Genomic DNA, 57,671 nt, shown 5'->3' with positions numbered 1-57,671 from the left:
GATACGCTGTTTTGCTCAATTCCATTTCGCCATCTTCATCATAAAAGGCATTTCCTTCCTCTGTGAATAATGACATATTACAATGCATACCTGAACCATTAATCCCAAATAAAGGTTTTGGCATAAATGTCGCGTGCAAACCATGCTTTCTAGCAATTGTTTTTACAACAAGCTTGAATGTTTGAATATTATCACAAGCATCCACTACATCTGCATATTTAAAATCAATCTCATGTTGGCCTGGAGCAACTTCATGGTGAGAAGCTTCGACTTCAAATCCAAGACTTTCTAATTCTAAAACAATATCACGACGGCAATTTTCACCCAAATCAGTTGGTGCAAAATCAAAATATCCGCCACGGTCATTTAAATCAAGTGTGATTTCGCCATCTTCATCTAATTTAAACAAGAAAAATTCTGGCTCTGGACCTAAGTTGAATGATGAAAAGCCCAATTTTTTCATATCATTTAATGCGCGTTTTAAGTTTCCACGAGGATCTCCAGCAAATGGCGTCCCATCTGGATTATAGATATCGCAAATTAAGCGTGCAACTTTTCCATGATCGCTTTCCCATGGAAAAATCATCCAAGTAGATAAATCTGGGTATAAGTACATATCACTCTCTTCAATACGTACAAATCCTTCAATCGAAGAACCATCAAACATCATTTTATTGTCCAATACTTTGTCTAATTGACTAACTGGTACTTCAACATTTTTAATTGTTCCCATGATGTCGGTAAACATCAAACGTAAAAATCGAACGTTCTCTTCATCTGCGATTTGTCTTATCTCTTCTACTGTCTTCGCCTTTTTTGCCATAATTAATTCCCTTCCTCACACTTCATTTATTTACTTATTTATATTCCACAATCCGTTCACACTAAAAACGAGTATTCCCCGATTGAAATGGATGTTGTTGACCGAATCCACCTTGCGCTAACATCTCATCGTGTAAAATACGACGCACATCACCATCTGTTAACGGTTGATTCTTTTTCCTTGCTGCCTTTTCTTCTGTTCGTTTCATCTCATAAACACGTTTAATTCCCGCCATGTTCAGACCATCTGATAAGTAGTCTTTGATTTCTAACAATGTATCAATATCGTTGAGAGAGTACATTCGACGATTTCCTTCACTACGTTCGGGATGAATCAAATCCTGCTCTTCATAATACCGAATTTGTCGGGCTGATAAATCAGTTAGTTTCATCACTGTACCTATTGGAAATACAGACATAGAGCGTCGCAGTTCTTTTTCTCGCATGTTTTTCTCCTCTCCCAATCATTGTTCAAACAAAGCTTGTTGCGCCAACCTAATTACTTAAGTTAGTGTAAGAATAGCAGTTCAAAAAAAGTCTGTCAACCCCGTATGTAAGGTTTTCTGACATGAAACGAAAAAAGTTTTCATCTGACTATACCATTCTAATCCGAATGTTCGGAAATAGCCTATTTTCACACTCGGCATAACAAATAAAGTAGACCTTTTAGATATAGATCACACTATATTATTTATTTCTTTTTTTGATAAGATACGCCTCTAAATCTTCACTTAATGTAAAGTTTTTTTTGAATTTATCGACAATCTCATTCTGCTTACTTATCAAAAGAAGTAAAGAACTATCCACGGCAACAATTTCAGCGTCAGCAAGTGGCTATTGAATTTTTAGTGGCAAACGCCAAATCCCATCATAAATCTGAGCATCTGGATATAAATCATAACCACTCACTTCTTCATACGTAATTTCCTTTGAAAATGCTGAAAAAACACCCCAAATGAATTGAATGTCATCCTCTCTCACTAGCTTGAGTAATTCATCACCACTCAGCCAAACATCACTATCCGCTTCTAAGATAGGATTCGGATAATGATTACATTCAACATCCGTCAGAAACCAATTATAATTCAAGACATACTCCTCGATTGAAGTTAATACCAAATTCATATCAGTGTAATCGTTCATTTCTTTTTTGGTATAATTCCTTTCATTTATGACAGTTCCTAAGTCTAGCATTATACGGAAAATCTATAATTTTGCAGAAAATAAACGGACGCTCTACCTTACATTTATCCAAAAAGAGCTAGCTCACTGAATAAGTAAACAAGAGTTTGTTTGACTTATTCAGTGAGCTAGCTTTAGAAAATTCTTCTAATCTGTTCACTCATATCACTAGGATAGGTTGTTACTCCCATTCGTCTAATTCGGGCATTTCTGATGTTTTATACAACCATCGTGAGTTTTTCAGCGCAAAACCTTTTAAGGCGTATACATCTAATGCTTCGATGTACTCTTCAGAAAAGACAAAGGTTTGTCGTTTGATTTCATTTAGCTCTTGACCTTGACTACTAGGAATCTCAATCGTATACGGCTCCATTAACTCCATCAATTGCAAACGAATCGCTTTAATCAGCTTTTCTTTGCCTTCTTGGTTTTTGGCGCTTGTCAGTACATTGGGAAACAAAGTCGGTGTAAATTGATTTCCATCAATCTGATCTGCTTTATTATAGACTGTCAAAATCGGTACATTACCTAGCGACAACTCTTCAATTAACTTACTGACGGTCATCTCTTGTTGAATCCTATTTTCAGCGCTCGCATCAACAACATGCAAAAGAAGGTTCATTCCTTGACTTTCTTCCAAGGTCGAATGAAACGCATCAATCAGTTGCGTCGGTAAATCTTGAATAAACCCAACTGTATCTGTCAAAGTTACCTCAAGCCCCTCTGGTAGACGCCACTTTTTGGTCAAAGGATCCAATGTCGCAAATAACTGATCGCGGGCATAGGTCTCCACATTCGTTAATAGGTTTAAAATCGTCGACTTGCCCGCATTTGTGTAGCCAATCAAACCAATTTGAAACACATCTGCTTGTTGCCTTTTCTGCCGATTTCTTTCTCTGTGAGCTGCAACTTCTTTCAGTTCTCTTTTTATGACAGTGATTTTATTCCGGATATGCCGTCTATCTGTTTCTAGTTTTGTTTCCCCAGGTCCACGTGTCCCAATCCCACCACCCAATCGTGACATGGATTTCCCTTGTCCAACCAGTCGTGGCAATAAGTAGTTTAATTGAGCTAACTCAACCTGAAGCTTGCCCTCTTTCGAACGGGCACGCATCGCAAAAATATCCAGAATCAGCTGGACGCGGTCAATCACTGCAAGACCAACCGCTTCATTAATTAATTGGCTTTGACGTGGAGAAAGTTCATGGTTAAAAATAATCAACTCTGCTTCATAGGCATCAGCGAACTGCGCTAATTCCTCTAGCTTGCCTTTTCCAATCAACGTCTGACGATCGACTTGTTTTCTTTTTTGCGTCAGAGAAAAGACCACTTCTCCATTCGCTGTATTGGTCAAACTCTTTAATTCTTCCATCGACTCTAGAAAATTTTTCGTATTTTCTTCTGTCTCAACACCGACAATTATGACTCTCTCTTGTGGCTTTTTCATTGAACCTTCACCCCTCACGCAACCATTTTCCAACTTTTTTTTCAATTTGTTTGACTGCTTGAGGGTCTCCAACAACATCAAACCAGTCGACCGTCATTCTGTTTCGAAACCACGTTAACTGACGTTTTGCATAGCGTCGCGAATTTTGTTTGATTGTCTCTACCGCAGAGTCTAGAGATTCTTTTTCTGAAAGATAACCAAATAACTCTTTATAACCAATCCCTTTCGCCGCTTGCGTCTCAGGGTATTTGGCAACTTCTTTGGCCTCTTCAATCAATCCCTCTGTCATCATTTTATCTACTCGCGCGTTGATTCTCTGATACAAGACTGCTCTATCCGTATCTAAACCAATGATATATGCGTCATACAATTTCTCAGGTACTTCTTCAGGCTCTACTATACTTTTACCTGTCTGTTCAAAAACCTCCAGCGCCCGAATCACCTTACGCCGATTGTTAAAATGAATTTTTTCAGCCGCTAGACTATCGACCGCCGCCAGTTTTTTCCATAACGCTTCATTGCCATTTTCTAGAGCGTACTGTTCATAAGTTTCTCGAAGAGGATTGGGTGCATCTGACGCCTTTTGTTCCGCCGCTCCTAATTTGTAATCATAAATAAGCGCTTGAACATAAAGACCCGTTCCACCTGCAACAATTGGCAGTTTCCCTTGACGCTGAATTTTTTCGATAGCTAGACGCGCTTCTTTTTGAAATTCGGCAACAGAAAAAGATTCCGTCATCTCACGAATATCAAGTAAATGATGAGAAATCCCCGCCATCTCAACTTGTCTCACCTTTGCCGTGCCGATATCCAAGTGACGATAAACCTGCATGGAGTCTCCGCTAATCACTTCGCCATTAAATTTTGTCGCTAAATCGATACTAAGACTTGTTTTCCCGACAGCTGTCGGACCAACAATTACAATTATTTTATCCATAACTCTCCTATTTTTTCAGACTTCGTTTCAAACGAACCGCTTTTTCTGGAAAATCTGTAATGATCCCTGTCAATTTTTGTTCAAAACAGGCAAGCATTGTTTCACTTTCATTGATTGTCCATGGTCGAACTGCTTTTGGAAATGTTTGAACCGCTTCTCCCACTTCACGAACCCAGTCAATTTTTGGATGAATCCCTTCTATAAAGGAGCACTCAATTGCTCGTTTGACCTTTGACTCAGCAGCCCCCATAATATAATCCAGTTGCGTCTTCGGTTCGAGCTGATGCATAATTTCTAAGGATTTCAGATTAAAACTACTATACCAATGTGTAAACGGCCAGACTTGACTCATCATTAATTTAGAAACCTTTTCCTCAATCCCTGGGTATGGGCATTTATCTGTTTTAATCTCTATATTTAAAAAGCCTCGAAAATTTTTTTGAACGAGTAGATTAAGCACTTCTTTTAACGTGGGCACTTTAGCTGCCGCATACTCTTTTGAAAACCAAGAACCTGCATTCAACTGTTTGATTTCTGCCAGAGTCATCTCACGAATAGCACCTTTTCCATCCGTTGTTCGATTGACTTCCTCGTCATGCATGACCACTAATGCGCCATCTTTGGTTAAATGAACGTCCAACTCGATGCCATCCGCTTCGGCACGAACTGCTTCAGAAAACGCAGGTAACGTATTTTCTGGGCGAGTACCACTACTTCCTCTATGAGCCATAATTACAGTCATCTACTCTTCACTCCCAACTCTTCTATTGTAACACTGACTAGAAAAAATGAGCAGATTTTCCGCTAAAAAACGAAAAGAGTCAAACGAAAGCATAATTATTTTCGTTTCACTCTTTTTATTGATTCTCGTAAATTCCACACGTAGTTATCTTCAAACCTTTTAAATGAAATTCACCGCATCATTGGTCAGTTGTTTAATTTGAATCTTTTTCTCTTCAATCATTTCAATTAACTCCTCAGAGAAATTTTCCAGAATCACACGTCCACCTTTATAGGTATACCCGCCAATCTTAACCGTTTCTTCAGGCGAAAGAACAACTTTTCGGTGAGAAATATTCTTGAAAAACTGTTCAAGAATATAATTTGGTAAATAAAAATTATTTTGTGAGGTATACGTTTGTAAATAAACAAAATCATCTATTGTTATATAACAATCATCAAAAGCATCAAAACTGACATATTTTTCGAGCAAAACATTTCTTTTTTGTAAAATTTCATTCACTTTTTTATTTAGCTCATTTAAAACCTCAATCTCTCGAACCCGATTTTCTAGATTTCGGCGACGTAATTCTTTTTTCTCTTGATATCTCAGTTGTAGATAAAAAGCGAAGCTAACAATTCCCGCCCCAACTAAGACACCCACTAGACCTGCCAAAGCAACACTTAACATAGGATTCCCCCCGATTTTTCTCTCATTTCATATAGTACCACATTTCCCTTTTCCATGAGTAGTAGATTGAATGAAAACTTTCTATTTGACCTTTTTTGACCTTATGTGTATACTACTTTTTAGATAGTAAAAAACTATGGTAAACTATTCCTGAAAGAATTTAAGGAGGAACTATTTTATGAATTTAATCCCTACAGTTATCGAACAATCATCTCGAGGAGAGCGCGCGTATGACATTTACTCTCGTTTACTAAAAGACCGCATCATCATGTTAAGCGGACAAGTAACAGACGATTTAGCGAACTCAATCATCGCTCAATTGCTTTTCTTAGATGCACAAGATTCTGAGAAAGACATCTATTTATATATCAACTCACCTGGCGGAAGCGTAACGGCTGGTATGGCTATCTATGACACAATGAACTTTGTCAAAGCAGATGTTCAAACTATCGTTATGGGAATGGCTGCTTCAATGGGAAGTTTCTTGTTAACAGCAGGAACAAAAGGCAAACGTTTTGCTTTACCAAATGCTGAAATCATGATTCACCAACCACTAGGAGGCGCTCAAGGCCAAGCAACTGAGATTGAAATTGCTGCTCGTCACATCTTACAAACACGTGACCGCTTAAATAAAATCTTATCAGAACGCACAGGTCAACCATTAGAAGTCATCGAAAAAGATACAGATCGCGATAACTTCATGACTGCAGAACAAGCCAAAGAATACGGCTTAATCGACCAAGTAATGGAAAACAGTGCATCATTAAGCTAAAAAATACGTGTTAAGCACTAAACCGAGATAACCCAGATGCTAATCAACCTGATTTGTATCTGGGTTATTTTTTTGTGCCAAAACATATGTCCTTTGTTAAAGTGGATACAGAAACAACTCAATATTTTTCGCCGAGTCACCTATGATAGGTTATGAAAATTTTGATAAAAAATTCACTCATCTATTCCCTAACTCTACGATACTTTCCTTCTTGAAACTGTTGACCCTTTTCGACATAATGACGGATATTCTCTTTGTTCTTTTGAATTTCCTCTTGCGTTAAGGGACGAATCACCTTGGCAGGTCGACCAAATGCCAAGACATTGGGCGGAATCACTTTACCTTCTGTCACTAAAGAACCCGCACCAATCAATGAGTTCTCACCAATTACTGCTCGATTTAAGATGGTTGTCCCCATGCCAATCAAGGCACCATCTTGAATCTGACAACCATGAATCATACATTGATGCCCAACAGTTACGTCATTTCCGATAATCGTTGGCGCGCCATGATCGACATGAACAATGGTTCCATCTTGAATATTGGTTCGCGCGCCTACCACAATTTTCTCTGCGTCGCCTCTTAAAACTGCCTGAAACCAAACCGTTGAATCTTCTCCTAGTTGTACATCCCCATAAACATCTGCACTTGCTGCAATAAATCGTCTCATCATTTTGTGTCCTTTCTATTAAAGGTTGGGATAGATGCGAATAGCTCCGTAAAAATAAGAGGAAATTATCTAAAAATATCTCTTCAATTTTTTGAGAATTTTAACTTATTTTGTAGGAGTTGCTTCTATAACCACCGTCTATCAAAGGTTGGGATAGATGCGAATAACTTCGTAAAAATAAGAGGAAATTATCTAAAAATGTCTCTTCAATTTTTTGAGAATTTTAACTTATTTTGTAGGAGTTGCTTCTATAACCACCGTCTATCAAAGGTTGGGATAGATGCGAATAACTCCCTTCCATTTTCAGCCTGCCCTAAACAGCGTCAGTTGTCCCTACCTGAATTACCTTCCACACATGTAAGTATACCAAAAAATCGAAGCAAGGCCTAAAGACACCCACTTCGATTTTATGTTTTATCGGTTTGACTAACTTGTCTAACTTCCTTTACGAATAGCGGTTATTCGTAATCACCATCTTCGGCGAATTGGCTGTTGTACAGTTTTTCATAGAAACCACCTTCAGCTAACAAGCTTTCGTGCGTTCCTTTTTCAATAATTTCTCCTTGATTCATCACAAGAATCAAGTCTGCATCGCGAATAGTTGATAGACGATGGGCAATAACAAAGCTTGTACGTCCCTTCATCACTCGGTCCATCGCTTTTTGAATTAACGCTTCAAGACGCGTATCAACAGAACTCGTCGCTTCATCCAGAATAAGAATTTTCGGATCTGAGATTACCGCACGGGCGATTGTTAAGAGTTGTTTTTGCCCTAAGGAAATATTGTCTCCCTCAGAGTTAATTTCCATCTCATATCCATCTGGCATCGTCCGAATGAAATGATCCACATTGGCTGTTTTTGCCGCATCAACCACTTCATAATCTGTTGCTTTTAAATGACCAAAACGGATATTATCAGCAATCGTTCCTTCGTATAACCAAGCATCCTGTAAAACCATCCCAAAGATTGAACGAACCTCACTTCGGTCCATTTTTTTGGTATCAATGCCGTCGACTCGAATTGCCCCTTCATTAACGTCATAAAAACGCATCAAAAGATTGATTAGAGTCGTTTTCCCAGCACCAGTTGGCCCCACAATCGCTACCGTTTGACCCGCTTTAACTTCAAAATTCAAATCTTGAATCAACGGTTTTTTTGGATCATAGGCAAAAGAAACATGGTCAAATTTAACATGTCCCTCTAACGTTTCAGGAATCGGAACATTGACTTCATTTTGAACTTCTTCTGGTTCATCAAGGATTTCGAAAACCCGTGTTGTCGCAGCTGAAGCACTTTGCAAAACAGAAGAAAGTTGAGTGATATTTCCCATTGGTTGACTAATTTGCCAAATATACTGGATAAACGCTTGTAACTGCCCCACAACAATAACACCTGAAATCACATAAAAACTTCCCATGACAGCCATTCCAATATAAGTCGCATACGCTGTCAGTTGAACAAGTGGCATCATTAATCCAGAGATAAAGGCTGATCTGAAGCCAAAATATCTCAACTTATGGTTCACGTCTTTAAAACCTTCTAATGTTTCTTTTTCACGACCATAAACCTTTAATACACTGAATCCTGTCATATTTTCTTGCACATACCCATTCAAATCACCCAAAGAATTTTGCATGCCTTGGAAATATTTTTGAGAAGCTTGGACAATTTTTTTCGAAATATAAATCGACAATGGAATCATAATTAATGAAATCACAGCCATTAATGAATGGATATAAAACATCATCGCAACTGCCATAACGATTCCTAAAATAGCATTGACGATTCCGATAAAGGCCTGTTGCATCGCGCCGCTGACCGCATCCACGTCGTTGGTTACGCGTGATAAAATGTTCCCTTGTTGGTTTTTATCAAAGTAAGAAACAGGCAAACGATTGATTTTTTCTTCGATATCTCGACGCAAATCTTTCATCGCATGTTGTACCACATTGGCCATCAAAACACCCGATAGCAGCTGAGCCACTGAGTAGCCAACCCCAACAATCGTAATCCAAACCAAACACATGATAATATAATCAAAGTTGACGGCTTCTTTGTTCGCGATATTTTTAGCAATTTCTGTTGTCGGTAATCCCGTAACATACGGCATAGCAGCATTAAATGCCACCGTTAAAACGGTAAATAGAATCACTAAAATAAAAGAAACTCTATATGGTTTAATATATTGGCCTAGACGCTTTAGCGAAGAGAATGTGTTTTTCATGACAATTCCTCCTCTGACAATTGAGACGCCGCAATATCATAATAGATTGGGCAATTCTCAAGTAATTCTTTATGCGTTCCCATACCGACCACATCACCTTCATTAAGAACGATGATTTTGTCCGCATGCATAATTGTTCCCACACGTTGGGCAACAATCAAAACAGTTGATTCAGTTGTTTCTTTTTTCAAACGAGCACGTAAATTCGCATCCGTTCGATAATCCAAAGCAGAAAAACTATCATCAAAAATATATATTTCTGGCTCACGAATGATCGCTCGAGCAATCGCTAATCGCTGCTTTTGCCCACCAGAAAAGTTTGCCCCACCTTCTGAAAGGTGTTCGTCATAGCCATCTGGTTTTTGCGAAATAAACTCTGCTGCTTGCGCAATATCTGCAGCACGTTCCATTTCCTCTTTGGTTGCATCTTTTTTTCCATAACGTAAGTTTTCAGCAATCGTTCCAGTAAATAGCAAGGCTTTTTGAGGAATGAAGCCAATTTTTTGACGCAAAGCACTCAGCTTATAATTCTGAACGTTTTCACCATCTATCAGAATTTCTCCGTCACTGACGTCGTAAAAACGCGGAATCAATTGAATCAATGTTGATTTACCGCTTCCGGTGCTCCCTATAAAGGCAACCGTTTCACCTGGGCCTGCCGTAAAACTGACGTTACGAATGACCGGACTTTCTGAATGTCCAGGGTAAGCAAAGGTCACGTTTTTGAACTCAATATACCCTTTCGTATCTGTTTCTGTAATCCCCGTCTCATCTTCAACAATCGATGGTTTTGCATCCAAAGCTTCTTGAATCCGGCGAGCAGAAACAGCGGCACGTGGGTACATCATAAAGATACTTGCAAATAACATAAACGAGAATAACGCATGGAAGATGTATTCAATAAACGCAATCAAATCTCCCACTTGTAGGCTACCTGCTTCAATCTGTAATGAGCCACTCCAAATAATTAAGACCATCACAATATTGAATAGGAAGAAAAAGCCTGGCTGCGCTACAGCCATCAAACGGAATAAACGTTTTGAGCTATCCGTGTAATCTTCATTCACTTTTTCAAATCGTTCTTCTTCAAACTTTTCATTAACAAAGGCGCGAATCACACGCAATCCTGAAAGGTTTTCGCGAAGAATACTATTGATACTATCAAGATTCTTTTGTTGTTTGTTTGATAAAGGCTCTGAAACACGCGCAATCGCCACAACTGCTAAAAGTAATAGCGGTAACGCTCCTAACACATACCAGCCCAGACTGACACTTGTTCGCATAACCATGTACAAACTTACGAAAAACATCATTGGCGTCATAAAACCAGTCCGCAAGATATTTTGCATAAATAACATGATTTGATACGCATCATTGGTCGTTCTTGTAATCAACGAGGAAACACCAATCGTTTCATACTCCGTGTGAGAATACGTTTGAACCTTTTCAAATAAGTCATCGCGGATATCTGCCACTATATTTGTTGTAATCCGCGCAGAAAAAAAGCCTAACAAAATATTCATAATAATTCCAATTGCAGTAATCACAATCATCAGAATCCCTTGTTGCTTCACATAGTCAAAGTCATTTTTGCCTATGCCTAAATCGATCATTTTTGCCAAAATTGTTGGCAACCCTAATTCAATTAAAATAAAACCGAACACACAGATAAAATCAAGAAATAGCAATTTCTTATATCGCATCGTGTAATGCCACATTAATTTCAATTAATCAGCTCCCCTCTTTTTTATCGATTACTTCCAATATAGCACACCAATTTTTTTAATAAAACACCCATTTTTGAAAAAAAGTCATTTTTCTGAAAAAAAGACCGTTTTCTTTTCGATTTTCACAACATTCTTATTTAATTATGAAAAAAATAACGTTTACTTTTCCATTTTTTATTCAATTTCATTAAATTCTTCTAAATCCCTCACGCTAGTTTCTATACTTATCAATTATTCTATGATAAAATATCTATAATTGTTGTATCTTGCATACAAAATGTCCGGTGAAAAGTATTACGATTAGCAGAAAGCAATGTCGAGGCTTTCTCTTCTTTTGATTACAAAAATGTATCAGAAGAAGCATACAGAGTAAACTTTAGGTGGCGGCTATGCCCCCCGTTTTTTGCTGTGCAAAAGAAGGTCAACTAGTTAGATTACTGCAAAAAGCAGAAGATAGATAAAGGAGACGAACTATATGATTTACAAAGTTTATTACCAAGAAACAAAAGAGCGTAACCCAAAGAGAGAACAAACACACTCTCTATACATTGAAGCAGACACAGAAGTGATTGCTCGCCAATTAGTCGAAGACAATACCCCGTACAACATTGAATTCGTACAAACTCTAGACGGAAATCATCTTGAGTATGAAAAAGAAAATGCTGAATTCACATTAACGGAGTTTTAGGATGAAGCCTTTTATTAAAAATAATGAAACAGGCGTCTTTGCAATTGGTGGTTTGGGTGAGATTGGAAAAAACACATATGGGGTACAATTCCAAGATGAGATTATCTTGATTGATGCGGGAATTAAATTTCCTGAAGATGATCTTTTAGGGATTGACTATGTTATTCCAGACTATAGCTATATCATCCAAAACATTCAAAAGGTCAAAGCGTTGGTCATCACTCACGGGCACGAAGACCATATCGGTGGCGTTCCCTATTTACTGCGTCAAGCGAATATTCCTATTTATGCAGGTCCTTTAGCACTTGCTCTGATTACAAACAAATTAGATGAGCATGGCCTACTAAGAGATGCTGAGATGCATGAGATTAATGAAGAAACGATTATTCGTTTCCGCAAAACAACCATTAGTTTCTTCCGCACGACTCATAGTATTCCTGATGCATTAGGTGTGGTTGTTAAAACCCCTTCTGGAAATATCGTCGCAACTGGAGATTTTAAGTTCGACTTTACGCCAGTTGGAGAACCCGCTAACCTACACAAGATGGCCCGTATTGGTGAAGAAGGCGTTCTTTGTTTACTATCAGATAGTACAAATGCGGAGATTCCAACATTCACTAAATCAGAAAAAACAATTGGTGCATCGATTCAACGAATTTTCGAAAAAATCGATGGTCGTGTCATTTTCGCCAGTTTTGCTTCAAACATCTTCCGCCTCCAACAAGCGGCCGATGCGGCTGTAGCAACCGGACGAAAAATTGCTGTCTTTGGGCGTAGTATGGAAAATGCGATTGTCAACGGTCAACGGTTAGGTTACATTAACGTACCGGATGGAACCTTTGTTGACGCACATGAGATTAATCGATTGCCAGCCAATGAAACGATGATTCTTTGTACTGGTTCTCAAGGGGAACCCATGGCCGCTCTTAGCCGAATTGCCAATGGAACCCATCGTCAAATTCAAATTCAACCAGACGACACAGTGATTTTCTCAAGTTCTCCTATTCCAGGAAACACAACTAGCGTCAATCATTTAATTAACTTATTATCTGAAGCCGGCGCTGAAGTGATACATGGAAAGATCAATAACATCCATACTTCTGGACACGGTGGGCAAGAGGAACAAAAATTAATGCTTCGTTTAATGAAGCCAAAATACTTTATGCCTGTCCATGGTGAATTCCGAATGCTTAAAATTCATACATCCTTAGCACAAGATACAGGCGTTCCAGCTGAGAACTGCTTTATTTTGGAAAACGGTGATGTGTTAGCACTCACTGCCGACAATGCTCATGTAGCCGGACATTTTAATGCTGGAGATGTGTACGTTGACGGAAATGGTGTTGGTGATATTGGAAATGTTGTCTTACGCGATCGTCGAATCCTTTCTGAGGAAGGATTGGTGCTTGCTGTTGCAACCGTCGATATTGCGAAAAAAGAAGTTTTAGCTGGACCAGATATTTTATCACGAGGATTTGTCTACATGCGTGAATCTGGCGAGATGATTAGTGAGGGGCAACGAATTTTATTCCACGCCTTACGCGAAGTCTTAAATGCGCCAGACTGTACAGAAGCTAAACTTCGAGATGCGATGACAGGTGCTTTACAACCTTTCTTGTTTGAAAAAACAGAACGTCATCCAATGATTTTACCAATGATCATGACCCCAGATAACTAATCTTTTAGGAGCTGCGCAAACTAGCACAGCTCCTTTTGTGTAAGTTCTGTAAGGTGCGTGCAATCAGATCCTGTAAAACAAATATGGCCTATGACTTTCTAAGGAGTGACAAAATGAACAAAGCAGAAAAAGAGCAATTCGTTAAAGAAATTGTCGACGAACTTATCAAACGTAAGGGAAACAAAATAAAAATCAAAACCCAAACGATGAAACTAAAGAAAAAATTCGATACACGCGCAGAAGCAAAAGAATATGAACAACAATTTCGAGAAAAATATTCATCTGCTTTATTTGTCGAGTTAACTCGGATTCTGGAAGGAGAAAATACCACTGACCTCGTTAGAACTAATTAATATCGGCGAAGAGAACTGGGATATATTTTGTTCTATGTACCCTGGAGACGAAGGAGCAGACTTTGTCTCCTCTAATGCATACTCACTGATACAAACTTATTACGAAGGCACCTGGAGCACAAAAGGAATCGTATATAATAGTGAGGCTGTAGGATTTACCATGTACGGATTTGACCAAGAAACTAACCGCTATGAACTTTGCAGACTAATGATAGACTATCGACACCAGAACAAAGGTCTTGGTAAAAAAAGTCTCTCTTTTATTATAAATGAGATGGTTACTAGTCTTAATTGTCAAAAGATATTTCTAAGTACCCGCCCGGAAAATAAAAGAGCGATCTCTTTATATGAGTCATTCGGGTTCTACAAAACTGGCGAATTACTAGAAGAGGAATGCGTTTTTTGCTTAGATATGTAATGTGAAAGACTCCTTTCTAGCTTTTATTAGCTGGGATAGCTATTTTTACCACTCAACTAGAGCTCTACTTGTTCCAAAAATAATCACTTCTATAAGAAACCTTGTTACAAGCATGAAGAGACTCCTGAATGTTTCGTTTCCTATTTACTATCTACTTACCTGACAAGATTTAGAATTTTTAAAAAGGAGCACTGATATGACCAATGAACAACTGCTATTTTTCTCTAAATTGCAACAGATTCAAGAACAAGTTGTTAGTTCTCAAAAGTATTCTCCTGACGACATGACGAAAGAGACAGCTTATAATTTAACCTATGACACCATATTTAAAATTTTAGAATTAATTGATGGTTATACAGCTGAAACTCTTACACTTGATTTAATAGATGACTTGTCAGGAAATTCACTTAAATCTGGTATTCAACTACATGACAAATACGCAGATTATTTAACTAGTTATTAACTCTAGTATAGGCTCAGATTATATTAACTCTTTGTATGCTTCGCTTCACCTTATGTAGCCCAAACAAAAACCCCCATTGTATTTTTTACTAGTTTCAGAAAAAAACACATCAGAAAGTTAGCTCATCGCGCTGACTTTCTGATGTGTTCATTTCATGTTTTCAATCACAATCTTTGAACTAATGTAACATTTCTTTTGTATTAACAACAACTCGCTCTTCCAAAAGCGCTAAAATCGTATCAAACAAATGCTCCCATTGATACTGATTGTTTAAATCCTCCAAAAAGAATATTTTTGTTTTTGGATTCCGTTCCTCTTCCATGGAATCTGATATAATCAAATCCGCTTCCTCAATATGATTAACAATTCTCACCGTTTTCGGATTAAATAGATTTTCCAAACGATAGCGAATCAACGACTCCCCAGACATTCCTTTTAATGAATTGTGGATATAGATTCTGATTTGTTTTTTTTCTAAACGAATCAGCGTTGCATATAAAATTCCGACGATAAAAATCTTATTATTGGAAACAAAAAACTTGTATTCTTTTGGACTTTTCTCTTTTGCAAAATAATCTAAAAAATCAATCACCGAAATTCGTCGTTTGGATACAGCATAATCTAACGATGCATAATGATAGATTACTTCCACAAATTTATCTTTCCCGTAGCTGACATACCTATCCCGAATAAACGGAAAGACCATCTGATACATGAGTAGCGAAATTTCATTCTCTGACATAGATAAGTCAAAATGCTGATCAAACTCAGAAATAATCTGTTGAAGTAGGTGAACAATTGGATAATCAAGTTTACGAATCTGATTTCCAATTTTCCTCAAATGCCCCGATAACTCAAAAACTTTAGACAACTGAACTTGTACAATAAACGTGCTAAAATACAGTTCCTTTTGGTAATCTTCTGGCGTAATTTCAAAATTATATAACTGTTTTGGTTTAAAAATTGGGTAGTCAATTGAGATAAGTCGTAAAATTTCTTGCGTTTGTGCATCCATCTCCTCAATCATATACCCTTTTGAGGCACGTAAAGAATTCACTGCATACCAAAAATAAAGGGTCTGTTTTTCGGAAAATGACTTCTTATCTAGAAAATTTCGATAGCTAACCGTTAATTGCTGAGTAATCTGTTGCTCCTCAATATGTATAAACGGCCATTCTACGCCAAGATATGTATGACTAAATAAATAAAACCCCAATAGCCGAATCGAAGCTTCCTCTCCATCAAAGGTCAGCGTCTTTTGTTGTGTCACAATTTTGATATGAAAATCCTTTAAAAATTGATTGGTTTCATTAATAACCTTATAACAGTAGGCTTCTGAAATATTCATTTTCTCACAACAATCAGATACTGTTAAGTCAGATTCCAAGTAATTCAATTTCAATAATTGAAAAACGGTACTCTGTTGACAATAAAAAAGTGTCAGCTGATGATAAATTCTTGAAAGATCCTCTGTTCGATTCACAAAAGAATAGGAGAAGTTGGCCGATTGAACAATATCTCCTTCAATTCCCAAACTTTCTAAATCACTTGAAACTTCCTGCAGCATTCGTTTAATTGTTGTTCTTGAAAACTGAAAGACATCCATTAGCTCTTTAATCGAAACTGGTTTTTGAATGATAATATATCGAAATAGTTCTAATTTTTTCCCCGTACTTTGTTTTAATAACTTCTTAATCAATTTACACATCCCATTTCATAAAAATAGATAATATAGTTGGTGGTCTTCTATAAAATAACCAAATATATTTTTTTGTTTATAGATTCTTTTCCCCACAATACTATTCTATCAGACTTTTATTATAAAGTGGTAACTTCCTTGCCAATTTATGATGATTTTTTAATAAATTCTTATGGTATTCTCTAAGAATAGAGGGTTTGCTTGTTCTAGTTTGCTAATAATCTATATTAACAAGTGCTAAATAGTTAGTGGAAACTTGCATTTATCGTACCACCTGTCTATTTTTCTTAGCTGCTTCCTTTTATTCACCTCACAAAAAATAACTATAAAGGAGTTAATCAATATGGTTCGAACAAAAAAAATCTATCGCGAACAGCTTCTACAGGGTGCCTATCAATTAGTCGTTGATGAAGGTTTCAAACATTTTCATGCCAGAAAAGTTGCCAAGGTCATTTCTTGTTCAACTCAGCCTATCTATCGAGAATTTGAAAATCTGACTATCTTTAAAACGGCTACTAGTGAGTATATCATTCAAACGGTTGAACAATTTTTAACCGATAAAGAGCGAACTGACTTGCCTTCTTTTTCTGAGATCATTTGCCAATACGCTCAGGAAAACCCCGATGAGTTTGACCGTTTCTTCTTGATTGATGAAACCTGTCGACCATTAATGAAAGAGTTAATTAGTGTTCATTTTAACAATTTGGTTATCTCCATCCCTGAGTACGAGAATATCTCAGCTGATCAGTTAGACCAACTATTTGATTTATTCTGGTTCTACACTTTAGGAAAAGCCGCACAACGCGCACATACACACACATATAATGAAGAGGAAATCGATTTACATAGTGGTTTACATGAAACTACACAGCTCTTTGCTCAAAAGTTTGCTGTCTAAAAAACTTACATAATATAAACGATTGAAACAAGTTGCAACAATATAATAATTCGGTGATTTAAAGTCTAAAAACCCCTGCAAATCAATCATTTGCAGGGGTTTTGTTCTACTTTATTACTAGCGAAAACTTTTAACCAAACTCACCAGATAAGTGATTTGACTTGCTAGGCCAACTACTTCCTTATCCTTTAAAATTATATAGCGGACGAATAATCTCCTCTACATCAACAGCGGATTGAAGGTCTTCTAATAATGGTTTTACAGGCTTATAAGCTTTCGGTGATTCATCCAATGTTTTTTTAGAAACCGAGGTTGTCCAGACTTGTTTCATTGTGTGTTGGAAGCTTTCCAGGCTCAACTTCCTTTTTGCTTCTGAACGACTCAATTGTCTTCCTGCACCATGTGGACCAGAATAATTCCACTCTGGATTTCCTTTGCCTTTACCTAAAATACTCCCATCCTTCATATTCAGTGGAATAATCAGCTGTTCACCCTTTTGAGCAGAAACAGCTCCTTTTCGTAAAATGCCGTTCTCTAAATCAATATAATTATGAGGACAATCAAAGCTCTCAACCACTGACTTATGCCACTTCATTCCCTTTAAGATGACTTCTGCCATCAAGCGGCGATTTTCTGCTGCATACCGTTGGGCAATCTGCATATCAGATAGGTAGTTTGCAAGAGAATTCCCCTCCAAATAAGAAAGCTCATAAGGAATTTTTAAGGCTTCTCTTTCCTCCCAAAGCTGTCTTGCCAATTCTTCATTTTTTTGCGCTTCGGCTTTGTTACTTTCTATTTTCAACTCTTTTCGTTGTTGAGACAATTCTTGAAAAGCTTGTTCTTGATGGTACTCGGCAATCTCTTTTCCTAATATTCGGCTCCCACTATGAATAACTAAATAATACCCATCGCGCCCTTCATTAACTTCTATGAAATGATTGCCGCCACCCAAAGTCCCTAAGCTTCGCAGCACCCAGCCCTTATGGATAGGTGCATGAACCTCCCCTAACTCAAATTCCGTTACAGGCTTCTGATGCGCTTGGTTTCCACTCGGTACTCTAGTTCTGATAATCCGATCTAGCTTATCAAAGCTTAACTTGCAATTTTTCTTCAGTTTGACAACATATAAGCCACAGCCAATATCCACACCCACTAAGTTTGGCACCACTTTATCGCCAATGGTCATTGTCGTCCCAATCACACAACCAGTGCCGCTATGTGTATCTGGCATAATACGAATTTTGCTACTCTGAGTAAATGATTGACTGCACAACGTAATAATTTGCCCAATCGTTGTCTCACTAACCGCATCTGTATAAATTTTTGCTTCATTATATTTTCCTTTAACTGTTAACATTCTAATTCCTCATTCTCTTATTAAAATTGGGGATAGAAATAACAGTTGAAACTCCCTTAATCAGGAAAACAACTCAATTATTTATCCCTTTGTTCTATTCTCATTTTCTTTTTCGTTCCAATCATTGGACCCACCTCCGTTAATCTGTTCCCTCTAAAAAAGCAGAAAAACCCCTCAATCACAAAAAAATGATCAACGGGTCTTCCTGCCTATACTTAAGTCTATGTTAGTGAGAGTGCATGAAAATTTTCTTGCACCACACACTTGCGTCACCAGCTGTATAATCATTTTTTATTCTCAATTCTTTCTGTTTGTTCACGTTTGTGTTTGTCATAATCATGCCTCTCCTTTCTTTAAATATTTGTCGTCTGTCTCTAAAAAAGAACAAACGTTGTTAATCAACTACTTTGACAGAATACCATGTGATTTTATCTGTTGTCAAATAGTTTTTAAACAATTCTGGTGCTGGAAAAGTTCCTAACAATTTTGAGCAGCAAAAAAGAGGACACCGAAATGTCCTCTTTTCTTAATTTAATTTGAAACAACACCATTTGAAAATGGGTTTTATATGAAAATTAAATTAGTTTTTTTCTACGTTTACAGCTTGAGGGCCGCGGTCTGAATCTTCAACGTCGAAAGTCACTGGTTGACCTTCTTCTAAAGTTTTGAATCCGTCGCCTTGAATTGCTGAAAAGTGAACGAATACGTCGCTTCCGTCTTCACGAGAGATGAAGCCAAATCCTTTTTCAGCGTTAAACCATTTTACTGTACCATGTTCCATAATAAATATCCTCCTCGTGCTAAAGCACTTAATTAATTGTAACATTGCTCGAGTCCGATAGAGGCGTCACTGGTGTTACAACTTCTATTGCCCAACAAGATTACAGTTAATATTGTACCGTTGAATTTTTGGTTTTGCAAGATATAGCCCTTATTTTTTCTTTAATAATTCGTCTTCCTTTAAACTGGTATACGTACTATGCCCAATAATGATATGATCCAATAATTCAATTCCCATCATTTCCCCGCATTGACTCAATCGCTGCGTAAACATAATATCTTGTCCTGAGGGAGTCGCATCCCCCGATGGATGATTATGAGCAATAATTAAACTTGCTGCATGATACCTTACTGCCCCGTGGAAAATCTCACGTGGGTGTGCCACACTTTGATTCAGGGAGCCAACAAACAATGTTTCCTTTTGGATAATCTCGTTTTTGGTATTCAAATAAAAACAAATAAAGTGCTCCTGCTGGTAGTCTTTTAACTCATGAATCAGCTGTTGAGCAAGATCAAAGCTTGCCCGAATCTTCCCAACTTTAGGTTGACTGGCCTCCTCCATTCGACGCCCCAACTCAATAAGCGCTCGGATCTCTATTGCTTTAACTTTACCAATTCCCTTTATCTCCATTAGCTCTTCGATAGTCGCTCCCTTAAATGTGTATAAATTCATAAATCTACCTAGTACGTTTGCTGCTAAATCCATCACATGTATAGGATGTTGTCCTGTTCTTAGACAAATCGCTAACAGTTCTTGATCAGAAAGAGATTTCTCTCCTTGCCTAATTAGGCGCTCTCTTGGAAGAGAACTATCTGGTACTTCTTTTATTAATAGCTTTTCTTTCATAAAAAAACTCCTTTGCATCGTCTCATAACTAAACTACGCAAAGGAGCTGGTTGATTTTTATTTATTCTCAAGATAAGTAATGACATCGAACAACGTCTCTACTACATCGAGTGATTTTTCTTCTAATTCTGCAGTTGGTGGAACCAAATCAGGAACCATCATTACGGGAATTCCTGCCGCCTCTGCAGCTAGTACCCCATTGCGAGAATCCTCTAAAACCAAGGTCTCCTCTTTTTTTGATCCCAGCTTTTGACAAGCTACTTCAAAAATTTCGGGGTCTGGTTTTGCTCGAGTGACATCTTCAGCAGAAACAATCGTAGTGAATTTTTCTTTCAAACCAACCTTATCTAATAACATCTCGATAGTTGGTCGATTGTTACTTGAAGCGACCACGCGTGGAATATTGTTTTTTTCTAAGAAGTCAATCAACTCTCTGACTCCCGGTTTTAGTTTGGCTCCATCATTTGAAAACAGGTATAACGTTTTTTCATAAGAATCGTTGATAAACGTTTGAATGGTTTCCTTACCAAACTCGGCAAAAAACTCATGGTACTTTTCTTCCAATTCTTCATCTGAAATCCCAATAAATTGAATATAGCTTTCTAAGCTAAACGGCATACCAAGTGTATCAGCGACCGCTTGAGACGCTTGGTAATAAATCATTTCAGTATCAAAAATTAGTCCATCCATATCAAAAATTACACCATTTACTTTAGTCATCATTTCCCCCTACTGTTAATAAAAATTCTCGAACCTCAGATACAAAATAGAGTGAACCCGTCACCAATAACAAGTTCTCACTATCCATTTTTTCTAATATTTCTGCTAAGCCAAATTGCCACAATGAAACAATTGTTAGTTGTTCATCAGCCAAATGCGCAAACGTTTTGAGCTCAATAGCCCGTGGATAATCAAACGTTGTTAAATAGATATGAACATTTGGAATGGTTTTTAACAAGGTCAACATCTCTTCGATATTTTTAGTTTTTAAGCCTGAAAATAAAATGTGAAGCTCGTACCCTTTAAATTCCTTCTTCATCGTTTGAACCAATCGCCTGATCGCATGTTCATTATGGGCACCATCTAAAATAACTAACGGTTCTTCACTCAACCGTTCCATTCGTCCCGGCCATCTAGCATTGGCTAAGCCCGACGCAATTTCTCTTTGTTGAAAAGTGAGTCCTTTGAGCGCACAGTATTGATAAAATAGCTCGATTGCCACACCAGCATTTTCCACTTGGTGTCTACCCAACAGGCTAGTTTTTAGCTTGATCAAACGTCCTGCTTCGTTGTAAAAATTAAAAACTTCCCCCCACCGTTCATCAGGATGCAAGTATTCAACTCGGTAATCTTTTTCATATTGTCGAACAGGTGCCTGTTTTTTTCCTGCTTCTTCCAAAATGACGGCCATCGCTTGTTCAGAGATATTTCCCGTAACCACAGGAATCCCTTCCTTGATGATGCCAGCCTTTTGAAAAGCAATCTCTTCTATAGTATCTCCTAAAATATCCGTATGATCCAAACCAATCGTAGTGATGGCTGTTAACATTGGTACGGCTACATTGGTGCTATCCAATAGACCACCTAACCCAACTTCAATAATCGCTACATCCACCTTTTCTTGAAGGAAATAATCAAAAGCCATCGCTGTAAGTGTCTCAAATTCAGTAATCCCTGAAACCTCTTGCTCACGATCCATCTTCTCCACGAGCACTTGATATTTTTCTGCATACTGAATAAATTGTTTATCAGAAATAGGGTGGCCATTTATTGCGATTCGTTCATTGAATCGTTCAATATAAGGCGAGGTAAAGGTTCCTACGCTAAGCCCAACCTCCTCCAATAAACAACGAAGGTCCGTTACAGTAGAGCCTTTTCCGTTCGTCCCCGCGATATGAATAGTCGGTACTTTCTTTTCTGGATGATTTACACGATCCAGTAACGCATTTACACGGTCTAATCCAGGTCGAGAGCCAAATGGCAGACGACTGTGAATCCATTCAATTGCTTCTTCAATAGTCATCGTATCACTCCTTCACTGCCATTATAGCAAATTTTGAAATGAATAATGTCAAAAAAACAACAAAGATGAAAAATCTCACCTTTGTTGTTTAACATAAGCCATAAAACAGTCTACAAACTAAAGTTTGCCGCAACAGACTCTAATTTTTATCAATTTTTGTCGCATATTCACTAATTAGCCAATTGTGCGTAGACTTTGAATCCGTTCTTTAACAGCTGCTTGTTTTTCAAGATAATCTTTCTCTTTTTCTTTTTCAACAGCCACCACCTCATCAGGGGCGTTTGCGACAAAACGTTCATTTGAAAGTTTGCCTTGAACACGTTTCACTTCGCCATCCCATTTCTTCAATTCTTTTTCAAGACGAGTGATTTCTTCTTCAATATTGATTAATCCCGCTAACGGAAGATAGATTTCTGCCCCTGTTAAAACAGCTGACATCGCCAAATCTGGCACCGCTAGTTCAGCGGCAATCACTAACTCTTCTGGATTACAGAAACGTTCAATATAGCTTGTGTTCTCCGCTAAAAACTTACCAACTGTTTCATCTGTTGCTTTGATTAATAAAGTAATTGGTTTTGATAACGGCGTATTCACTTCTGAACGAATGTTTCGGACTGCGCGGATTAGCTCTTTTAGCACTTCCATTCCATTAGCTGCTTGTTTGTCATCAAATTCAGGGTGAACCACCGGATAATCGGCGATAACCAACGACACACCTTCATGTGGTAAGTTGCTCCAAATTTCTTCTGTTACAAACGGCATAATTGGATGTAATAAGCGTAAAATTTGGTCTAATGTGTATACCAAAATACTGCGCGTCGTTTGTTTAGATGCTTCGTTTTCACCGTAAAGAACTTCTTTACTCATTTCAATATACCAGTCACAGAAATCATCCCAAATGAAATTATATAACTGACGACCTGCCTCGCCAAATTCAAAGCGGTCAAACAAATCAGTTACTTTTTCAACGGTTTCATTTAGGCGTGTCAAAATCCAGCGGTCAGCCACTGTTTTCTCGCCTGTTAAATCAATTTCTTCAACCGTCATTCCCTCAACATTCATCAATACAAAACGTGAAGCATTCCAAATTTTGTTAATGAAGTTCCATGAGGCATCCATTCGTTCATAACTAAAACGCATATCCTGCCCTGGCGCAGAACCATTTGATAAGAACCATCTTAGCGCATCGGCCCCGTATTTTTCGATGACTTCCATTGGGTCAATTCCGTTTCCAAGAGACTTACTCATCTTGCGGCCATCTTCGGCACGAATCAAACCATGCATCAAAACATTCTTAAATGGACGTTTGCCAGTAAACTCTAAACTTTGGAAAATCATACGACTTACCCAGAAGAAGATAATATCATAGCCTGTAACGAGTGTACTTGTTGGGAAATAACGTTGGAAATCTTCGCTCTTTTCGTCCGGCCAGCCCATTGTTGAAAACGGCCAAAGAGCTGAGCTAAACCAAGTATCTAGGACATCAACATCCTGTGTCCAATTTTCAACGTCTTCTGGCGCTTGCATCCCTACATACATTTCACCTGTTTCATTGTGGTACCAAGCAGGAATCTGATGCCCCCACCAAAGTTGACGAGAAATAACCCAATCATGCACGTTATCCATCCAGCGAATAAAGGTTTGATCAAAACGTGGAGGGAAAAATTCTACGGCATTCTCTGTTTCTTGATTCTCCATCGCTTCTTTCGCTAAAGGTGCCATTTTAACAAACCATTGCGTAGACAAACGAGGCTCAACAACGACCCCTGTTCGCTCAGAGTGACCGACACTATGAACCATTGTGTCAACTTTTACTAGACGACCAATTTCTTTCAAGTCAGAAACCACAAGCTTACGTGCATCAAAACGATCCATTCCTGCGTACTTACCAGCAAGTTCATTCATGGTCCCCTCTTCTGTCATAACATTTACACGAGGAAGATCATGACGATTGCCCACCTCAAAGTCATTTGGGTCATGAGCAGGCGTGATTTTTACAACTCCTGTTCCGAATTCCATATCCACATATTCGTCCGCAATAATCGGAATTTCTTTGTCGATTAATGGTAATATAACCGTTTTCCCAATAAGCGCTTGATAACGTTCATCATCTGGATGAACCGCCACAGCCGTGTCGCCAAGCATCGTTTCTGGTCGTGTAGTTGCAATTTCAAGCACACCTGAACCATCCGCCAATGGATACGTCATATGGTAAAAGGCTCCTTCAATGTCTTTATGAATCACTTCAATATCAGACAACGCTGTACGAGCTTTAGGATCCCAATTAATAATATATTCGCCACGGTAAATCAAGTCTTTCTCATAAAGAGTCACGAAAACTTTACGAACCGCTTCTGACAAACCATCATCTAAAGTAAAACGCTCGCGGCTATAATCAAGAGATAAGCCCATTTTGGCCCATTGTTCACGAATATGGCTCGCGTACTCTTCTTTCCACTCCCACACCTGATCAACAAATTTTTCTCTTCCTAAATCATAGCGAGAAATTCCTTGCTCTCTTAATTTTTCTTCTACTTTAGCCTGTGTTGCAATTCCGGCATGGTCCATCCCAGGCAACCAAAGTGTATCAAATCCTTGCATCCGTTTCTGACGGATAATCATATCTTGTAAAGTTGTATCCCAAGCATGTCCCAAATGTAGTTTCCCTGTCACGTTTGGTGGTGGAATAACAATTGAATACGGCTCAGCTTTTTTGTCCCCATTAGGCTTAAATAAATCTTGTTCTAACCATTTCTCATAACGACCTGCTTCTACTTCTTGAGGGTTATATTTTGTTGACAAATTGTTTTCCTCTGTTTCAGTCATTTGTGTTCCTCCTTTAGTTTAGATAAAAAAAAGCCCTAAAATACTTTCGTATTTTAGGACGTAGTTTACGCGGTACCACCTAAATTGCAGGTCTCTCCTGCCTCTTAATGCGTGAGTTAACGATCACGACTCGTCTGATTTTACTTCCTATTCAAACCAAACAGCTCCCAAGCTACCTTCACTGGCTCCATCTGAAAATCTCCCACCAACCGATTTTCTCTCTAAAAAATGAACACTCAGCTACTCCTCTTGTTCTTCACCTTGATTCATTTTACAACGAAGTATTTTCAAAGTCAATTCAGCTTTTTACTAACTCTTTAGCAGCTTCCAATGCTCTACTGTAATCAGGTTCATTCGTTTGTTCCTCAACCAACTCTTCATAGGCAATTGTCCCCTTCTCATCTACCACAAAAATAGACCGAACAAACCGTCCTGTTTCAGGAACAAACAGCCCATACGCCTGCCCAAAAATGGATTCAGGATCATGAAGCATCAACATATCAACACCTTCAGCTGCACACCAATTTGCTTGTTCTTCGCGTGTATTGTTAGAAATCGTCACGAAATGAATCCCGGTTTCTTTGGCTGCCTCTTGATTAAATCGTTTCGTCTGAATGGAACAAACGCGTGTATCAATATCTGGAACTACACTAATCAACACTGGCTTACCTAATAAATCAGACAGATGAACAATTTGTTTCTTGATGTTTACCAATGAAAAACCTGGTGCCTTATCTCCTACAGCAGGTTGTACACCTGGTGCTTCCATCACTTGCCCTTTTCTAGTAATTTTCATCAAATCACGTCCCTTCTATCCGAAGTATATTCGAAAAAAATCAATCATGAAAGAAAACTGCTTACAATCAATAAAATTTATGCAAAAAAAATACGAGCCACATACATGACTCGACTGAACGGCACAAGGGCATACAAGGCGGCTTATCCATTTCAATCCACGAGCCACATACATGACTCGACGTGACTTAACCATCGATTAGGAGTACTCAATGCGATATTTCAATCCACGAGCCACATACATGACTCGACGAATTAAGCAAGACAAAGTTAGCGGATTTGGAAATTTCAATCCACGAGCCACATACATGACTCGACCGTGAATTATCAGGAATTTCACGAACATGTTTTCCCTTATTCACTTTTTTTCATTATAACATTAAAACCCCATGAGAAAAAGAAGCTTTCTCCTGCTTTTTTTACAAAAATTTGGTGCGGATGTCCCGGTGATTTTATGTTCACTTCACATCCGCACCTTGGCTACTTATTTAATTCTCAATTGATTAGATTCAAATTTACCATCATTAACCTGTCACTATTGGCCTGTCTTGATTAAATTTTCATCAAAATAAATCAGTGTTTGAAGCTCAGTGGTCAAATCAATGTACTGAACATGGACCTCTTTTGGTACAATAACTCGATCCGGTGCAAAGTTTAAAATAGCTGTAATCCCACTTCTGACAATCACATCAACTGCACTTTGGGAATATTGGCTAGGAACCGTGGTAATCGCTACAGTTACCTCTTCTTCTTTGCAGACTTCATCAAACTCTTCCATCGAATAAATCTCAAATCCATCAAAATTCTGACCAATTAATTCTGGATTATTATCAAAAACACAAACAATTTTTAAATTTTCATTTCTTCTAAAATTATTATTTACTAGAGCTCTTCCTAGGTTTCCAAAACCAATCAAAGCGATTCTTTTTTCTTCCTGTGTATTCAAAATGCTATTAAAGACTTCAATTAGATAGGGAACATCATAACCATAGCCACTTCTCCCTAGTTCTCCTAGATGAGAAAAATCACGTCGAATAGTCGCTGAAGCAACTTGTGTCACCTCACTAAATTCTTTCGATTTAATTCTTGAAACACCAGAAGCACCTAGAATTTTTAGGTAGCGTAAGTATAATGGTAAGCGTTTTGCCGTCGCTTTTGGTAGCTCCTTACTCTTTTTTTCATCAATCATTTTATCCCTCCTTTGTTACAGAATTCACATAATAATTTTATCATGTAACTAAACGAATCGCAAGAGATTGTGAAATTTTCACCTATATAATAGATGAAGAGCTGTTCCCTTATTTAATTAATTAAGCTATTCTACACTCTTATATTCAAGTGCGCACTACCAACTTAAACGTCGCTTCCCTCATATTATTATACAGAATGTCTTAAACAACTATTTATCTCATCCGTATCTAGCCCCATGTATACTATTCACAAAATCAATCATTTTCTTTTCCCCTTTTGTAACTCAATAAATATTGGCCAAAATAAACTTGTTCAATCGGCTAAAGAAATTAAACGGATTTTTTGAACATTTGAATACATCGAAATTTCCTCAATGACATCAGAGTAAAAAAGAAGTCTAGGCAAATCAATGGTATACGTATTTTTATATATTTTTTCAGTGCCTATTACTTGTACCTCGAAAGTTACATCCTCAATCTCTATATTATGCTTTTCAAAATAATTGTTAATGAACTCTTTTGTCTCTACACGATGAATATATTGAATTTCTAGGCTTCTTAATTTGGGTACTTTAATAATTTTATTAACCAATAACAATGATGCCATGACAAAAAGAAAGCCCACTATAGATACCCTGTAATAGCCCATTCCAATACCTATCCCAACTGTCGCACTAGACCATAGAGAGGCTGCTGTAGTCAGGCCTAATACGCGTTGCTTTGTAACAATAATTGTCCCTGCACCCAAAAATCCTACACCACTCACGACTTGAGCCGTAAGACGTGCTTCATCTGACCTCACAACACCTACCAAGTTGGGATTTTCAATAGTCATTTGAATTGCATGACAAGCAATCTCTACTTGAATCAATGCAACAATCGCTGCTCCTATACACACTAAAATATGAGTGCGTATACCAGCAGGTCGATTTTTTTGCTCTCGTTCATAACCAATAACGCCTCCAATTCCCATAGCTAGTGCGAGTCGCAATATAACTTCAAAAATAGATAATTCCACCATATATTCTCCTTCATAAGAAAAAAGATTAAGACAAAATCCAAATAGTTTTTGCCTTAATCTCTACAAATTTTTTCATTCATCCATATTTTAGAGGGATTTTGAAGAAGGCACCTCAAAATATAATTAACCTATTTCTTACTCATCAATCCTCTATCAAAAATTTCCATCTCTGTATTTATAGAGCAAGTCCACCCAATCAGTTTGAATACAATTGATACCCATTTTTAGCATCTGTCCCCATGAAAGGTTTGGATTTTGAGTGATAGCTATATCGTCTCCTAATGAACCGAATAGTTTCGTATCATCATCCAAATTAATCGCATTAGCCATAAATAAGCATCCGTCATCTTTGTATCTGTCGAAACAGTGAGCTTGAATAAAGGAGAATGAGTCATCTGCCTCTATCACTTCAAAGCCAACCACATTAATATTGTTATAGCTCTCCAACATTCTCAGTTCCTTTTCATTGTAGATAATTGGAAAATACATGTATTTAATCGGATGATTGTCTAAAATATCAAGATATTCTTTTTTAATTGGCGATTTCAAAATGAAATGCTCGTGTCGCTCTTTGAATTGATCTAGATAAGGAACAAAATCTATCCAGTTCCCCCATGATCGGTCAATATTCAAAAAGACATCTACTGATAATTCACAAAGTAGCTCATCAAATTTTTGGACCCTCTTATGGAGTACACAACCTAATTCATTATAATACAGCTTTTCTCTTATCTCTTTGGTAGACAGCGTATTGATATTTCTTTCTTCTCTTAGCAGTCGTGGTTCACTGCCATCATGAAAAACAAAAAAGTCACCATCTGTTGACCTTGAGATGTCAATCTCAACAATATCTGTTCCTTGTTTTAAAGCTATATTCACTGCATCCCCTGTATTCTCCACAATATTTCCGCCATGAGCCCCACGATGTAGCATAATTAAAAATTTTTTACTTATTAATAGTTCTTGAAACTTACAATTTAGTTCTTTCATTCAAAGTATCTCCTCTTTTATCTCTAAATAAGCTCTTTACTTTTTCTTTCCCATCTGCATAAACAAAAAAGAATACAAAAGAATTGATAATCATTAATATTGTCGAATAAACAAAATTAATTGCGATTCCTTCAACACCTGCTTCTGGATTGGTATTACTTCGAATAACAACTCCCACGGGCTTAGCGGCAGGATTATATAAGAATACAGATAAATCGTAATCTCCTAGTTTTCCATTAAAATTAATAGCAAGCATCGCTAAAACTGTTGGCAAAATAATGGGTAAAACGATTTTAAAGAAGGAATACATTGGTTTAGCACCTAAAATTTTTGCTGCATCTTCCAAATTTTGATCTACAGAAAAATAGGATGCCTTTAAAAATCTAAATGTATTAGGTAACATCACGACAATATAAGCAACCAGCATAATTACAAGTGTCCCCGTTAATGGCTGATTAAACATAAACCATTTTGGCTTTGAGTAGGATAGAACCAAGCCTAAAGCAAACATCAAACCTGGCAAAACCCAAGGAATATGGATGAGTAATTCTAAGATCGAAGTTAATCTATTTCGATATTTAAAAACAATTCTGGCAGCAAACGTCATCAAAATCACTGCGATTATAGCAGCAATTACAGAGTAGGTAACACTCGTAATAAACGGACGATATGAGGAACTATCTGTTACTATTTTTTGATAATTTTCTAAACTAAACGAACTCAAACTTAATTTGCGTGATGAGATAGTTTGGAAGTTTGTAAACGAAAACGTCACTACAATTAGTAAAGGCAAGACATTAATCAGTGCAAATAAATAAGCTATACAATGAGCAAGCCCATTTTGAAACGGCTTTTTAATTGCTGTTGGTTCAATTTTTGTTTTGACTTTTGAAATAGAAAGATAGTTTCCTTTTTTTTCATTTCGTTGAATTACGAAAAGTAAAATTAATTGAAAAATCCCTAAAAATAACGATAACACTGCAGCCAACGCACGTGATGCTGGTCGTTGGGTAAACGTTAAAATTAATGGACTAATGGTTTCAAATTTTCTACCACCTACTATCAGTGGTGCAGACATCGCCATAAGACCTGTTTGAAAGAGCAAAATTGTACAGGTGAGCAAGATGGGTTTTAGTGTTGGGAAAACAACTTTTCTTAAAACCACAAAATTTGTAGCTCCTAGCCCTTTTGCCGCCTCTATTGTTTGAAAATCAATACTTTTAAATGCATTTCTGAAAAATATCATATAATTCGTGGTGCAGGCAAATGTCATCAAAAATAAAACTGCACCATATCCTTCAAACCAATTTACAGGAAATCCAGGAATTATTTTAGTAAAAAAATTCGTCACAAACCCTCTAGTTCCGTAAGTAAATAAATAACCATTAGACAACATAATCCCGCCAAAAACCAATGGAATCATGTAACATAATGTTAAAAATTTTCTACCCTTGATTTTAAAATAATCTAAAAAAAGAATTTCTAAAATCCCAACAATCGTTGTTGTCACAGTTAAAGAAATCGCCAAAACAAAGGAGTTTTTGATTCCATTGACCGCACGCTCAGAAGAAAAAATTTTATGAATCAATTCTCCTGAAAAACCATCACCAGAAAGAAAGACCGTTTTTAGAATTTCTAAATTTGGGATAATCATAAATGAAAAGATAAACCAACCTAGAATGAGCAAATAACAAAGTAAACCAATATTAATATTTTTAGGTAGATGGATTACGTGTCTTTGTTTACTTTTTTCCATAACTAGCTCTCCTCTTTAGATTCATAACTTAATATGTTTTCTTTTTGAAGCCCTACAAAGACTTTTTCACCAATCTGATGTTGTTCTGTTTTTGATTCACGTTGAAAAGAAACTAATTTCGCGCCTTCTAACTCGATCTGATAATAGCCATACATACCGTAAAACTCTTTACTGATAATTGTTCCTAAACGATTGTTTACTTCGTTTCTCATACGTGAGAAAGAGACTTTTTCTGGTCGAATATAAAATGTCTTATTTTCTCTGAAAGTGTCTGAATGAATAGAAAGCTTTTCAATCTCCTCAATTGTAAGCTTATTCGCTTCACCAATAAACTTACAAACAAATTCAGTTGCTGATTCATTATAGATTTGCTCAGAGTTTCCAATCTGTTCAATTTTCCCATCATTAAATACAGCTATCCTGTCAGAAAGCATAAGTGCTTCTTCTTGATCATGTGTGACATATACAGTAGTAATCCCGAATGCTTTTTGAAACTCTTTGATATCTTTGCGTAAAGACTTCCGTAATTTTGCATCTAAATTGGACAAAGGCTCGTCCATCACTAAAATTTTAGGCTTCTTTGCCAATGCTCGAGCAATAGCAACCCTTTGCTGTTGTCCTCCAGACAAATTGGAGATATTTTTCTCCAATTGTTCTGTCGTCAAATCAACCATACTGGCTAAGTCCATCACTCTCTTTTCAATGTAGTCTTTTGATTTTTTTTCAACTTTTAACCCAAATGCGATATTATCATAAGCGGACATGGTTGGAAAAAGAGCATAGCTTTGAAAGACCATACCTACTTGACGCTCATCAATTGGAATGTCTGTAATATCAATACCATCTACTTCAATACTTCCTCGACTTGGTTTTAAGAAACCCGCCAAAGCTCTTAATGTGGTTGTTTTACCACAGCCAGAAGGTCCTAATAAGGTAAAAAACTCTCCTTCTTCTACTTCAAAATTCAACTCAGGCACTGCGACAAAATCACCATATCTGATTTCAACATTTTTAAATGTTATCATTGCCCTTCCTCTCCCTTCATTAACTTCCAAGAATATTTAATTCGATATATTCTACCCATTCATCCAAATGTTTATTAATAAATTCATAATCATTTTTTTGTGGAGTCGTTATATCTAAAATTTCAGAAATTCGTGGGTTAATTGTTTTTTTTGCCTCTTCATTAACCGGTGCTGCACCAAATTTCTTCGCCCATTCTCCCTGTAATTCTGCACTACCAAGAAAATCGACGAAATCTTTCGCTCGACTATTCGTTCTATCTTTTTTAATTATCCCAACCTGTTCAACTGTTTGAGGAACTCCATATGGCGGATTCACAATTCCAAGCTTGATACCTAAACTTTTTTCAACAATTGGCACATTACTTAACCAAGTATAAGCATAATCTACTGCACCATTTGCTAACTCTGAAACTTCTGATTGCCCTTCAGTTGCTGGAACTCCATTTTGAAAAAAGTTCTTAACCTCATCCCATCCTGTTTTTGCAATTCCCATATCACTACTTTCATCTTGATAGTCCATTAAGAGGTTATAAACAATAGCATTGACTGTTGCCGTTCCTAATCCTTTAGGAATTAGGTATCTACCTTTCAAACTAGAGTCATCTCCGAGTTGTTGCCAATCTTTAGCAGCTTCCTCTTTTTTTATCTTATTTTGATTATAAATCATGAATACACGCTGTTCTTGCAACGGAGAAAAATTATTATCCTTTTGAACAAGTGAAGGATCAACTTTATCAATCCACGTTGGTTTGTATGATTCTAATAGCCCTTCTTCACTAATTTTGCTAAACATCATTTGATTCATTCCAAATACAACATCCGCAATTGGCGCATCTTTTTCAGCAAGCACACGGTTAAGTAAATCACTTCCTCCTATATCCACAATTTCTATATTAAATCCTTTTTCTTTTGCTTTTTCGCTAAGAAACTCTCCTCTGCCGTCACTTACAGAATTAGAATACACAATAATTTTGTCATCTTTTTTACTATTTTTACTTTCTTTATTATCCGATTTTCCGCATCCAACTAACAGCCCCATTACTAGCGCCAATACTGCAACTATTTTTACATTTTTTTTCATCACACATTCTCCTTATATCGTTTTAATTTATTTGTGTTTTAAAATTGAAACGTTTTAATCCACTCATCCATTATACATCTTTATTTGAAAGCGTCAACAATTAATTAAAACGTTTCAATTTATTTTGTTTTGCTGTAGAATGTTGTTGAGGTGATTATTATGGAAAACGTTACAATTTCTGATATTGCCAAAGAAGCTGGAGTCAGTATTGGTACTGTATCAAATGTTATAAATAAAAAAGGAAATGTAAAAATTGAAACAATACGCAAAGTTGAAGAAGCTGCAAAAAAATTAGGCTATGTTCGTAATGAAAATGCTCAAGTAATGAAAAAAGGGAAATCAGCTACTGTTTTATTGCTCGTTCCTGTATTAAACGATGCCGTTAGCCCACTGATAGTTGATCTACTTCACGATTTGAAATCGACAGGTATGGAATTAAAGGTGATTGAAACAGAGAATTTTTATATTGTAGATGATTTAATTAATCTTCTAAAGCAAGGACAATACAAAGCTGCAATTTGTTTGCACTCAATTAAGGATGAAAGAGTATTAGCTGCTATCCCATCTAATAAACGAATCACTATTGGCTATAAACAGAAACAGGGCAATTTTATCGAATTCGGTATTGAAAGCTTTTTAAACAGCCTGCCGAGCATAAAAGAATACACACTTATTCCAGACCAACATGATTTTTCTATTTATGAAATGATTATTGACGAATTCGCAAAAAAGGAGCACACGATATCTGTCGTCAATTTGGACGACTCCGAAATTCCGAAATCTTTTTTTTCATTAGAACATAAAAAATTTATCGTATTTTCAACGGATATGATTGAAAAAATTTTATCTTTTTATGAAGGTTCCGATACTTGTCAACCTCAATTCATTTTATTATCATGTAAAACTGGCTATCAGCTTTTTGACTCAATCAAAGTAAATAAATTTTACTTTTCAAGTAATGAATTAGCGCTCAAAATTATCAACATGATCCATACACTTTCAAAAGATAAAACAGTATCAAACTATGTAAAAGAAACAGTTAATCTTTATATGACAGATCAGCAAACACTAAAGCGAATGGATAAAAAAACGACCATTAAACTATTACTATTAAAAAATCCTTTTTCAAAAGCTCTGAAACATTTGGCATTTAAGTTTACAAAAGAAACAAACATCTCTATTGAAATTACTGATTTATCTTTTGATGACTTAAACAAGCGTATTACAGAAAATAGGATAGACGAATTTGATCTGATAAAGCTTGACGTCAGTTACTTTCCTTGGTTAGGTCCTGACTTATTACTAAACCTTTCAAATATTCCTGAAATTGTCGAATTATCTAGTCAGATGAAAGATTGGAAAAACTATTGTTATGTAACAAATCAGTTACTAGGGCTGCCTGCTGATCCTTCTATTCAAATGATGCTCTATAGAAAAGACGCCTTTGATAATCCTATTATTCAAAAAGCTTATTCTGAAGAATTCGGTCGTCCACTTCTCCCACCAAGTACTTATAAGGACCTATCAAATTATTGTGAATTTTATCAATCGATGACGATGCCCGAACGAAATACACCCTATCCTCTATCAATTGTTAAAGGAAGCAGCATCCTTTTAGCCTCCGAGTTCCTTCCTTATTTTTATTCATCGGGTGGAAGTATAACTTATGAAAATGATATGTTTGAGCTATCATCAGAGGCATTCTTAGACACATTAAACACGTATCGAATGATTCGGGCTCATTCAAAAATTGAGAACGAAAAATGGTGGGACTCAGAAATCAAAAACTTCAATCGCTATAAAACGTCGATGATTATCTGCTACACGAACCATCTAAACCAAATTTCAGCTATTGATTATAACTATTGCTCCGTCCCAGGACAGATGCCAGCATTTGGCGGAGGCGTTCTTGGAATTCTTAAAAACTCAAAAAAAATAGAAGAAAATACTCTTTTCTTTCAATGGCTTTATCAATACCGAATTCAAGAACAGCTAGCATCCCTTGGTGTCTGTATTCCCAGAACTCACTTATTTGATGAAAGAAATAACTATCGGAAGTATCCTTTTTTATCTTACTCTAGTAAAAACTTTTCTTTAGGCAAACGAATTCAATACTTAAGCGATAATTATATTTTGAACACTATTGAACTCGAAAAAATTATTGGTGACGCAATTAATTTAGGTATTGAAAATGAATCTTCGGATTATGATATATTAATCAAGATACATAATCAGCTGAACTCGAATAAAAGGAAACTAATTCGGGAAATATAATAAATCAAAGCTATAACTAAGAGAGTGCGAATGAATCTGTTCTATAAAGAACATTTTCATTTCGTACTCTCTTAAGTATTATTTAGACTAAAAAACTTTTTCCACTACTTAACATTACAAAGTAGTTGATAAATTCACTACTAAGTAATATTATGTAGCTGTACAAATGATATCGACAACTTTCGAAAGGATGTAATTCAATGAAAGGAATGACAGAGCTATTAAAAGGTGTACTTGAAGGCGTCGTCCTACAAGTAATTAAAAATACTGGCGAAACTTATGGTTATGAGATTACCAATACGCTCGTTCAAGCTGGTTTTCAAGAAATAGTTGAAGGAACAGTTTATACAGTCTTGCTTCGTTTAGAGAAGAAGAATTTAGTAACGGTAGAAAAAAGAAAATCGGAGCTAGGACCTGCAAGAAAATTTTATCGATTAAATGCAGAAGGTGAAGACTATTTAGAAGATTTTTGGAAAAAATGGTCATTTTTAGTTAATCAACTCACCCGCATTAAAAATAGATAGCTCGCTAGGTCTGACTTCCAGAATAGAGGGATCAATATGAAAACTATACAAATAGAAAATATAACCAAATCATATGGTACACAGGACGTTTTAAAGGGGATCACCCTTCACATCAATAAAGGAGAAATTTTTACACTTTTGGGCGAAAATGGTGCGGGTAAATCAACATTAATTAATCTCTTAACTACGCTTATAAGACCCACTTCCGGTACTGCTTTGGTTATGGGATTCGACGTCCAAAAACAATCAGATGCAGTTCGTCAAATGATTAGTCTGAATAGCCAGTCTATCACTTTGGATGAAGAGTTTACTGGCATTGAAAACCTTAAGTTAATTGGTTTAGTCGCTGGAGTAGAAAAGCTTGATCAACGAATTGAAGTAGTCTCAAAACGACTGCATTTAGAAGACTTCCTCCATAAAAAGGTCAGCACCTATTCTGGGGGAATGAAACGGCGCTTAGACATTGCCGTCTCAATTTTACCTAATACAGAAGTACTTTTTCTAGATGAACCAACAACTGGGGTCGATCCAAAAAATAGAATAGAAATTTGGGAACTAATTCTCGAATTAAAAGCAGAAGGAAAAACCATTTTTCTAACCACCCAATATTTAGATGAAGCGGATAAACTCTCTGATCGAATTGCGTTTTTGAACGATGGTACAATTTCATTAATTGGCACACCAGCCGAATTGAAGAAACAAGCTCGAGATCTTCAACAAATAACTGTTCCTTCTGACACATTCAAACAAACAAAACAGCTACTCGCCGAACAAAAAATTACTTTTGCAGAAGAGAGCTTCGCAGTAGTGGTTGACGGGAATGATTTGCAAAAGTCTCTAAAACTCTTGATAAATTCGGATATTCCCGTGTTAGCGACTACACCAATTGAACTTACTTTGGAAGAGATATTCCTTGACGCAACTCGAAAGGATGAAGCAAAATGAACACACTCAAACAACTGATTATACTGACAAAACGAATTGTAAAACAAAATTTGACCAGTGTTGATACGATTATTACTAGTATTATTATGCCCATATTTATTTTACTATTCTTCGTTTATGTGATGGGTGGCAATATTGTAATAGATGGCACTTCTGGTGACCGTACTGAGTATCTTTCCTATGCCATGCCAGGTTTTCTCATCATGTCTATGGCAATGGGGTCTGCTTATACAGCCTTACGTATCAACAATGATAAAACAAAAGGCTTCATGACTCGACTCCTATCAATGCCTATGAAACGCTGGGTCATTCTTGGTTCCCATATCCTTGCTTCCACTCTATTCATGATACTTTCTGTGATTAGTGTCTTTGCGACTGGGATTATTTTTGGCTACCGTCCCCAGGCTTCATTGGGAGAATTTCTGCTTTTTTTGGGGTTGATTATTCTCTTTGCCGTAGCCATCACAGTATTAGCAATTCCCTTTTCTTTGTCCGCCAAAGATTATGCAAGTGCTGGAGCATTTTCTTATCTGTTACTCTTTTTACTTTTTATAAGTCCAGCGTTTATTCCAGTAGCTAGTATGGCTAAGCCGATTCGTTTATTTGCTGAGAACCAGCCTATGACACCGATTATCGAGACTGCAAAAGCTTTACTAAATGGAACCTTCACATTCCATTCAACTGATAGTCTATTAACATTGGTTTGGCTAGCTTCTCTACTGATTATTTTTTCGTTTCTCTCATTAAAACGATACAAACAAATTTTTGTCAATGTTTAATTTGACTACCTTTGACTACCTATAGGAGGCATTTATAATGAACTTTTATGATAAAGTGACCGGAAATGATATGAACAAACAACAAGCTGAATTTCAGAAACGTATTAAAAAATTACCCCAAGATTATCAAGACTCTTGGCATCAACTAAATCTAAAAATTTGGAACTACAGCAATCTCACAGGAAGAAATATTTATCCTATCTTAGAGGGGCTTGTTGGTTTATTTGAAGAAAGCGCCGCAGAAGGCCTACCGATTAATGCCGTTGTTAGTGAACCACTCGATGAATTCGTCGCAGAAATCACTGAGGTTGAAGGAGCTAAAAGTTATCGTGGCAAATTGCGTGACCAACTAAATAAGAATATTGCAAAAAAACTAGGGAGGTAAAAAAAATGGGGCTACAAGAAACAATAGAAAGAAAAAAAGAATGGCGTGTTTTGCAAAAAAGAGCAAATACCCTGCCAAAAGATTATACAATTGTCTATAAAGAGATTCAAAAGTATTTAATGAAAGTCAATCCAATTGAGCTAACAACTGACTTTACACCACTAACTGAGCTGCTTGACTTATTAGAAGTAGGAGCCAAGCAAGGAAAAGATGTCCTTGAAGTAACCGGTAAAGATGTAGCAGCCTTTGCAGATGAGCTGATTGACGGCAAAAAAATCTGTGAAGAAACCATTCAGAAACAAGTCGATCAGGCGGTTGAAAAATCCACTGAAAACTGGCTGAATAAATTATAGCTTTCAAAAATATGAAAAAGGTAAGAGGAAAGGCTACCCGATACAGGAATCACCTTCATCTTACCTTCTCTTTCTTTCTGTCTATAATAAATCCGCAAATTTTATAATCAAGTTAGCCACTAGCCAAAATAAAAAGCATCATAGTGAAAAATCGTGTATTATTGAGGTTCCGACACCAATCAATAAGGAGATTTTTCACTATGACTTATATCCATTCTACTACAGATCGCAGAAAGGGAAAACACCTAACTGCCATTGAACGAGGGAAAATCGCCGGCTGGCAAGAAGAAGGGCTTTCTCATGGTGAAATCGCTCGTCGAATCGGCGTTAAGCGTCAAACCATCAGTAACGAACTTGCTCGTGGGAAAGTTGAACAGGTACGCAAGGTCAATGGAATCAAATACTTCTCTATGAAGTACGATCCTGAATTCGCTCAGAACTGCTATGAAAAAAAGCGTCAGAAGTGTCATCGTCCCTGTAAATTTGCCCAAGTACGCTCATTTCTGGCTTATTTCGTTACGCTGTTCAAAACAGCAGATTATGCCCCAGATGTCGTTGTTGGGACAGCCAAACGTACCGGATTGTTTTCTCCTGAAGAGATGGTCTGTACCACAACTCTATACAAGTACATTGATACTCAGCTTTTAGAAGTCAGAAACATCGACTTAAACTGTCAGGTCAGCCGAAAACGGCCGAAGAAACATATCCGTAAAAACAAGAAAGTACTGGGTCGGAGTATTGAAGAGCGCCCTATTCACATTGAAGATCGTCAAGAGTTTGGTCATTTTGAAATTGATACAGTCATTGGAAAGCGTGGTGGTTGTGAAACAACGCTGCTTACATTGACTGAGCGAAAAAGTCGTTTTGAGATTATCCGGCTCATCGACAGTAAAGACGCAGATTCAGTGGCTTATGGTATTCGACAGCTAATCAAAGAATATGGTTGCCGCAGCTTCAAACGAATCTTCAAAACAGTTACTTCAGACAATGGTTCCGAGTTCGCTTCATTAGCAGACACATTAAAGGAGTACTGCGAAGTCTATTTCACGCATCCTTATACTTCTTGCGAGCGCGGGACGAATGAGAATCATAACCGCATGATTCGGCGTAAAATCCCGAAGTATGAGAGCTTAGAGAAGTATAGTCGTAAAGATATTCAGCGGATAGAAGATGGCATGAATGACTTACCCAGAAAAATTTTAGGGTACCAAACACCCAGACAGCAATTTGAACAAGAGGTTTGCATAGCTGTGAGTTGATTTGACAGTGAGCCTCTTGGCATGTGGCTTAACGTCTGGGAAGTCTGGCGGAAGCCAGACTGTCTCCTAGTCAGACTACCACACACCAACTCACTATCAAATCAACAGCGGAACATAGAAATAACAGATATTTTTCACTCATTTCGAAAAGTGGCTAAGTTGTTCTTGAAATTTGGGTCTATAATAAATCTGAAAATTCCTCTTCAACATTTCCTTCTGAAGTCGATACGTCGATTCGAGAAATTTTCAAACCGGCTATCGCACGCTCAATCATCCCTTCAATATCTAATCGCGCTTCATATTCTTCTACTTTGTCCAAACGAGGACGTGTCTTTGGCTGTGGTGGCGCAAAGATTGTACAACAATCTTCAAAAGGTTGAACTGAGAGTTTAAAGGTATCAATCTTTTCGGCTAACTCGATAATTTCCAATTTATCCATCGTAACAACGGGACGAATAATAGGTGTTGTTGTCACCTCGTTAATGGCAACCATACTATGAAGAGTTTGTGAGGCAACTTGTCCTAAAGATTCTCCATTAATAATCACTAGTGCTTTACGTTGTTCACGAATAGCATCTGTTAATCGCAACATCATTCGACGCGTAATCGTCATCCAATAGCCTTGAGGAAGAGACTTCTTGATCTCCTCTTGCACTTCTGTAAAAGGCACTTCAATAAACTGAATGCTTCCCACATACGGCGCTAGTTTAGCCGTTAAATCCTTAGCTTTTTGAAGAGCTTGCTCACTGGTATAAGGAGGACTAGCAAAATGAACCGCCTCAATTTCTACTCCACGTTTCATCGCCAAGTAGCCTGCCACAGGAGAATCAATTCCACCTGAAAGCATCAACATTCCTTTGCCACTAGTGCCCACTGGAAGCCCCATCGCACCTTTAATGGTTTCATAAGAAAGGTACGCGCCATCTTGACGAATTTCCACACGAAGAAGAATATCTGGCTTTTTCATCTGTGCTTTAATATCTGGAAAGATGTCAAACACTGCATTTCCTAGGACTTGATTAAGCTCATTACTATCCAATTCAAACTGATGGTCACTGCGTTTAGCATTAATTTTAAACGTTTCTTTTCCTGTATAAATTTCTCTCATGATGTCTTGAACAGACTGTTTTAACACATCAACATTTTTTTCGACTTGAAGACTTGGAGAAAAATTCTGAATCCCAAATATTTTTTCTAATTTAGGGATAACCAACTGACTATCCTCACCATTTAAAATTAAATGCATACGATCTCTGTCCGCGTGAATCTTAAGCGCTGGAAAATCTGCTAATGCACGGCGAGTATTTTGAGCAAGCTGCATAATAAAGGTCTTGCGGTTTTTGCCTTTTGTTGATAGTTCGCCGTAACGAACCATAATTTCAGTATATTTCATGCGATACGCTCCTTAATTAATTGTTCCAAATTTTTTGTATAGTTGGTGAAAGACAATCAAAAACTGCTCAACTTCAGCCATAGTGTTGCTTTCATCTAGACTAATTCGGACAGCGGATGTCGCTAGTTCACTTGGAACATGCATCGCACCTAACGTCGAACTAGATAGTTTTTTTCTGCTTGAACAAGCGCTCGTTGTCGATATATAAATCTGTTTTTCCTCCAAGGCATGGACAAGGACTTCTCCACGTATCCCTTTTAATGCAAAACAGAGGATATGAGGAGCAAAGGCTTCATTTTTTGAAAATAGTGTAATCTTGTCATACTCAGCTAAGGCCCCCATCAAATAATCCTTTAACAAGGCTACATGCTCAGGCCGCTCTTCTTTTTTCATAAATGAAAGACGTAGAGCCCTCGCCATTGACACAATACCAGGAAGATTTTCTGTGCTACTTCGTTGATTATTTTCTTGGCCGCCACCGGTTAAAAGAGGTGCTAGCTTGCGTCCTTTTTTCCAATAAATAAACCCGACCCCACGTGGACCATGGAATTTGTGAGCGGAAAATGTAGCAAAATCAACTCGCTCAGTGAACCACTCTTCTTGAGGAACTTTCGTGATTGCCTGAACCGCATCCACATGAAAATGAACTTTTGGAAAATCAGACAACACCTGACTGATTTTTTTAATTGGCTGTATTGAGCCAATTTCATTATTGACTGCTATGATTGATACTAAGATAGTTTCTTTTTTTATTAACCCTGCTAACTGGTCTACTTTGACAAACCCTTGTTCATCGACAGGTAAGATACTAACCTCTAACCCCAACTGACGAAGTTGTTCTGCCGTCTCACTCACAGCTGGATGTTCGATTCCCGAGATAATTATGTGGTTGCCAAATTCTCTTTTGGCGATTGCTGTTCCTTTTAATACCCAGTTATCGCCTTCTGTTCCGCCACTTGTAAAATATATTTCATCACTCGAAACCTTTAATTGATCAGCAATTTGTTTTCTTGCTTGCTTTAATAACCGATTCGCTTGATTGCCTAAATCATGTAAGCTTGATGGATTTCCTTGAATTCGTTGGCTTGTTTTTACAAATGTATCTAAAGCCTGTGGGTCTATCGCTGTTGTTGCACTATTATCAAAATAAATCATAAGGAACCCCTCTTTATTTGAAATTCTTTCCTATTATACCCGTTGTCACAAGAGCTTTCAAGTTTCGACATTTCTCAAAAACGAAATACTTTATTCTTTCCTTTATCAAGTGATTGTGCTCTTTTGAAGTTTTAGTAATGTACCCTCAGAAATCAGAATCAACGAATCTTGGCTACGTTCCAGAAAGCTCTGTTTCTTATCTATCAAACCGGCCTGATTCCATTAAAAGAAGCTACTTTCCAACAGGAGAGTAGCTTCTACAAGTCACTATTAAACTAATTCTTGGTTATTAAAGTAGAAGTTCTCGATTCGTTTGAATGCACCACTCTCTACTTGTTCTAGTGCCGTTCCAATCTCATCTAAGGCATCTTGATAACGATATTCTTTACTGAATAAGACTAACGTTTTCTCAATTGCTTGTTTGATCTCAGGATGTGTATGACGATAACGATTCGCATATTGCATCATTTGTTCCGTCAATGCAGCAGCATCCACCAAATCATACGTTCTTTTTTCAAGCATCTCGATATCTTCTTCGCACAAGTTTACTAACTTATTGATTTCTTCCATATTAATGCGGATACGATTTAGAGCACGAGATAATTCTTCAATTCGATCAGTAGCTACAAAGAAAAATTCTAAGTAATCACCAGGCAAACCAGGTAAGCGTTGTTTCTCTACAAAACGTTTCAAATTACGTAAACTAAATTCAAGCTTCTCAATTTTTTCTTGGGCAACTTTTTCACCTTTACGTAATTGACGTAAGGAATCATCAATCTCGACTTGTTGTGCTTCAATATCATCTAACACTTTAAAGGCATTTTTGTAAAAATGTTGGACATCAGAGTATGCAACTTCATGTTTGGCAAGTAATGGTTCCATCTGACTATTGCGACGAGATAACTCATCTACCTCTGTTTGGAAACCACGTGCCCGCCCTACTTGATTATGGTTTAATGTATAGCTTTGAGAAGTATGGTCTAATTCAATTAACAATTGGCGGTTATTTTTTGTTGCATGGTCAATATAATCTTGAATTGTTTTTTGACTTTGAACCACATATTTTTTCGCTTCAATTTCTCTTTCTAAAACAACGTATAATGCATCAATTGAATTGGCCGTATCAATATTGGCTACTTCTACAGCTTCAACCTCAGCCTTTTCCAAATCATTCATTGAGTTTTCAACACGATTTTTTGCTCGTTTGATATCGTCTGCAAAATCCTTCTCTGGGAATACATACTGTTGTTCAATCATACGTTTGTAACCATCTTCAATTTCTTTTAATTGGTCCGGATACGTTTTACTTAACTCTTCATATAATGGAGGAATACGTTTCATTAAGTCATCCACTTCATAGGTATGGCGTTCTGCCTGCTCCAATACTTCGCGTGCTTCAATTGGATCTCCCGAAGTGTTTAATGTAACAAATTGAGTAAATTCAATTTCGATATTTTTAATTTGTTTTTGTAATTCTGAATAAGCTGGTCCATAAATGCTGTTGTCTTCTTTTAAAGCTTTTTTTAGTTCTTCATAAACATCTAGGGCTTTTTGGACTTCTAATGAATTTCGTTCTTCACTTTCGCGTAATTCACGTAACCCTGCACGAATCTCAGCCACTAGCTCTTCCATCTCATCCATGGTTTCTTCAGCTTCAACAACCATTTTCTTACCTTTAAGGAAATGTAGGTTTTCGTTTAGACTTTCCACTTCAAAAATTTTCGTCTCTAACTCTGCAAAAGAACTCGTCGTAATATCTGACCATTTTTGACGCCATTCTCTAAATGTATTCTGACTCTGACCAACCAGATGCATTCTTTTTACATCATCTACTTCTTCATCAACCGGTAAATCGAACAAGTCTTCTCTTCGTTTCTCGAGTACATCTAGTCGTTCTTGGTTTCTCTTTCTCATAAAGTGGCCTACTAAATATAACAGTGCCGCCACGACAATTATTCCAATTATGATTCCAATGATAACATTACTTCCCATTTAAGGTTCCTCCATTTTCCTATATGCCTATAAAGTAAATGAACCTCTTGTTCATTCGACCTAATTATCTACAATTTCTGGTTCCTAGTCTCTTGTAAACAAAAGACGTCTACGCTAGATTATATCACAAACAAAAAAAGCATTCACTATCTAACACCAAAAACTTTTCTTTTTTTCGCTCTTTTTTTCACTGCTCAAAAAAAACACTTCCTATGAAATGAACAATTGCATTTTTATTATGAAATTTTCTCATTATTTTACATATTTATTCTGAAACATCCTTGATTTTACAGGCCTAATTTTGTATCCTTAAAGAAATATTAAAAATAGGAGTGAAAAAAATGAAAGTCGTAAAATTTGGTGGCAGCTCTCTTGCTTCTGCCAGTCAATTAGAGAAAGTGGTTAATATCATTAAAGAAGATAGACAGCGTAAGTTTGTTGTTGTCTCAGCGCCTGGTAAGCGAACCCACGATGATATTAAGGTCACTGACCTATTGATTGCCTATTACGAAGCGACTCTGAACCATCAACCTACGACTGATTTGATCCAACAAATCACTCAACGATACCAAGAGATTGCCGATGCTTTTCATATAGCGCCTGCTATTATGACCGCAATTAAAGAGAATATTCAGTCGTTACAGGAGCTACCTTTAAGCGATAATCCGCACCTGTCAGATACTTTTTTAGCGAGTGGTGAAAACAACAATGCCAAGCTAGTTGCTGGAATATTAGAAGCAAAAGGACTTTCTGCACTTTACATCAATCCCAAAGAGTTAGGGTTATTGGTCAGTGATGAACCAGGGAATGCGCGCATCCTCCAAGCTTCTTATGATGAGATTTACAAATGGCGCAATGAAGAAGCTATCTTGGTCATTCCGGGTTTCTTTGGGTACACGCAAGAAGGAAATGTCTGCACATTTTCACGTGGAGGTTCTGATATTACTGGCTCCATCGTTGCTGCTGGGATGAAGGTTGACCTCTACGAAAACTTTACAGACGTCGATGGCATCTATGTGTCTCATCCAGGATATGTACATCAGCCCGAAACAATCAAAGAACTAACCTATCGTGAAATGCGTGAGTTAGCCTATGCCGGTTTTTCTGTTTTCCACGATGAAGCATTAATGCCTTCATACCGTGCGAAGATTCCTGTTGTAATTAAAAATACCAATAATCCCCAACATCCAGGAACACTGATTACTACCCAACGTGACATTTCAAAACAGCCAGTGGTCGGGATTGCTAGCGATCAAGGATTTGCTAGTATTTACATCAGCAAATATCTGATGAATAGAGAGATTGGTTTCGTCCGCAGAATCTTGCAGGTCTTTGAAGAATTATCACTTAGTTATGAGCATATGCCCTCTGGAATTGATGATGTCTCCATTATTTTGAGAGAACGCCAATTAACCAAAGAAAGCGAAGAAGAATTAATGCGTCGTCTAGCTTTTGAACTAGATCCTGATGAACTTCGAATTACGCATAATCTATCCATGATTATGGTTGTTGGAGAAGGCATGCGTCAGCGTATCGGGGTTACTGCTGAAAGTACTAGTGCCTTAGCCAGAAAACATGTCAACTTAGAAATGATTAACCAAGGCTCTTCTGAAGTCAGCATTATGTTTGGCATTCAAGAAGCACAAGAAGAAAAAGCCATCCGCGCCTTGTATTATACATTTTTCGATTAAAGAATAGTAATACAATCATACACTAGAAGAGGTTGGGACAGGAGTTGCTTCTGTCCCAACCTCTTGTTGTATATAAAGACTGCCACATTTTTTAGTTTGCTTCTTTTTCAGCTCGTTGACGGGCAATTTCCTGTTTGATTTTTGGTTCCGGTGCGTAAGTTTGTGCCCAATGCTCAGGCTTTAGTACCTTATTAGTGATTGGGTCGTAGTGTGGTCGGCCATCTGGGAACAATTTGCCCATATTGGCTCGATGAACAATTTCAAAAATAGGCATTGGATTGACGCCGATTAAAGAAAATGAGCCATACGTAAAGTAGAGAATATCCACTAAGGCATCCACTTCGCCAACTAAAACATCTTCAACTGGCTCCTTCTTAGCAAGAACCTTTTCTTTTGCTTTCAACAGATCTCGTTGCAGCTGGTCAGTTAATTCATCAAACAACGCTAAGTCATTATTACTTGCCGCATATAAAAATTCAACTAATTCTTCTTGCTTAAAGCCCGCACGAAAGGAGGCTTCTTCTGGGCTAAATGCGGTCGGCACAGCTGGTCTTCTTGGATCAAAGGTTTTATGAAATTCTTCTGCTTGTTCAAAGGGCGTTTGTTTCGTCACTACTTGTTCACTCCTCAATAATATGAAAATGGCGTAAGGCTTTTGCAATGCCATCTGCCTCATTTGTATCCGTTATATAATCCGCTGCTTGTTTCGTCGTGGTGCGCCCATTTCCCATAGCAACCCCAATTCCAACACCTGAAAGCATCTCGTTATCATTAAAATTATCGCCAAAGGCCATCACTTCTGATCGATTAATTCCTTTTGTTTCAAGAAAATAATCGATCCCCGTAAGCTTCGATCCCCCTTTTGGAATTAAATCCACTGAATAAGGATTAGAACGCTGTAAGGTACAGTTTGGGAATAGCTGGCGAAGCTTCTCATCCTCTGACTCTGAGCTGAACAGAATACACTGATAAATTGGTTCCTTGAGTATCTCTAGCTGTTCATAACGAACTTTGCGGCGGTTTGGACTAAACTTTTGTAAAAGAATTTTGACCGTCTTGACAGGAAACCACTTAGGCAAAAAGGTGCTCACCTTCTTCACCCAGCGTGCCTGCCCCATGATCATCGTCGTACTACCATCTATCTTGTCTTTTCCACCAAACATAATCTGTCGATGCCTTTCATCAGCAAATGTAACGATTTCTTTTAACACAGCTGGATCAAACGCCTCTTCATAAATGACCTCATCTGCGGTGTAAACGTATTGGCCATTATATGTCACAAACATATCGAGTGCTAGATTATCGGTAATTTGTTTGATTCGTACAGGGCTTCTTCCCGTAGCAACCCCGCACAAAATCCCCTTCTTTTGGGCGGCGGCTATCGCCTCACGAGTGCTTGTTAAAGCTTTTGAACTACTTGTTACAAGTGTTCCATCTATATCAAAAAAGATTGCTTTAATCATATGGTCTCCTTAAAATAAATCAATTTGGGCAGGATTCAAATCATCGTAAGTAATCCCCAGTATTTCCTTTAATTCCAGCGCGTTTCCTGCCGCATCGCCTCCAGAATTATTATTAAAAATGATGCCGATTTCCTTCGTTTCTTTTTGAACTTGATTAATCGCATCAGCAATTTCAGAAAGTTCTTGGTGGTTATAACGATAGAGCGTCCTCTTTTTACGCCACCCCGAATCATTGCTCTGCCAACCGCTTGTATTTCTACCATGAAAACGAAATAAAGCAAACTCAGCATTCGTAACAAATGGGTCAAACGGAACCGTCGCATTTAATAATTGTGGTTCATCAATAATTGCTAACGAAAACTTGTGCTTTTGCATGAAGGTTCGCATGCCCATTAGAAGCTTTTCTGAATACCAAGAAAAATCACGTAGTTCGACCGCTAGAGGTAGGTCTCCAAAATAAGCACGAACCCGTTCAAGATAGGCCACATTTTCTTTGGTGCATTTAAAGGTCGCTGGAAACTGTAATAAAAAACAGTAGAGCTTTTTGGATTGAATCATCGGCGTCATCGCTTCTAGGAAATGCCTGAACATCTCCGCCTCAGAAGAATAATAATCCTGCCATTTTCCTTGCCCGCTGATTCCTTGATAGACTTTCACCACAAAACGAAAGGACGGCGGGACCTCTTCAACCCACTTCTCTACGCTCGTCCTTTTGGGGATGCCGTAGTAAGCAGTATCCAGCTCAACAAACGGCAAAAAACCGGCATATTCGTACAACGTATTATTCGGTTTTCCAGTTAATTTGTCATGCTCTTTAAATGAGGTTAGCCCAATTCGAATCATTTTGTGGCCTCCAGTTTTTTTTCTTATTGTTATAGTATACAATAGGTGCTGAAGCTGTTGCAAAAAATCCCTATAGAAGGTGAATGAATGAAAAAAATTCTTGTCTTACACACGGGTGGCACGATTGCCATGAAAGAAGATTCAATAACTGGTGGCGTGAGTCCCGATGTGGTCAATCCGTTAATGGCTGCTGAAATCGCCATTCCACAAGAGGTCGAACTCTTTGTAGAAGATATATTTAACGTTCCCTCTCCACACATTATGCCCGAGCACATGTTACGTTTAAAAAACAGAATTCTCAAAGCAATTGCTCAAAAATTCTCGGGGATTGTCATTACCCACGGAACCGATACCTTAGAAGAGACCGCCTTTTTCTTAGATACCACTATTGGCCACCTGATTCCGATTGTCTTGACTGGAGCTATGCGTTCAAGTAATGAGCTTGGTAGCGACGGACTTTACAATTTTGAAAGTGCGATTCGTGTCGCTTCTTGTCCTGAAGCGCGTGATAAAGGAGTCCTTGTCGTTATGAATGATGAAATTCATTCTGCCCGTTATGTCACCAAAACGCACACAACCAACGTAGCCACCTTTCGAACACCGACCTTGGGACCGATTGGCATTGTGACTAAACAACGTATATTATTTATGCAAGAGTTATTAGAAACCGAGCACTTAGATACGAATCTGGTGGAGGGGCTTATTCCGATTGTTAAAGCTTATGCAGGTATGCACGGCGACTTAATCGAGACTCTGGCTAAATCCCCACTTGATGGATTGGTAATTGAGGCGTTAGGTGCTGGCAACCTACCACCTGACACCCTTCCCGCCATTCGACTACTTATCGAAAAAAATGTGCCCGTGGTTCTTGTCTCACGGTGTTTCAATGGCATCGCCGAACCTGTTTATGAATACGAAGGTGGCGGTAAAGAGCTTCAAGACCTAGGCATCATTTTCTGTAATAGTATTAACAGTCAGAAAGCTCGCTTAAAACTACTCATCGCAACCAATAATCAGTTGTCAACAGACCGCTTGATTCACTTTATGCAATCCTAAAAAAAACAAAAACACATGAAGGTCTATCTAGTAGAGAAGGTTGGAACAGAAGTGTTTACCTCCGAGAAATAAGCTGAGATTCACAAAAATTTGAAAAACAATTTTCGTGAATTCCTTCTTATTTTCCGAACCTTCAACTCTAGCATGTGACCTGCGTAGAAGTTGTTGAGAGCGGCATGTAATCCATCAATTCTTAAGGTGTTTCACCTTTAGAAATTGATGAGATTGAAGTCTTTTTGCGTAGTCCTTCAATTCTAGCATGTCCCATGCGTAGAGATTGATGAGAGCGGAATGTAATGGAGATGGAGATGGAGTTGCTTCTGTGACCTGCGTTTAATCAGACTCTCTACTATGATTTCTTTCATGTGCTTTTTTTATTTCTTTTTCCACTGAATGGCCGCTTCGCAACACACAAGCTCGCCAATTTTAATCTCATGTCGTGTTTCTATTTGTTCCTCAAGTGCTACAATCTCGTAATGACTATCAATCATATTGCCATACTCGACTTCCTTATCAAAACGAATATTGACGGCGACAGGTTGATGTGTCGTTAAAAAGTCATATCCTAACACATCAATCATCCAATTAAAATACATCGCATTATTCACGTGTTGATTACTATCAATATCGTAAAACCGAACGCGATAAGGAATCACCTCTGCCTGCTGAATCTTCTCCATTTTTGGTGCCCGTTTGATTTTTTTGATTTTTTCACTCTCATAAGGCGCAATAATCTCTTCAATCACACTACTCATTTTGCGATTTTTCAAATCCATTAACACAAAGACAGACTCAATTGCTACCAATTCATTGCCCTCTTGATCATGAACCCAGAAGTTCCGATAACAGAAATACTTATTATATTCTAGCGCTTGCGTGGTCACATCAATTATCTCACCCACTTTTGGTAATCGAGTAATCGCCATTTGATAATTGGTAATCACCCACGTCAAACCAAAGCTTGCAACAAACTCGGAACCTCGATCTAATTTATCACTTTGTTCCTCTGACGTTTTAATCACAACACCTAACATAGAAGGAAAAGTCATTGTTTGATTAATATCGCATTCATAATAGGCAACCTCATGTTTTGTTGTATATTTTTTTGCCACAAAGATTCCTCCTATAACTCATCTACTCATTTTTTTATAACCCACTTAATTAAAAACAACCGTTAAATTAGAAAAAGGGCAGAGAAATCAGCTGATTCCCCTGCTCCTCCATTTGTTTAGGCAAGAGCGCCCATAGGATCCCAAGGTGCTAATAGTTTAGGTGCTTCTTCAAAAGCAGCTAATTGTTCTGGACTCAATAAGTCTTTTCTTACAACGATTTGGTAAGTATATTCATCCATCCAAGCATCGCTCATAACAAAGAATCCTTTGTCACCGACTTTATCGCCCCAGCTATTTTCAACTCTCCATTTTGTTGATTTTCCATCAATGATGTCGACACCTGTCAAGACCATTGCGTGAGTCATCAAACTTTCCCCATGATCCAAACGTTCGGCTTTGGTCATTGTAAAATCAACATCAAATAAATCATTCATATCGTACGCATCAAGTGCCATTATACCGCTATCACGTGTAGATGATTGACCGACATCACAACCAAACCAAACAGACTCGCCTTGTTCTAATTGAGCAATCGCCAATTTTTTGAAGGCGGTCATGTCTACGTTTAAATATTTGACTTCTTTTCCACCAACAACGTTCCCTAACATCTCAACTGTATAAGATTTGTTATACGGTTTATCTGCTGTTGGTGCGTTAATGATACTTACGTACTCCGTTAAATCCACACCAATGTATTTTTCATAGAAGCTTTGAGGTGTCAACTGACGGTCAATGTGATAATTTTTTTCTTCATCACGATACTCAAAGTCAAAGGTTTCTGGAGGTGTTCCTAATGAAGTCGCTAGGAAGTTATAGACATCTTGAAGCATTTTTTCTTTGGTTTCTTGAATCGCTTCTGACGATTTTTTCTCTGCAACCATTTGACGAAGTGTTACTGCATCTTTACGCAATTTTTTATTTAAGTAATTATTTAAATCTCTAGAGTTTGAGCTGTTGCTGCTTTCTGGCATCGCTGATTTTGGAACAATCCCATATTTTTGGAAAATAGAGACGATCATGTCCCATTGTCCACCATCTTGTTGAGGCATAGACAATAAGAAAGCAACTTTACGGCTATCTAATGCATCTGTAGCTGTCGCAAGAATATTTTCATAAAAATAATTTGCTTTTTCATATTTATCCCAAAAGAATGTATAATTTTGAGACAATTCGAATTCTTTTAATTGATAGCTAGTTAATAATTTATGACGGAAGGTATTTAATGCCGCAAACATCCAGCAACGTCCTGATTGTTTTTGATTGGCCACTTTTCCTGTCGCAACATCTACTGAAAATACAGGGACATTATTGACATGTGCCGAGATATTTTCTGCTGAAGCCGAGATTCCGTTTTTTACAACCCCACGTTGCAACGCCTGCTGTTTGTTGTTGGCAAGATATTCCTGATTAAACTTTTTTGTTAATTCTTGATTAATTGCTGTCATCCATCTCATCCTTTCAAATATAATTCCATTACCTATTCTACTCCTCTTAAGAAATGAACTCAACTACTTGACAGAAAAGTCAGATAATTTTATGGATTCATTTAAGCGTCCAAAAACTCTAGCTTATTTGCAGACTTTTCCGATTGCTGCGGTTTCATTATCCATCTAGTGATTGGTACGCATTCGGCCATTAGTGTTCTCCACTCGCTGCTCATTTCTAATAGAAAGAGATCTTTTTATTGCATTGCTGCATTCTTTGTATTACAATATCTAATACAAAGAGGTGAAGAAATGTTACTGACCATTGATCCACATTCAGAAGAACCGATTTATCAACAAATTCGCAATCAAATTATTATCGGCATTGCAAAAAACGAATTAAGTGAAGATGAATTACTTCCCTCCGTTCGACAGCTAGCAGACGAAACAGGAGTCAATATGATGACTGTCTCAAAAGCTTATACTCAACTAAAGCAAGAAGGCTACATAGTTACGGATAGACGCCTGGGCACTAAAGTTGCTAAATTGCCCGTTAAGGATAACGGGTTTTCTGAAATTTTCTCAAAAAAAATTCTATTACTTTTAGCTGAGGCCGTAGTTCATGATCAATCAAAGGAAGCTATTATTGCTCAAGTAACACAAATTATCGCTGGGTTTGAACAGGAGGAAAACAAATGAACTTCTATCTAATTATTGGTTTAATTATTATCATGTTTATAATCGCGTTATCAGCTAGAGTCACTGGTAATCCTCATAAAAATATTATTTTAGAAAACACCATTTCTAAAGAGCATTTACAGGAACCAGAGATTACAAACTTACGAAATGAATATAAACGTCGACTTTTACAAATTGCGACCATTTTATCTGTCGCCTCATCACCACTCTTATTATCTCCCTACGATTCTATCACTATATTTGGCTTGTTGGTGTTACTATTTGTTTCAATCGGGAGCATGACTTATTGCCAAATTATATATATCCGAAAGATGCGTCAATTACTTGTACAAAATAGCTGGCTTGTTGATATCAGTCCCTTAATGATTGATACCAAATTAGTGGTTGAAAAGAATCAAAAAATACTTTCGCTATGGTGGTCATTGCCGCCAATTCTTATCAGCGTCATTGGAGCAATTTATACCCTCTTAACGTTTGGTTTAAGCTCTACTACTTGGTTTGCGCTTTTAAGTGGGCTGGGGTGTTGTCTATTATTTGGTGGTTTATACTATTCAATTTTTCGCTTACCTACCAAAACTTACACTAGTAACACAGAGTTGAATAAACGTTACAATGATCTTTTTCGGCATCATTGGTCCGTTATCACCACTATTTTATTTTGGTTGCTGGCGCCGATTTCTTTTATTCCTAGAGTTGGTTTATTGGAAAACTATCACTTCTCTTTTGTTTTGATGATGGGCTACATGGTTTTGATCTTGTTCGGTTGCGCATTTACTACCTACTACCTATATGATTTAAGAAACAAACAAGACAAGATTATTGAACAAACAGCTGAATACCGTTACTCAGGAGATGACCAATATTGGAAATTTGGTATTTATATCAATCCAAATGATTCAAGATTAATGGTTGCTGATCGTATCGGCATGAATATCTCCATTAATTTAGGCAAAAAGGCCGGAAAAATTATTATGGGCTTAACGGGCTTCGGAATTGTTGTTGTATTATTCTTTAGTTTAACCCCATTATTTATGGTTGATTTTGGACAAGAACCTTTTCAAGCAAATTTATCCAAAGAAGAACTAAAGTTGCAAGCACCTTTCAGTCATTCGACTATAGATTTAGATAAAATCGAAAAAATCTCCTTACTTGATAAGCTTCCGAATAACCGAACTCGTGTTAACGGTATGGGAACTGAACATTATGAACTAGGGCAATTTACCGTTGAAAATAGAAAGGCTACACTTTTTGTTGACCAGTCCTCTAGTCCCATTTTAAAAATCCAAACCAAAAACAAAGACTATTATTTTACGTCCAAAAAACAAGATGAGACACAAACACTCTATACAAAACTTCAAAAAGAACTAGCAGAATAAGCATAAAAGCGGAGCTCGTTTAAACAGTCATCGGCTTTCACCTGTACTGCCACGATCTTCGCTTTTTCTTTTGTTTATAAAATGTTAGACATCTTAGGGAGTTAAAAGATCAATAAATCTAGCTGTAGAAAATCAAAAAATTTATATACACAAATTTTAACAAACTTCCGCTTCCAATATTGACAAACCAATCTATATTCTGTATTCTAATATTTGTGTTAAATAACTTGCCGCTTTAGCTCAGTTGGTAGAGCGCATCCATGGTAAGGATGAGGTCGACGGTTCAAGCCCGTCAAGTGGCTTAGGTGAGCTTGGAACATAACTTAAAAAAGTTATGTTCCAAGCTCTTTTTGTTTATTCTGATAGTACACGGACAATATCATTAGGGTTATCAGCTAGTTTATCAGCACCAGCAGACAACAATTCCTCTTTTGAACCAAACCCATATAAAACACCTAAAGTCATTAGGTGATTGACTTTTCCACCAAAAATATCATGTTCCCTATCGCCAATCATTACTGCCTGCTTTTTATCAATCTCAGGATGATGACTAAGCGCATAAGAGATAACCTCCGCTTTTTGACTTCTCTCTCCAGCCAAATCAGCGCCATAAATTCCTTCAAAATAATCAGATAGCTCCAAATAAGTAAGAATTTCTTTAGCAAATTTCTCAGGCTTAGAAGTAGCAATATAGATTGAATTGTTTTGATTTAACGCTTTAATCACTTCAGTAATTCCTTCATAGGGGGCAATCTGGAACATGCCTGATTCTTGATAGTTTTCTCGATAATAGGCGACTGCTTCATCGGCTTTTTTGTCATCAAGTGAACAATATACCTGAAAAGATTCTTTTAACGGCGGACCAATAAATTTTCTGAGGGTCTCTATCGTCAGCTTAGGTAAGGATAATTTTTCTGCAGCATACTGAACCGAGTTATAAATACCCTCGCTAGAATCAATGATTGTCCCATCTAAATCAAATAATAAGTGTTTATTCATAGATATCCTCCATTTCTATCTATTGTCCATTATACCTAACTTTTTTTGTGATAAGCTATATTAATTGCTAAAAAAGACAACATCCATTATACTTACTTTTAGTAAGTTAATTATTTAGATTTGAGGAGGAATGACTTATGAATCAGGAAATTATTGGATTACACCATGTAACAGCTATTACATCGAGCGCTGAAAAGATTTACCGCTTTTTTACAGATATTTTAGGATTACGTTTAATAAAAAAAACTGTCAATCAAGATGATATTGAGACATATCACTTATATTTTACTGACGACCTAGGTAGTCCCGGAACAGATATGACGTTTTTTGACTTCCCAGGAATTCCCAAAGGTCTTAAAGGAACGAACAGCATTTCCCGAACCTCATTTCGTGTAAAAGACGACGAAGCCCTTAAATACTGGGTATTACGTTTTGATGAACAGGCGATTACACATGGTGAAATTAACCAGCGTTTCGGAAAAAAATACTTAGAGTTCGAGGATTTTGATAATCAACGATACCAATTAATCTCCGACGAAACCAATTCAGGCGTTGCAGCCGGTGTTCCCTGGAAAAACTCGAATGTCCCAGAAGCTGCCGCGCTCATAGGCTTAGGACCGAGTTTTCTCACTGTCGAAAATTTGGATCATATGAAACTTTTATTAGAACAAGTTTTAGGATTTAGGCAAGTCGCAACCGAGGGAAACTTCTACCTATTTGAAGTAGGAGAAGGCGGAAACGGGGCAAGTGTCATTATCGAACACCGAACAGATTTACCTGTGGCAAGAGAAGGCTTCGGTAATGTCCATCATCTCGCGTTTCGTGTAGAAGACCGACAAGCACTCGAATTTTGGATTAAACGTTTTGATCAATTAGAACTACCTAATTCAGGTTATGTTCAGCGTTTCTACTTTGAATCAGAATACTTTAGAGCAGCCCCAGGAATTCTCTTTGAATTAGCAACTGATGGCCCTGGTTTCTTGGAGGATGAAACCTATGAAACTGCTGGAGAAATTCTAGCACTCCCTCCATTTTTAGAACCGAAACGTAAAGAAATTGAAGAATATGTCCGTCCATTCGATACTTCTGAAGCCAACAAAATACGAAACTAGTACTACCTTGAGAGAGGTCGGTTTAACTATAATAACCGGCCTCTTTACCATATAATCAAGAAGACGACCTAACACTGATATCTATCTATAAGGATAAGGCGTTCTGTCACATACGAAAGGAGAATCATTATGATCCATTACTCAGCAAAAGACCTTAGTCCCAAACAACACTATAAATTTTTGACAGGCTCTATAATCCCTCGTCCTATTGCATGGATTACAACAAAAAACATCGAAACCTCTGTTGTTAATTTGGCCCCCTTTAGCTATTTTACTGTTGCCTCAAAAGAACTTCCCTTGGTGACTATTTCAATCAACCGCAAAGGCACAGAACAAAAGGATACAACAACTAATCTGCTAGCAAATAAAGAAGGCGTCATCCACATCGTCAATGAAGCAGTGTTAGAAGCCATGAATGCCACCTCTGCATCGTTGCCAGCTGAGGAAAGTGAATTATCCCTTACTGACCTAACACTCGAGGTAAGTCAATCAGTAGCTATCCCTTCCTTAAAAGAGGTTCCTATAAGAATGGAGGTCCGTGTGCATCAATATTTACCAATCACAGATCACAACGGCCAAACCATTAGTGACTTATTTGTTCTTGAGGTCCTCGATTATTATTTTGATGAGTCTATCTTTGATCAAACAAGAGAGTATATTCTTCCCGAAAAACTACTACCCATTTCAAGATTGGCAGGAAATTTATATAACCATTTAGGAAAAATAGATGAGTTGGCACGTCCCCAATAAAAGTCACAATAGCTGATGAAACGTGTCAAGCTCTAATATACATTCATCTCATATTGAGTTTGAACAAATGCGCTAAGCCAGCGATTCCTTTTCTTATATCTGTATAACCACGAAAAAAAATGGACGTATGTCAGGTTAGAAAAATCAAGCATCGAGCTTTAACTCTCTTAATACAGCGCATAGAAGACAGCTATCGATACCATTATAGATAGCCAAGTTTGTTTGATCGGTATGAAGCGTGAGGGCAAGTTGTTTTTTTGAAGAGGATTATGTCGTAGGTGTGGAAGGGAGTAATTCATCTGGTACGAGGGTATTTTGAGTTTGTTTATTTATAAGTAAGTCCCTCCTGTCTGATTGATAACTCTATCTTACAGGAGGGATTTCATTAATTTGATGTGGTAGATTACTTCGGGCTTACAGTTCAGTAAACAGGTTGATTCCATTTCTAACCAGGTCATTTGCCATAAAGGGCTCTTTATTTAACGAAAAAAAAAGAGATAGCTAATCTATCTCTTAATGACTCCGGCAGTAGGACTCGAACCTACGACATCATGATTAACAGTCATGCGCTACTACCAACTGAGCTATGCCGGAATACTACAAGCGTGGCGACGTCCTACTCTCACAAGGGGAAACCCCTCACTACAATCGGCGCTAAGAAGCTTAACTTCTGTGTTCGGCATGGGAACAGGTGTATCCTTCTCGCTATCGCCACCACACTTGGTGATGTATCTTATTGAGTTATGCTTTCGCTCACTCAAAACTGGATTTGAAGTATTTTAATTGAAACTCTTCGAGTTCATTCTTTTCTTTTTTCTTTGGTTAAGTCCTCGACCGATTAGTATTAGTCCGCTCCGTACATCACTGCACTTCCACTCCTAACCTATCTACCTGATCATCTCTCAGGGGTCTTACTTTCTTAAAGAAATGGGAAATCTCATCTTGAGGTGGGCTTCACACTTAGATGCTTTCAGCGTTTATCCCTTCCCTACATAGCTACCCAGCA

53 protein-coding genes, 2 tRNA genes, 2 rRNA genes and 1 other annotated feature (2 of these 58 only partly in view) are annotated in these 57,671 nt (G+C 37.5%); of the genes, 21 read left to right on the top strand and 36 right to left on the bottom strand.

The genetic code is table 11. The features are described from left to right. The 7 genes from glnA to IGI37_RS04475 all read right to left on the bottom strand — a co-directional run. Nucleotides 1-823: the 5' portion of a type I glutamate--ammonia ligase gene (glnA, locus tag IGI37_RS04505; RefSeq protein ID WP_438760243.1), read on the bottom strand. 518 nt of this gene lie to the left of the window's left edge; 823 of the gene's 1,341 nt are visible here — the first part of the coding sequence; its start codon is at nt 821-823; its stop codon lies off the left edge, out of view. A 61-nt stretch (nt 824-884) separates the two neighbouring features. Beyond that, entirely contained in the window at nt 885-1,268 is a 384-nt protein-coding gene (locus tag IGI37_RS04500) for a MerR family transcriptional regulator (RefSeq protein ID WP_438760242.1), read from the bottom strand. A 388-nt stretch (nt 1,269-1,656) separates the two neighbouring features. Beyond that, nucleotides 1,657-1,911, bottom strand: a complete 255-nt coding sequence (locus IGI37_RS04495) for a hypothetical protein (RefSeq protein ID WP_438760241.1) — start codon at nt 1,909-1,911, stop codon at nt 1,657-1,659. Nucleotides 1,912-2,185: 274 nt separating this feature from the next. Beyond that, nucleotides 2,186-3,451, bottom strand: coding sequence for a GTPase HflX (gene hflX, locus IGI37_RS04490; protein ID WP_438760240.1), 1,266 nt, complete (start codon nt 3,449-3,451; stop codon nt 2,186-2,188). Nucleotides 3,452-3,458: 7 nt separating this feature from the next. Next, complete coding sequence (miaA, locus tag IGI37_RS04485) at nt 3,459-4,388, bottom strand: tRNA (adenosine(37)-N6)-dimethylallyltransferase MiaA (RefSeq protein WP_438760239.1); 930 nt, start codon at nt 4,386-4,388, stop codon at nt 3,459-3,461. Between the two features lie 7 nt (nt 4,389-4,395). Then, nucleotides 4,396-5,130, bottom strand: coding sequence for a glycerophosphodiester phosphodiesterase (locus IGI37_RS04480; protein WP_438760238.1), 735 nt, complete (start codon nt 5,128-5,130; stop codon nt 4,396-4,398). Between the two features lie 159 nt (nt 5,131-5,289). Then, nucleotides 5,290-5,799 carry a hypothetical protein gene (locus IGI37_RS04475; RefSeq protein WP_438760237.1) on the bottom strand — a complete coding sequence of 170 codons (510 nt, stop codon included), beginning with the start codon at nt 5,797-5,799 and terminating at the stop codon, nt 5,290-5,292. Between the two features lie 178 nt (nt 5,800-5,977). Here IGI37_RS04475 and clpP point away from each other — a divergent pair, with 178 nt between their 5' ends. Continuing rightward, entirely contained in the window at nt 5,978-6,571 is a 594-nt protein-coding gene (gene clpP, locus IGI37_RS04470) for an ATP-dependent Clp endopeptidase proteolytic subunit ClpP (RefSeq protein ID WP_438760236.1), read from the top strand. Between the two features lie 181 nt (nt 6,572-6,752). On the opposite strand, the gene IGI37_RS04465 is transcribed toward clpP, so the two are convergent. The 3 genes from IGI37_RS04465 to IGI37_RS04455 all read right to left on the bottom strand — a co-directional run bounded on the left by IGI37_RS04465 (nt 6,753) and on the right by IGI37_RS04455 (nt 11,193). After that, nucleotides 6,753-7,241, bottom strand: coding sequence for a gamma carbonic anhydrase family protein (locus tag IGI37_RS04465; protein ID WP_438763579.1), 489 nt, complete (start codon nt 7,239-7,241; stop codon nt 6,753-6,755). Between the two features lie 458 nt (nt 7,242-7,699). Then, nucleotides 7,700-9,466, bottom strand: coding sequence for a multidrug efflux ABC transporter subunit EfrB (gene efrB, locus IGI37_RS04460; protein ID WP_438760235.1), 1,767 nt, complete (start codon nt 9,464-9,466; stop codon nt 7,700-7,702). Continuing rightward, the gene (locus tag IGI37_RS04455; protein ID WP_438760234.1) at nt 9,463-11,193 is read right to left on the bottom strand and encodes an ABC transporter ATP-binding protein; all 1,731 of its coding nucleotides are present in this window, start codon (nt 11,191-11,193) and stop codon (nt 9,463-9,465) included. The genes efrB and IGI37_RS04455 overlap by 4 nt, the downstream gene beginning before the upstream one ends. Nucleotides 11,194-11,668: 475 nt before the next feature. On the opposite strand from IGI37_RS04455, the gene IGI37_RS04450 reads away from it, so the two are divergent. The 5 genes from IGI37_RS04450 (at nt 11,669) to IGI37_RS04430 (ending at nt 14,793) form a co-directional block, all read left to right on the top strand. Beyond that, nucleotides 11,669-11,881, top strand: a complete 213-nt coding sequence (locus IGI37_RS04450) for a DNA-directed RNA polymerase subunit epsilon (RefSeq protein ID WP_438760233.1) — start codon at nt 11,669-11,671, stop codon at nt 11,879-11,881. Between the two features lies 1 nt (nt 11,882). After that, on the top strand, nt 11,883-13,559 hold the full coding sequence (rnjA, locus tag IGI37_RS04445; protein ID WP_438760232.1) for a ribonuclease J1: 1,677 nt from the start codon (nt 11,883-11,885) through the stop codon (nt 13,557-13,559). A gap of 113 nt (nt 13,560-13,672) precedes the next feature. Continuing rightward, nucleotides 13,673-13,912 carry a hypothetical protein gene (locus IGI37_RS04440; RefSeq protein WP_438760230.1) on the top strand — a complete coding sequence of 80 codons (240 nt, stop codon included), beginning with the start codon at nt 13,673-13,675 and terminating at the stop codon, nt 13,910-13,912. 34 nt (nt 13,913-13,946) lie between these two features. After that, the gene (locus IGI37_RS04435; protein ID WP_438760229.1) at nt 13,947-14,330 is read left to right on the top strand and encodes a GNAT family N-acetyltransferase; all 384 of its coding nucleotides are present in this window, start codon (nt 13,947-13,949) and stop codon (nt 14,328-14,330) included. A gap of 196 nt (nt 14,331-14,526) precedes the next feature. Next, nucleotides 14,527-14,793 carry a hypothetical protein gene (locus IGI37_RS04430; protein WP_438760228.1) on the top strand — a complete coding sequence of 89 codons (267 nt, stop codon included), beginning with the start codon at nt 14,527-14,529 and terminating at the stop codon, nt 14,791-14,793. Between the two features lie 178 nt (nt 14,794-14,971). Here IGI37_RS04430 and IGI37_RS04425 read toward each other — a convergent pair whose 3' ends face one another. Further along, nucleotides 14,972-16,492 (bottom strand): helix-turn-helix domain-containing protein, encoded by a 1,521-nt coding sequence (locus IGI37_RS04425; protein ID WP_438760227.1) that lies wholly within the window; start codon nt 16,490-16,492, stop codon nt 14,972-14,974. 343 nt (nt 16,493-16,835) lie between these two features. On the opposite strand from IGI37_RS04425, the gene IGI37_RS04420 reads away from it, so the two are divergent. Continuing rightward, nucleotides 16,836-17,390, top strand: coding sequence for a TetR/AcrR family transcriptional regulator (locus IGI37_RS04420; RefSeq protein ID WP_438760226.1), 555 nt, complete (start codon nt 16,836-16,838; stop codon nt 17,388-17,390). Nucleotides 17,391-17,571: 181 nt separating this feature from the next. On the opposite strand, the gene IGI37_RS04415 is transcribed toward IGI37_RS04420, so the two are convergent. The 13 genes from IGI37_RS04415 to IGI37_RS04355 all read right to left on the bottom strand — a co-directional run bounded on the left by IGI37_RS04415 (nt 17,572) and on the right by IGI37_RS04355 (nt 33,081). Next, entirely contained in the window at nt 17,572-18,747 is a 1,176-nt protein-coding gene (locus IGI37_RS04415) for an RtcB family protein (protein WP_438760225.1), read from the bottom strand. A 580-nt stretch (nt 18,748-19,327) separates the two neighbouring features. Further along, nucleotides 19,328-19,528 carry a cold-shock protein gene (locus IGI37_RS04410; RefSeq protein WP_161842864.1) on the bottom strand — a complete coding sequence of 67 codons (201 nt, stop codon included), beginning with the start codon at nt 19,526-19,528 and terminating at the stop codon, nt 19,328-19,330. A 150-nt stretch (nt 19,529-19,678) separates the two neighbouring features. Beyond that, entirely contained in the window at nt 19,679-20,374 is a 696-nt protein-coding gene (radC, locus tag IGI37_RS04405) for a RadC family protein (RefSeq protein ID WP_438760223.1), read from the bottom strand. 57 nt (nt 20,375-20,431) lie between these two features. Next, nucleotides 20,432-21,094 carry an HAD family hydrolase gene (locus IGI37_RS04400; protein WP_438760222.1) on the bottom strand — a complete coding sequence of 221 codons (663 nt, stop codon included), beginning with the start codon at nt 21,092-21,094 and terminating at the stop codon, nt 20,432-20,434. Then, nucleotides 21,087-22,397 carry a bifunctional folylpolyglutamate synthase/dihydrofolate synthase gene (locus tag IGI37_RS04395; protein WP_438760221.1) on the bottom strand — a complete coding sequence of 437 codons (1,311 nt, stop codon included), beginning with the start codon at nt 22,395-22,397 and terminating at the stop codon, nt 21,087-21,089. Before IGI37_RS04395 ends, IGI37_RS04400 begins: the two co-directional genes overlap by 8 nt. A gap of 174 nt (nt 22,398-22,571) precedes the next feature. Beyond that, nucleotides 22,572-25,223, bottom strand: a complete 2,652-nt coding sequence (locus IGI37_RS04390; RefSeq protein ID WP_438760220.1) for a valine--tRNA ligase — start codon at nt 25,221-25,223, stop codon at nt 22,572-22,574. A gap of 51 nt (nt 25,224-25,274) precedes the next feature. Beyond that, nucleotides 25,275-25,489, bottom strand: a binding site (T-box leader). A 32-nt stretch (nt 25,490-25,521) separates the two neighbouring features. Next, entirely contained in the window at nt 25,522-26,019 is a 498-nt protein-coding gene (gene tpx / locus IGI37_RS04385; protein WP_438760219.1) for a thiol peroxidase, read from the bottom strand. 534 nt (nt 26,020-26,553) lie between these two features. Then, the gene (locus IGI37_RS04380; protein WP_438760218.1) at nt 26,554-27,207 is read right to left on the bottom strand and encodes a redox-sensing transcriptional repressor Rex; all 654 of its coding nucleotides are present in this window, start codon (nt 27,205-27,207) and stop codon (nt 26,554-26,556) included. A gap of 314 nt (nt 27,208-27,521) precedes the next feature. After that, nucleotides 27,522-28,181, bottom strand: coding sequence for an MgtC/SapB family protein (locus IGI37_RS04375; protein WP_438763577.1), 660 nt, complete (start codon nt 28,179-28,181; stop codon nt 27,522-27,524). Nucleotides 28,182-28,382: 201 nt separating this feature from the next. Continuing rightward, nucleotides 28,383-29,219, bottom strand: a complete 837-nt coding sequence (locus IGI37_RS04370; RefSeq protein ID WP_438760217.1) for a glycerophosphodiester phosphodiesterase family protein — start codon at nt 29,217-29,219, stop codon at nt 28,383-28,385. Then, a complete protein-coding gene (locus tag IGI37_RS04365; RefSeq protein ID WP_438760215.1) occupies nt 29,200-30,975 on the bottom strand; it encodes an ABC transporter permease in 1,776 nt (591 codons plus the stop codon). The genes IGI37_RS04370 and IGI37_RS04365 overlap by 20 nt, the downstream gene beginning before the upstream one ends. Nucleotides 30,976-30,977: 2 nt before the next feature. After that, nucleotides 30,978-32,000, bottom strand: a complete 1,023-nt coding sequence (locus tag IGI37_RS04360; protein WP_438760214.1) for an ABC transporter ATP-binding protein — start codon at nt 31,998-32,000, stop codon at nt 30,978-30,980. Nucleotides 32,001-32,019: 19 nt separating this feature from the next. Continuing rightward, the gene (locus IGI37_RS04355) at nt 32,020-33,081 is read right to left on the bottom strand and encodes an extracellular solute-binding protein (protein WP_438760213.1); all 1,062 of its coding nucleotides are present in this window, start codon (nt 33,079-33,081) and stop codon (nt 32,020-32,022) included. A 159-nt stretch (nt 33,082-33,240) separates the two neighbouring features. Here IGI37_RS04355 and IGI37_RS04350 point away from each other — a divergent pair, with 159 nt between their 5' ends. The 7 genes from IGI37_RS04350 to IGI37_RS04320 all read left to right on the top strand — a co-directional run bounded on the left by IGI37_RS04350 (nt 33,241) and on the right by IGI37_RS04320 (nt 39,600). Continuing rightward, nucleotides 33,241-35,355 carry an extracellular solute-binding protein gene (locus IGI37_RS04350; protein ID WP_438760212.1) on the top strand — a complete coding sequence of 705 codons (2,115 nt, stop codon included), beginning with the start codon at nt 33,241-33,243 and terminating at the stop codon, nt 35,353-35,355. Between the two features lie 200 nt (nt 35,356-35,555). Next, nucleotides 35,556-35,879, top strand: a complete 324-nt coding sequence (locus tag IGI37_RS04345) for a PadR family transcriptional regulator (protein ID WP_438760211.1) — start codon at nt 35,556-35,558, stop codon at nt 35,877-35,879. 36 nt (nt 35,880-35,915) lie between these two features. Continuing rightward, complete coding sequence (locus tag IGI37_RS04340; RefSeq protein WP_438760210.1) at nt 35,916-36,824, top strand: ABC transporter ATP-binding protein; 909 nt, start codon at nt 35,916-35,918, stop codon at nt 36,822-36,824. After that, nucleotides 36,821-37,603, top strand: coding sequence for an ABC transporter permease (locus IGI37_RS04335; protein ID WP_438760209.1), 783 nt, complete (start codon nt 36,821-36,823; stop codon nt 37,601-37,603). The genes IGI37_RS04340 and IGI37_RS04335 overlap by 4 nt, the downstream gene beginning before the upstream one ends. A gap of 37 nt (nt 37,604-37,640) precedes the next feature. Then, on the top strand, nt 37,641-37,988 hold the full coding sequence (locus tag IGI37_RS04330) for a DUF1048 domain-containing protein (RefSeq protein WP_438760208.1): 348 nt from the start codon (nt 37,641-37,643) through the stop codon (nt 37,986-37,988). 5 nt (nt 37,989-37,993) lie between these two features. Further along, complete coding sequence (locus tag IGI37_RS04325) at nt 37,994-38,341, top strand: DUF1048 domain-containing protein (protein ID WP_438760207.1); 348 nt, start codon at nt 37,994-37,996, stop codon at nt 38,339-38,341. A gap of 200 nt (nt 38,342-38,541) precedes the next feature. After that, nucleotides 38,542-39,600 carry an IS30 family transposase gene (locus IGI37_RS04320; RefSeq protein WP_438759922.1) on the top strand — a complete coding sequence of 353 codons (1,059 nt, stop codon included), beginning with the start codon at nt 38,542-38,544 and terminating at the stop codon, nt 39,598-39,600. A gap of 178 nt (nt 39,601-39,778) precedes the next feature. Here the strand turns inward: IGI37_RS04320 and thiI are convergent, their stop codons facing one another. The 3 genes from thiI to IGI37_RS04305 all read right to left on the bottom strand — a co-directional run bounded on the left by thiI (nt 39,779) and on the right by IGI37_RS04305 (nt 44,140). After that, the gene (gene thiI, locus IGI37_RS04315) at nt 39,779-40,993 is read right to left on the bottom strand and encodes a tRNA uracil 4-sulfurtransferase ThiI (protein ID WP_438760206.1); all 1,215 of its coding nucleotides are present in this window, start codon (nt 40,991-40,993) and stop codon (nt 39,779-39,781) included. 12 nt (nt 40,994-41,005) lie between these two features. Beyond that, on the bottom strand, nt 41,006-42,148 hold the full coding sequence (locus IGI37_RS04310) for a cysteine desulfurase family protein (RefSeq protein ID WP_438760204.1): 1,143 nt from the start codon (nt 42,146-42,148) through the stop codon (nt 41,006-41,008). Between the two features lie 270 nt (nt 42,149-42,418). Next, the gene (locus tag IGI37_RS04305) at nt 42,419-44,140 is read right to left on the bottom strand and encodes a septation ring formation regulator EzrA (RefSeq protein WP_438760203.1); all 1,722 of its coding nucleotides are present in this window, start codon (nt 44,138-44,140) and stop codon (nt 42,419-42,421) included. A 341-nt stretch (nt 44,141-44,481) separates the two neighbouring features. Between IGI37_RS04305 and IGI37_RS04300 the strand changes: the two genes are divergently transcribed. Continuing rightward, the gene (locus tag IGI37_RS04300; RefSeq protein WP_438760202.1) at nt 44,482-45,831 is read left to right on the top strand and encodes an aspartate kinase; all 1,350 of its coding nucleotides are present in this window, start codon (nt 44,482-44,484) and stop codon (nt 45,829-45,831) included. 91 nt (nt 45,832-45,922) lie between these two features. Here the strand turns inward: IGI37_RS04300 and IGI37_RS04295 are convergent, their stop codons facing one another. From IGI37_RS04295 to IGI37_RS04285, 3 genes are read right to left on the bottom strand one after another with little or no spacing between them, the layout of a single operon-like run. Beyond that, nucleotides 45,923-46,444 (bottom strand): HAD family hydrolase, encoded by a 522-nt coding sequence (locus IGI37_RS04295; RefSeq protein WP_438760201.1) that lies wholly within the window; start codon nt 46,442-46,444, stop codon nt 45,923-45,925. 7 nt (nt 46,445-46,451) lie between these two features. After that, nucleotides 46,452-47,294 (bottom strand): Cof-type HAD-IIB family hydrolase, encoded by an 843-nt coding sequence (locus IGI37_RS04290; protein ID WP_438760200.1) that lies wholly within the window; start codon nt 47,292-47,294, stop codon nt 46,452-46,454. 9 nt (nt 47,295-47,303) lie between these two features. Next, nucleotides 47,304-48,137: a DUF72 domain-containing protein gene (locus tag IGI37_RS04285; protein ID WP_438760199.1), complete on the bottom strand. Its 834-nt coding sequence runs from the start codon at nt 48,135-48,137 to the stop codon at nt 47,304-47,306. Nucleotides 48,138-48,224: 87 nt separating this feature from the next. Here IGI37_RS04285 and IGI37_RS04280 point away from each other — a divergent pair, with 87 nt between their 5' ends. Then, nucleotides 48,225-49,193, top strand: coding sequence for an asparaginase (locus tag IGI37_RS04280; RefSeq protein ID WP_438760198.1), 969 nt, complete (start codon nt 48,225-48,227; stop codon nt 49,191-49,193). Between the two features lie 374 nt (nt 49,194-49,567). Here the strand turns inward: IGI37_RS04280 and IGI37_RS04275 are convergent, their stop codons facing one another. Then, nucleotides 49,568-50,305, bottom strand: coding sequence for an acyl-ACP thioesterase domain-containing protein (locus IGI37_RS04275; RefSeq protein ID WP_438760196.1), 738 nt, complete (start codon nt 50,303-50,305; stop codon nt 49,568-49,570). Between the two features lie 116 nt (nt 50,306-50,421). After that, nucleotides 50,422-51,750: an aminopeptidase C gene (locus IGI37_RS04270; RefSeq protein ID WP_438760195.1), complete on the bottom strand. Its 1,329-nt coding sequence runs from the start codon at nt 51,748-51,750 to the stop codon at nt 50,422-50,424. A gap of 291 nt (nt 51,751-52,041) precedes the next feature. On the opposite strand from IGI37_RS04270, the gene IGI37_RS04265 reads away from it, so the two are divergent. The 3 genes from IGI37_RS04265 to IGI37_RS04255 all read left to right on the top strand — a co-directional run bounded on the left by IGI37_RS04265 (nt 52,042) and on the right by IGI37_RS04255 (nt 54,106). Beyond that, nucleotides 52,042-52,428, top strand: coding sequence for a GntR family transcriptional regulator (locus IGI37_RS04265; protein ID WP_438760194.1), 387 nt, complete (start codon nt 52,042-52,044; stop codon nt 52,426-52,428). Further along, nucleotides 52,425-53,804 (top strand): PH domain-containing protein, encoded by a 1,380-nt coding sequence (locus IGI37_RS04260; protein WP_438760193.1) that lies wholly within the window; start codon nt 52,425-52,427, stop codon nt 53,802-53,804. Before IGI37_RS04265 ends, IGI37_RS04260 begins: the two co-directional genes overlap by 4 nt. Before the next feature lie 229 nt (nt 53,805-54,033). After that, nucleotides 54,034-54,106 (top strand) — tRNA-Thr (locus IGI37_RS04255). A gap of 52 nt (nt 54,107-54,158) precedes the next feature. On the opposite strand, the gene IGI37_RS04250 is transcribed toward IGI37_RS04255, so the two are convergent. Continuing rightward, nucleotides 54,159-54,803 (bottom strand): HAD hydrolase-like protein, encoded by a 645-nt coding sequence (locus tag IGI37_RS04250; protein WP_438760192.1) that lies wholly within the window; start codon nt 54,801-54,803, stop codon nt 54,159-54,161. Nucleotides 54,804-54,940: 137 nt separating this feature from the next. Here IGI37_RS04250 and IGI37_RS04245 point away from each other — a divergent pair, with 137 nt between their 5' ends. Together IGI37_RS04245 and IGI37_RS04240 are read left to right on the top strand one after the other, a co-directional pair. Next, nucleotides 54,941-55,915, top strand: a complete 975-nt coding sequence (locus IGI37_RS04245) for a ring-cleaving dioxygenase (RefSeq protein ID WP_438760191.1) — start codon at nt 54,941-54,943, stop codon at nt 55,913-55,915. Nucleotides 55,916-56,044: 129 nt separating this feature from the next. After that, a complete protein-coding gene (locus tag IGI37_RS04240) occupies nt 56,045-56,665 on the top strand; it encodes a flavin reductase family protein (RefSeq protein ID WP_438760190.1) in 621 nt (206 codons plus the stop codon). Nucleotides 56,666-57,185: 520 nt separating this feature from the next. Here the strand turns inward: IGI37_RS04240 and IGI37_RS04235 are convergent. From IGI37_RS04235 to IGI37_RS04225, 3 genes are all read right to left on the bottom strand, one after another. Continuing rightward, a tRNA-Asn gene (locus IGI37_RS04235) sits at nt 57,186-57,259 on the bottom strand. A gap of 9 nt (nt 57,260-57,268) precedes the next feature. Beyond that, nucleotides 57,269-57,384, bottom strand: a 5S ribosomal RNA gene (rrf, locus tag IGI37_RS04230). Between the two features lie 99 nt (nt 57,385-57,483). Beyond that, a 23S ribosomal RNA gene (locus IGI37_RS04225) occupies nt 57,484-57,671 on the bottom strand (it continues 2,726 nt past the right edge of the window).

The organism is Enterococcus sp. AZ194, assembly GCF_051713825.1.
In the GTDB taxonomy this organism is placed as follows: Bacteria; Bacillota; Bacilli; order Lactobacillales; family Enterococcaceae; genus Enterococcus_K.
This window is presented reverse-complemented; position numbering and strand designations above follow the sequence as displayed.

What these genes read in the sequence shown, in the direction of transcription:
- IGI37_RS04350 (WP_438760212.1), top strand. Translation starts at nt 33,241, where the DNA reads ATGGAAAACGTTACAATTTCTGATATTGCCAAAGAAGCTGGAGTCAGT.
- IGI37_RS04240 (WP_438760190.1), top strand. Translation starts at nt 56,045, where the DNA reads ATGATCCATTACTCAGCAAAAGACCTTAGTCCCAAACAACACTATAAA.
- IGI37_RS04380 (WP_438760218.1), bottom strand. Translation starts at nt 27,207, where the DNA reads ATGATTGATGAAAAAAAGAGTAAGGAGCTACCAAAAGCGACGGCAAAA.
- tpx (WP_438760219.1), bottom strand. Translation starts at nt 26,019, where the DNA reads ATGAAAATTACTAGAAAAGGGCAAGTGATGGAAGCACCAGGTGTACAA.
- IGI37_RS04420 (WP_438760226.1), top strand. Translation starts at nt 16,836, where the DNA reads ATGGTTCGAACAAAAAAAATCTATCGCGAACAGCTTCTACAGGGTGCC.
- IGI37_RS04355 (WP_438760213.1), bottom strand. Translation starts at nt 33,081, where the DNA reads ATGAAAAAAAATGTAAAAATAGTTGCAGTATTGGCGCTAGTAATGGGG.
- hflX (WP_438760240.1), bottom strand. Translation starts at nt 3,451, where the DNA reads ATGAAAAAGCCACAAGAGAGAGTCATAATTGTCGGTGTTGAGACAGAA.
- radC (WP_438760223.1), bottom strand. Translation starts at nt 20,374, where the DNA reads ATGAAAGAAAAGCTATTAATAAAAGAAGTACCAGATAGTTCTCTTCCA.
- IGI37_RS04465 (WP_438763579.1), bottom strand. Translation starts at nt 7,241, where the DNA reads ATGAGACGATTTATTGCAGCAAGTGCAGATGTTTATGGGGATGTACAA.
- IGI37_RS04435 (WP_438760229.1), top strand. Translation starts at nt 13,947, where the DNA reads ATGTACCCTGGAGACGAAGGAGCAGACTTTGTCTCCTCTAATGCATAC.
- IGI37_RS04320 (WP_438759922.1), top strand. Translation starts at nt 38,542, where the DNA reads ATGACTTATATCCATTCTACTACAGATCGCAGAAAGGGAAAACACCTA.
- rnjA (WP_438760232.1), top strand. Translation starts at nt 11,883, where the DNA reads ATGAAGCCTTTTATTAAAAATAATGAAACAGGCGTCTTTGCAATTGGT.
- IGI37_RS04305 (WP_438760203.1), bottom strand. Translation starts at nt 44,140, where the DNA reads ATGGGAAGTAATGTTATCATTGGAATCATAATTGGAATAATTGTCGTG.
- IGI37_RS04400 (WP_438760222.1), bottom strand. Translation starts at nt 21,094, where the DNA reads ATGACTAAAGTAAATGGTGTAATTTTTGATATGGATGGACTAATTTTT.
- IGI37_RS04245 (WP_438760191.1), top strand. Translation starts at nt 54,941, where the DNA reads ATGAATCAGGAAATTATTGGATTACACCATGTAACAGCTATTACATCG.
- IGI37_RS04500 (WP_438760242.1), bottom strand. Translation starts at nt 1,268, where the DNA reads ATGCGAGAAAAAGAACTGCGACGCTCTATGTCTGTATTTCCAATAGGT.
- thiI (WP_438760206.1), bottom strand. Translation starts at nt 40,993, where the DNA reads ATGAAATATACTGAAATTATGGTTCGTTACGGCGAACTATCAACAAAA.
- IGI37_RS04290 (WP_438760200.1), bottom strand. Translation starts at nt 47,294, where the DNA reads ATGATTAAAGCAATCTTTTTTGATATAGATGGAACACTTGTAACAAGT.
- IGI37_RS04375 (WP_438763577.1), bottom strand. Translation starts at nt 28,181, where the DNA reads ATGGGAATTGGAGGCGTTATTGGTTATGAACGAGAGCAAAAAAATCGA.
- efrB (WP_438760235.1), bottom strand. Translation starts at nt 9,466, where the DNA reads ATGAAAAACACATTCTCTTCGCTAAAGCGTCTAGGCCAATATATTAAA.
- IGI37_RS04345 (WP_438760211.1), top strand. Translation starts at nt 35,556, where the DNA reads ATGAAAGGAATGACAGAGCTATTAAAAGGTGTACTTGAAGGCGTCGTC.
- IGI37_RS04370 (WP_438760217.1), bottom strand. Translation starts at nt 29,219, where the DNA reads ATGAAAGAACTAAATTGTAAGTTTCAAGAACTATTAATAAGTAAAAAA.
- IGI37_RS04330 (WP_438760208.1), top strand. Translation starts at nt 37,641, where the DNA reads ATGAACTTTTATGATAAAGTGACCGGAAATGATATGAACAAACAACAA.
- IGI37_RS04300 (WP_438760202.1), top strand. Translation starts at nt 44,482, where the DNA reads ATGAAAGTCGTAAAATTTGGTGGCAGCTCTCTTGCTTCTGCCAGTCAA.
- IGI37_RS04285 (WP_438760199.1), bottom strand. Translation starts at nt 48,137, where the DNA reads ATGATTCGAATTGGGCTAACCTCATTTAAAGAGCATGACAAATTAACT.
- IGI37_RS04390 (WP_438760220.1), bottom strand. Translation starts at nt 25,223, where the DNA reads ATGACTGAAACAGAGGAAAACAATTTGTCAACAAAATATAACCCTCAA.
- IGI37_RS04280 (WP_438760198.1), top strand. Translation starts at nt 48,225, where the DNA reads ATGAAAAAAATTCTTGTCTTACACACGGGTGGCACGATTGCCATGAAA.
- IGI37_RS04360 (WP_438760214.1), bottom strand. Translation starts at nt 32,000, where the DNA reads ATGATAACATTTAAAAATGTTGAAATCAGATATGGTGATTTTGTCGCA.
- IGI37_RS04340 (WP_438760210.1), top strand. Translation starts at nt 35,916, where the DNA reads ATGAAAACTATACAAATAGAAAATATAACCAAATCATATGGTACACAG.
- miaA (WP_438760239.1), bottom strand. Translation starts at nt 4,388, where the DNA reads ATGGATAAAATAATTGTAATTGTTGGTCCGACAGCTGTCGGGAAAACA.
- IGI37_RS04475 (WP_438760237.1), bottom strand. Translation starts at nt 5,799, where the DNA reads ATGTTAAGTGTTGCTTTGGCAGGTCTAGTGGGTGTCTTAGTTGGGGCG.
- IGI37_RS04260 (WP_438760193.1), top strand. Translation starts at nt 52,425, where the DNA reads ATGAACTTCTATCTAATTATTGGTTTAATTATTATCATGTTTATAATC.
- IGI37_RS04440 (WP_438760230.1), top strand. Translation starts at nt 13,673, where the DNA reads ATGAACAAAGCAGAAAAAGAGCAATTCGTTAAAGAAATTGTCGACGAA.
- IGI37_RS04410 (WP_161842864.1), bottom strand. Translation starts at nt 19,528, where the DNA reads ATGGAACATGGTACAGTAAAATGGTTTAACGCTGAAAAAGGATTTGGC.
- clpP (WP_438760236.1), top strand. Translation starts at nt 5,978, where the DNA reads ATGAATTTAATCCCTACAGTTATCGAACAATCATCTCGAGGAGAGCGC.
- IGI37_RS04325 (WP_438760207.1), top strand. Translation starts at nt 37,994, where the DNA reads ATGGGGCTACAAGAAACAATAGAAAGAAAAAAAGAATGGCGTGTTTTG.
- IGI37_RS04250 (WP_438760192.1), bottom strand. Translation starts at nt 54,803, where the DNA reads ATGAATAAACACTTATTATTTGATTTAGATGGGACAATCATTGATTCT.
- IGI37_RS04430 (WP_438760228.1), top strand. Translation starts at nt 14,527, where the DNA reads ATGACCAATGAACAACTGCTATTTTTCTCTAAATTGCAACAGATTCAA.
- IGI37_RS04365 (WP_438760215.1), bottom strand. Translation starts at nt 30,975, where the DNA reads ATGGAAAAAAGTAAACAAAGACACGTAATCCATCTACCTAAAAATATT.
- IGI37_RS04450 (WP_438760233.1), top strand. Translation starts at nt 11,669, where the DNA reads ATGATTTACAAAGTTTATTACCAAGAAACAAAAGAGCGTAACCCAAAG.
- IGI37_RS04395 (WP_438760221.1), bottom strand. Translation starts at nt 22,397, where the DNA reads ATGACTATTGAAGAAGCAATTGAATGGATTCACAGTCGTCTGCCATTT.
- IGI37_RS04480 (WP_438760238.1), bottom strand. Translation starts at nt 5,130, where the DNA reads ATGACTGTAATTATGGCTCATAGAGGAAGTAGTGGTACTCGCCCAGAA.
- IGI37_RS04310 (WP_438760204.1), bottom strand. Translation starts at nt 42,148, where the DNA reads ATGATTTATTTTGATAATAGTGCAACAACAGCGATAGACCCACAGGCT.
- IGI37_RS04270 (WP_438760195.1), bottom strand. Translation starts at nt 51,750, where the DNA reads ATGACAGCAATTAATCAAGAATTAACAAAAAAGTTTAATCAGGAATAT.
- IGI37_RS04265 (WP_438760194.1), top strand. Translation starts at nt 52,042, where the DNA reads ATGTTACTGACCATTGATCCACATTCAGAAGAACCGATTTATCAACAA.
- IGI37_RS04415 (WP_438760225.1), bottom strand. Translation starts at nt 18,747, where the DNA reads ATGTTAACAGTTAAAGGAAAATATAATGAAGCAAAAATTTATACAGAT.
- IGI37_RS04335 (WP_438760209.1), top strand. Translation starts at nt 36,821, where the DNA reads ATGAACACACTCAAACAACTGATTATACTGACAAAACGAATTGTAAAA.